At 48.6% G+C, this 57,671-nt stretch carries 43 protein-coding genes and 2 pseudogenes (2 of these 45 running past the window's edge); 19 read left to right on the top strand and 26 right to left on the bottom strand.

Features of this window, described 5'->3' with window-relative positions:
* A protein-coding gene (locus ON05_RS06135; RefSeq protein WP_010468170.1) for a hypothetical protein crosses the window boundary here: on the bottom strand, window positions 1-103 show its start. It extends 575 nt beyond the left edge of the window; only the first 103 of its 678 coding nucleotides appear in the window; the start codon lies at window positions 101-103; the stop codon falls past the left edge of the window.
* A 602-nt stretch (window positions 104-705) separates the two neighbouring features.
* Between ON05_RS06135 and ON05_RS06140 the strand changes: the two genes are divergently transcribed.
* A complete protein-coding gene (locus ON05_RS06140; protein WP_262561275.1) occupies window positions 706-6,828 on the top strand; it encodes a hybrid sensor histidine kinase/response regulator in 6,123 nt (2,040 codons plus the stop codon).
* Between the two features lie 56 nt (window positions 6,829-6,884).
* Here the strand turns inward: ON05_RS06140 and larC are convergent, their stop codons facing one another.
* A complete protein-coding gene (gene larC, locus ON05_RS06145) occupies window positions 6,885-8,120 on the bottom strand; it encodes a nickel pincer cofactor biosynthesis protein LarC (protein ID WP_010468174.1) in 1,236 nt (411 codons plus the stop codon).
* Window positions 8,121-8,230: 110 nt separating this feature from the next.
* Here larC and ON05_RS06150 point away from each other — a divergent pair, with 110 nt between their 5' ends.
* Window positions 8,231-8,893, top strand: a complete 663-nt coding sequence (locus ON05_RS06150; protein WP_010468176.1) for an L-threonylcarbamoyladenylate synthase — start codon at window positions 8,231-8,233, stop codon at window positions 8,891-8,893.
* On the opposite strand, the pseudogene cobT reads toward ON05_RS06150, so the two are convergent.
* The 3 genes and pseudogenes from cobT to ON05_RS06165 all read right to left on the bottom strand — a co-directional run bounded on the left by cobT (window position 8,890) and on the right by ON05_RS06165 (window position 11,523).
* Window positions 8,890-9,998, bottom strand: a pseudogene (gene cobT, locus ON05_RS06155) (nicotinate mononucleotide-dependent phosphoribosyltransferase CobT). The gene ON05_RS06150 and the pseudogene cobT sit on opposite strands and share 4 nt — an antisense overlap.
* A 3-nt stretch (window positions 9,999-10,001) precedes the next feature.
* Window positions 10,002-10,649, bottom strand: a complete 648-nt coding sequence (locus ON05_RS06160; RefSeq protein WP_010468180.1) for a DUF2232 domain-containing protein — start codon at window positions 10,647-10,649, stop codon at window positions 10,002-10,004.
* A 172-nt stretch (window positions 10,650-10,821) separates the two neighbouring features.
* A complete protein-coding gene (locus tag ON05_RS06165; RefSeq protein WP_010468182.1) occupies window positions 10,822-11,523 on the bottom strand; it encodes a Crp/Fnr family transcriptional regulator in 702 nt (233 codons plus the stop codon).
* 637 nt (window positions 11,524-12,160) lie between these two features.
* Here ON05_RS06165 and ON05_RS06170 point away from each other — a divergent pair.
* Window positions 12,161-12,574 (top strand): RNA-binding protein, encoded by a 414-nt coding sequence (locus tag ON05_RS06170; protein ID WP_010468184.1) that lies wholly within the window; start codon window positions 12,161-12,163, stop codon window positions 12,572-12,574.
* On the opposite strand, the gene ON05_RS06175 is transcribed toward ON05_RS06170, so the two are convergent.
* The 4 genes from ON05_RS06175 to ON05_RS06190 form a co-directional block, all read right to left on the bottom strand.
* The gene (locus ON05_RS06175; protein WP_010468186.1) at window positions 12,571-12,912 is read right to left on the bottom strand and encodes a 2Fe-2S iron-sulfur cluster-binding protein; all 342 of its coding nucleotides are present in this window, start codon (window positions 12,910-12,912) and stop codon (window positions 12,571-12,573) included. The genes ON05_RS06170 and ON05_RS06175 overlap by 4 nt on opposite strands.
* Before the next feature lie 2 nt (window positions 12,913-12,914).
* On the bottom strand, window positions 12,915-14,459 hold the full coding sequence (trpE, locus tag ON05_RS06180) for an anthranilate synthase component I (protein WP_010468187.1): 1,545 nt from the start codon (window positions 14,457-14,459) through the stop codon (window positions 12,915-12,917).
* 166 nt (window positions 14,460-14,625) lie between these two features.
* Window positions 14,626-15,045 (bottom strand): photosystem I reaction center subunit II PsaD, encoded by a 420-nt coding sequence (locus ON05_RS06185; RefSeq protein ID WP_010468189.1) that lies wholly within the window; start codon window positions 15,043-15,045, stop codon window positions 14,626-14,628.
* A 119-nt stretch (window positions 15,046-15,164) separates the two neighbouring features.
* The gene (locus ON05_RS06190) at window positions 15,165-17,171 is read right to left on the bottom strand and encodes a DICT sensory domain-containing protein (protein ID WP_010468191.1); all 2,007 of its coding nucleotides are present in this window, start codon (window positions 17,169-17,171) and stop codon (window positions 15,165-15,167) included.
* 123 nt (window positions 17,172-17,294) lie between these two features.
* On the opposite strand from ON05_RS06190, the gene ON05_RS06195 reads away from it, so the two are divergent.
* Window positions 17,295-17,768 (top strand): MEKHLA domain-containing protein, encoded by a 474-nt coding sequence (locus tag ON05_RS06195; protein ID WP_010468194.1) that lies wholly within the window; start codon window positions 17,295-17,297, stop codon window positions 17,766-17,768.
* Between the two features lie 78 nt (window positions 17,769-17,846).
* Here the strand turns inward: ON05_RS06195 and ON05_RS06200 are convergent, their stop codons facing one another.
* The gene (locus tag ON05_RS06200; RefSeq protein ID WP_010468196.1) at window positions 17,847-19,037 is read right to left on the bottom strand and encodes an HhoA/HhoB/HtrA family serine endopeptidase; all 1,191 of its coding nucleotides are present in this window, start codon (window positions 19,035-19,037) and stop codon (window positions 17,847-17,849) included.
* A gap of 173 nt (window positions 19,038-19,210) precedes the next feature.
* On the opposite strand from ON05_RS06200, the gene ON05_RS06205 reads away from it, so the two are divergent.
* Both ON05_RS06205 and ON05_RS06210 read left to right on the top strand, forming a co-directional pair.
* On the top strand, window positions 19,211-20,677 hold the full coding sequence (locus ON05_RS06205; RefSeq protein ID WP_010468199.1) for an ATP-dependent DNA helicase RecQ: 1,467 nt from the start codon (window positions 19,211-19,213) through the stop codon (window positions 20,675-20,677).
* Between the two features lie 153 nt (window positions 20,678-20,830).
* A complete protein-coding gene (locus ON05_RS06210) occupies window positions 20,831-21,049 on the top strand; it encodes a DUF350 domain-containing protein (protein ID WP_010468203.1) in 219 nt (72 codons plus the stop codon).
* A 2-nt stretch (window positions 21,050-21,051) separates the two neighbouring features.
* Here the strand turns inward: ON05_RS06210 and ON05_RS06215 are convergent, their stop codons facing one another.
* The 7 genes and pseudogenes from ON05_RS06215 to ON05_RS38425 all read right to left on the bottom strand — a co-directional run bounded on the left by ON05_RS06215 (window position 21,052) and on the right by ON05_RS38425 (window position 26,656).
* The gene (locus tag ON05_RS06215; protein ID WP_010468205.1) at window positions 21,052-21,408 is read right to left on the bottom strand and encodes a Spx/MgsR family RNA polymerase-binding regulatory protein; all 357 of its coding nucleotides are present in this window, start codon (window positions 21,406-21,408) and stop codon (window positions 21,052-21,054) included.
* 132 nt (window positions 21,409-21,540) lie between these two features.
* Entirely contained in the window at window positions 21,541-22,002 is a 462-nt protein-coding gene (locus tag ON05_RS06220) for an EAL domain-containing protein (protein WP_262562141.1), read from the bottom strand.
* A pseudogene (locus ON05_RS06225) lies at window positions 21,996-22,989 on the bottom strand (IS1 family transposase). The gene ON05_RS06220 and the pseudogene ON05_RS06225 overlap by 7 nt, the downstream one beginning before the upstream one ends.
* A 9-nt stretch (window positions 22,990-22,998) precedes the next feature.
* The gene (locus ON05_RS06230) at window positions 22,999-24,741 is read right to left on the bottom strand and encodes a putative bifunctional diguanylate cyclase/phosphodiesterase (RefSeq protein WP_396149736.1); all 1,743 of its coding nucleotides are present in this window, start codon (window positions 24,739-24,741) and stop codon (window positions 22,999-23,001) included.
* A 105-nt stretch (window positions 24,742-24,846) separates the two neighbouring features.
* Complete coding sequence (locus ON05_RS06235) at window positions 24,847-25,899, bottom strand: hypothetical protein (RefSeq protein ID WP_262561279.1); 1,053 nt, start codon at window positions 25,897-25,899, stop codon at window positions 24,847-24,849.
* A 41-nt stretch (window positions 25,900-25,940) separates the two neighbouring features.
* Entirely contained in the window at window positions 25,941-26,321 is a 381-nt protein-coding gene (locus ON05_RS06240) for a hypothetical protein (RefSeq protein ID WP_262561281.1), read from the bottom strand.
* Between the two features lie 188 nt (window positions 26,322-26,509).
* A complete protein-coding gene (locus ON05_RS38425) occupies window positions 26,510-26,656 on the bottom strand; it encodes a transposase family protein (protein WP_396149739.1) in 147 nt (48 codons plus the stop codon).
* 128 nt (window positions 26,657-26,784) lie between these two features.
* Here ON05_RS38425 and ON05_RS06245 point away from each other — a divergent pair.
* Window positions 26,785-27,874, top strand: a protein-coding gene (locus tag ON05_RS06245; protein WP_262561039.1) for an ISAs1 family transposase whose coding sequence is annotated in 2 segments (ribosomal slippage) — window positions 26,785-27,324 and window positions 27,326-27,874 — 1,089 coding nt in all. Because the reading frame shifts where the segments join, the coding sequence is not laid out codon by codon here.
* 322 nt (window positions 27,875-28,196) lie between these two features.
* The gene (locus tag ON05_RS06250) at window positions 28,197-29,759 is read left to right on the top strand and encodes a hypothetical protein (protein WP_010471602.1); all 1,563 of its coding nucleotides are present in this window, start codon (window positions 28,197-28,199) and stop codon (window positions 29,757-29,759) included.
* On the opposite strand, the gene ON05_RS06255 is transcribed toward ON05_RS06250, so the two are convergent.
* Window positions 29,745-30,929, bottom strand: coding sequence for an MFS transporter (locus tag ON05_RS06255; protein WP_010471601.1), 1,185 nt, complete (start codon window positions 30,927-30,929; stop codon window positions 29,745-29,747). The two genes, ON05_RS06250 and ON05_RS06255, sit on opposite strands and share 15 nt — an antisense overlap.
* A gap of 236 nt (window positions 30,930-31,165) precedes the next feature.
* Window positions 31,166-31,984, bottom strand: coding sequence for an alpha/beta hydrolase (locus tag ON05_RS06260; RefSeq protein ID WP_029315102.1), 819 nt, complete (start codon window positions 31,982-31,984; stop codon window positions 31,166-31,168).
* A gap of 86 nt (window positions 31,985-32,070) precedes the next feature.
* Here ON05_RS06260 and ON05_RS06265 point away from each other — a divergent pair, with 86 nt between their 5' ends.
* The 6 genes from ON05_RS06265 to ON05_RS06290 all read left to right on the top strand — a co-directional run bounded on the left by ON05_RS06265 (window position 32,071) and on the right by ON05_RS06290 (window position 41,161).
* The gene (locus tag ON05_RS06265; protein ID WP_010471599.1) at window positions 32,071-32,565 is read left to right on the top strand and encodes a pentapeptide repeat-containing protein; all 495 of its coding nucleotides are present in this window, start codon (window positions 32,071-32,073) and stop codon (window positions 32,563-32,565) included.
* A gap of 120 nt (window positions 32,566-32,685) precedes the next feature.
* Window positions 32,686-34,644, top strand: a complete 1,959-nt coding sequence (locus tag ON05_RS06270) for a mechanosensitive ion channel domain-containing protein (RefSeq protein ID WP_029315101.1) — start codon at window positions 32,686-32,688, stop codon at window positions 34,642-34,644.
* Window positions 34,645-34,798: 154 nt separating this feature from the next.
* Window positions 34,799-37,495, top strand: coding sequence for an EAL domain-containing protein (locus ON05_RS06275; protein WP_010471597.1), 2,697 nt, complete (start codon window positions 34,799-34,801; stop codon window positions 37,493-37,495).
* A 41-nt stretch (window positions 37,496-37,536) separates the two neighbouring features.
* Window positions 37,537-38,067 (top strand): GNAT family N-acetyltransferase, encoded by a 531-nt coding sequence (locus ON05_RS06280; RefSeq protein WP_010471595.1) that lies wholly within the window; start codon window positions 37,537-37,539, stop codon window positions 38,065-38,067.
* Window positions 38,068-38,101: 34 nt separating this feature from the next.
* Window positions 38,102-40,579 (top strand): ATP-dependent DNA helicase RecG, encoded by a 2,478-nt coding sequence (gene recG, locus ON05_RS06285; RefSeq protein ID WP_010471592.1) that lies wholly within the window; start codon window positions 38,102-38,104, stop codon window positions 40,577-40,579.
* A 309-nt stretch (window positions 40,580-40,888) separates the two neighbouring features.
* Complete coding sequence (locus ON05_RS06290) at window positions 40,889-41,161, top strand: hypothetical protein (protein ID WP_010471589.1); 273 nt, start codon at window positions 40,889-40,891, stop codon at window positions 41,159-41,161.
* Window positions 41,162-41,248: 87 nt separating this feature from the next.
* Here the strand turns inward: ON05_RS06290 and dut are convergent, their stop codons facing one another.
* The 4 genes from dut to ON05_RS06310 form a co-directional block, all read right to left on the bottom strand.
* Complete coding sequence (dut, locus tag ON05_RS06295) at window positions 41,249-41,680, bottom strand: dUTP diphosphatase (protein WP_010471588.1); 432 nt, start codon at window positions 41,678-41,680, stop codon at window positions 41,249-41,251.
* A gap of 94 nt (window positions 41,681-41,774) precedes the next feature.
* Window positions 41,775-41,987 carry a hypothetical protein gene (locus ON05_RS06300; protein ID WP_010471586.1) on the bottom strand — a complete coding sequence of 71 codons (213 nt, stop codon included), beginning with the start codon at window positions 41,985-41,987 and terminating at the stop codon, window positions 41,775-41,777.
* A 123-nt stretch (window positions 41,988-42,110) separates the two neighbouring features.
* Window positions 42,111-42,587, bottom strand: coding sequence for a hypothetical protein (locus ON05_RS06305; RefSeq protein WP_262561284.1), 477 nt, complete (start codon window positions 42,585-42,587; stop codon window positions 42,111-42,113).
* A gap of 238 nt (window positions 42,588-42,825) precedes the next feature.
* Window positions 42,826-43,116, bottom strand: a complete 291-nt coding sequence (locus ON05_RS06310; protein WP_010471582.1) for a DUF2288 domain-containing protein — start codon at window positions 43,114-43,116, stop codon at window positions 42,826-42,828.
* Between the two features lie 144 nt (window positions 43,117-43,260).
* Between ON05_RS06310 and ON05_RS06315 the strand changes: the two genes are divergently transcribed.
* Window positions 43,261-44,472, top strand: a complete 1,212-nt coding sequence (locus tag ON05_RS06315) for a trans-acting enoyl reductase family protein (protein WP_010471580.1) — start codon at window positions 43,261-43,263, stop codon at window positions 44,470-44,472.
* Between the two features lie 48 nt (window positions 44,473-44,520).
* On the opposite strand, the gene ON05_RS06320 is transcribed toward ON05_RS06315, so the two are convergent.
* Window positions 44,521-46,989, bottom strand: a complete 2,469-nt coding sequence (locus tag ON05_RS06320; RefSeq protein WP_010471578.1) for a DUF11 domain-containing protein — start codon at window positions 46,987-46,989, stop codon at window positions 44,521-44,523.
* Window positions 46,990-48,006: 1,017 nt separating this feature from the next.
* Between ON05_RS06320 and ON05_RS06325 the strand changes: the two genes are divergently transcribed.
* The 3 genes from ON05_RS06325 to ON05_RS06335 all read left to right on the top strand — a co-directional run bounded on the left by ON05_RS06325 (window position 48,007) and on the right by ON05_RS06335 (window position 54,875).
* The gene (locus ON05_RS06325; RefSeq protein ID WP_010471576.1) at window positions 48,007-52,191 is read left to right on the top strand and encodes a DUF11 domain-containing protein; all 4,185 of its coding nucleotides are present in this window, start codon (window positions 48,007-48,009) and stop codon (window positions 52,189-52,191) included.
* A gap of 74 nt (window positions 52,192-52,265) precedes the next feature.
* The gene (locus ON05_RS06330) at window positions 52,266-52,637 is read left to right on the top strand and encodes a hypothetical protein (protein ID WP_010471574.1); all 372 of its coding nucleotides are present in this window, start codon (window positions 52,266-52,268) and stop codon (window positions 52,635-52,637) included.
* Between the two features lie 327 nt (window positions 52,638-52,964).
* Window positions 52,965-54,875 carry a GGDEF domain-containing response regulator gene (locus ON05_RS06335; protein ID WP_010471571.1) on the top strand — a complete coding sequence of 637 codons (1,911 nt, stop codon included), beginning with the start codon at window positions 52,965-52,967 and terminating at the stop codon, window positions 54,873-54,875.
* Between the two features lie 80 nt (window positions 54,876-54,955).
* Here ON05_RS06335 and ON05_RS06340 read toward each other — a convergent pair whose 3' ends face one another.
* Complete coding sequence (locus tag ON05_RS06340; protein WP_010471569.1) at window positions 54,956-56,434, bottom strand: cellulose synthase family protein; 1,479 nt, start codon at window positions 56,432-56,434, stop codon at window positions 54,956-54,958.
* A 286-nt stretch (window positions 56,435-56,720) separates the two neighbouring features.
* On the opposite strand from ON05_RS06340, the gene ON05_RS06345 reads away from it, so the two are divergent.
* Window positions 56,721-57,191: a hypothetical protein gene (locus ON05_RS06345; RefSeq protein ID WP_029315097.1), complete on the top strand. Its 471-nt coding sequence runs from the start codon at window positions 56,721-56,723 to the stop codon at window positions 57,189-57,191.
* 34 nt (window positions 57,192-57,225) lie between these two features.
* On the opposite strand, the gene ON05_RS06350 is transcribed toward ON05_RS06345, so the two are convergent.
* Window positions 57,226-57,671, bottom strand: partial view of a serine/threonine-protein kinase gene (locus tag ON05_RS06350; RefSeq protein WP_010471565.1) — the final stretch only. 1,222 nt of this gene lie beyond the right edge of the window; 446 of the gene's 1,668 nt are visible here — the last part of the coding sequence; its start codon lies off the right edge, out of view; the stop codon is at window positions 57,226-57,228.

Here is a 57,671-nt window from a genome sequence, read left to right on the forward strand (position 1 = left end):
TGCCAGCCCTCAGGCCCAGTCGTGGGGTCCCAAGCTGAAGCTTACGGGATGCCTGGCGGACGGTAGCTAGCCGACCTTTCAGTAGGAGGAATAATCTTGACATTACCTCAACTCTTGGGATAGTAGGGTTGAATGCACTTCCAATCCCGAAATATCGCCATAAAACAACAGCCAACTAGGCTAAAGACGCTTGTGATCAATAGTGGCCAGTTAAGGCTTAAAAAGTCAATGCAATCCATCTAAATACTTTAGTCAATCCTTCAAATAGACTAAAGCATTTAGAAATTAGCCAGATATGTGATGCGATCAAGAACCGGGTGCAATCCACTCATAGCCACCATTACAAGAAACAAAAAATATCAGTCCCTGATACAAGGAAGCTGCTTTTTAACTAGCAGGATACAAAATAGGGAAGCAGAAACGAATACAGAAATATTTTAATCGCCAAAGAGTAATAATCACAAATATGCATAAGTCTACCTCTATTACCCTTCGGCAAAACTAGCAGTTTTCCCCCTACAAAAGAGTAAGTTTAACTGACCAGAAGGTCCAATTATCCCTTTTGGAGATTGGCCTCCAGCCCAGTGGAAACTATTTTTGGTAGTCGAATTTTATTTTCTTAAAAATATTCAAACAAGGGGACCGAAAATGATACAGTTTTTTTCTGGAAATGAAAATATTTTCTTGATCTAGATACCATTATTAATGGGCATATTCAATATATTACATTCCTTCAAAGCTAACGACAGCTCTAGCATCTGTGAAGATACTATCCATGCGTTTAACGATGGCCTGACCATGACGGTTGACCCCATCACCCTAAGTCGATACCAAATTCTAGAGCAACTATATGAAAGCTCTAGGACATTGGTTTATCGCGCCCACAATCAGGTCACTCAGACGGATGTTGTCCTTAAGATACTTAAGACGCCTTACCCCACCGCTCAAGAATTAGCTGAATTCCGACATGAATATGAGATAGCCCGCAAGCTTGATGTCCCTGGAGTCGTTCAGCCGACTGCGCTTTTACCTTATAACAACGGCTTGGCGATTGAGATGCCTGACTTCGGCGGGATCTCCCTCTCCGATTTTGCAACCCCTTCGACCGAGCATGGGAAGCCCCGTTCTCCCATGGCTGTCCATATATTTTTAGATATTGCTCTTCAGTTAGCGAAAGCGTTAGAGAATCTAAGTCAGTATCAGATTATTCATAAGGATATTAAGCCTCACAATATTGTTGTCCACCCTCAAACATTAGAAACAAAACTAATTGATTTCAGCCTGGCATCTCTATTGCCTCGAGAAAGCACCGCTTTACTGAGTCCTAAATTGCTAGAAGGAACGCTACTCTATCTTTCTCCAGAGCAAACGGGACGCATGAACCGGAAGGTGGACTATCGAACAGACTTTTACTCTTTAGGCATTACGTTTTATGAGTTGCTAACGGGCCAACTCCCTTTTCAGGCCCAAGATCCAATGGAATTGGTACATTGCCATATTGCTCAGGTCCCTGTTGCGCCGATCGTTATCAATCCTAATATTCCCGAAGTCCTCAACCAGATTGTCCTGAAGCTGATCGCTAAAATGGCTGAGGATCGGTATCAGACCGCCTATGGGCTCCATTACGACCTAGCCTACTGCCGTCATTTACTGCAGGAGCAAGGGCAAGTGAGTTCTTTTGCCCTTGCTCAAGGAGATCAACCGACGGATTTTGTCATTCCTGAAAAATTGTATGGCCGAACCCAAGAGGTTGAGATATTACTCAATACCTTTGAGCGGGTTGCTCAAGGGGCCAGCGAACTGATGCTGGTCTCAGGGCATTCTGGTGTTGGCAAAACAGCCGTAATTAGCGAAATTCATAAGCCCATTGTTCGGCGACGGGGCTATTTTATTCAGGGCAAGTTTGATCAACTGCAGCAGAGCATGCCCTTCGCGGCTCTGCTACAAGCCTTCCAAGATCTATGTCAGCAGTTATTGATGGAAAGCCCTGAGAGCGTCAAGCAGTGGCAAACCAAAATCCTGACTGCAGTGGGTGACAATGGCCAAGTCATTATTGATGTAATCCCTGAAGTAGAGCTGCTCATTGGTCCCCAAACCCCTGTGGCTGAACTCGAGCCTGGACCTACTTTAAATCGATTTAACCTTGTTTTTCAGCAGTTTTTCCAGATCTTTCCGGGGGTCGATCATCCTCTGGTTCTCTTCCTAGACGATTTGCAATGGATTGATTCTGCCTCCTTAAAGTTCTTGCAATCTCTGTTAGAAGAGTCAGAACGAGGGTATCTATTGCTGATCGGGACGTATCGAGACAACGAAGTTTTGGACGCTCATCCGTTGATGCAGACCCTAAGACGGCTCGAACAATCAGAACTCACCATCAGTCGGCTCCATCTAACAGCTTTACAAGCCAAGGACTTGAATGCACTGATCTCAGACACCTTGGCCTGCTCACCAGAGCAAACCTGTACCCTCTCCCAATACTTGTTTCAGAAGACTCAGGGGAACCCCTTCTTTAGTCGACAATTCTTGCAAACGCTGGAGAAAGAACAGCTGATTCGGTTTAACCAAACCCTGCGATCTTGGGAATGGGATATTACTGAAATTCAGGCCTTGGCTCTGACAGGGGATGTCGTTGAATTTATGCGACGTCAGTTACTCAAACTCTCGCCAGAAACGCAAGAAAGTCTCAAACTCGCGGCATGCATTGGTAATCGTTTTACCTTGAAGACTTTGGCCATTGTCTCTGGCACTAGCGAGGAGAAAACTGCCCAAACTTTATGGGAAGCTTTGCAGGCTGGTTTACTTGAAGGTATTAAAAATGTCAATCTGACAGAACAAATCCAAGCGGCTGTAGACGAGAATCAACCTCTATCAAGAGAGTCTCGAACATCAGGATTAGCCCCATCCATCAGCACCTATACATTCCTCCATGACCGGATTCAGCAAGCGGCTTATTCCTTAATTCCATCGGGACAAAAACGAGCCACTCACTTAATGATTGGTCAACAGTTACTCAAGCTAGTTCCGGAGATGGAGCGGGATGAGCAGATCTTTGAGCTAGTCAATCAGCTCAACCGCGGGGCGACTCTGCTGCAAACATCAGAAGAACAGGTGAACCTGGCTGAACTCAACCGAGTTGCAGCCAAAAAGGCACGGACCTCTACTGCCTATGATCTCGCTGCTGAATATGCCTCAATGGGCTTGACCCTTTTGGGGAAAGACGGATGGCAGCAGCACTATGATCTGATGCTGGCCTTATCTGAGCTGGCCGCGGAAGCGGCTTACTTGCACAGTGCGATTGGGACCATGGAATCATTGGTCGAGTCAATTCTTGCCCATGCCGCTCACCCCCTCGATCAGGTGAGGGCGTATGAAATCCAAATCCAAGCCTACACCTCCCATAACCGACTCTTAGACGCTCTCTCTACAGCCCGACAAGCCCTGGCTCGCTTTGGTATCCATTTCCCAGAATCACCTCAGCCAGAAGATATCCAAGCTGCCTTTCAAGATCTTGCCCAAGAAACGGCACTATTCAACGTTGCAGAGTTTGGCAACTTGCCAGTGATGTTTGAACAACAGCAGCTTGCGGTGATGGGAATTGCGGCCAGTATGATCCCAGCAGCCTACATTGCTGCACCTGATTTATTTCCCTTAGTGACGGTATTGGGGGTTAAAACCAGCATTCGCCATGGCAACTCCCCGCTGGGGGCTTTCTTTTATGCCACCTACAGTATTTTACTCACAGGGGTGTTGCAGGATATTGACCTGGCAACAGAGTACAGTCACTTGGCACTCCAGGTGATGGAGAAGTTTGATGCCAAACCCGTTCAGCCCGCTGTCCTATATAGCTTGGGCGCGTTTGTTACTCATGATTCAGTGCATCTCCAAAATGCGATCGCACTCCTGCGCGAGGGCTATCAAATTGCATTGGACACAGGCAATCTGGAATTTGTCGGCTACTGTGCCAAAGACATTTGCCAATATTCCTATTTCTGTGGTCAAGACTTAGCTTCCTTAACCTCGGACATCCAAGCCTATGTCAAGATTCTAGACAAATTTCAAATCGCCACCACTTCCTCTTTTACCCGCCTGTTTTTGCAAGTGGTCCTCAATCTGCAAGGCCAAAACCAAAATCCTACAGCGTTAGTGGGCAAAGCCTATAACGAAACTGATGTCTTGCCTCAGATGATCAGTAACAGCAATGTTGCGGGGCTGCACTTTTACAGTGTGCATAAACTTGTTCTGGGCTATTTATTCCAAGATCGCGATCAGCTTCAGGCTCTGGCAGATCAGGCTCGTTTCTATCTAGACGGCGGTCCCGGCTATTTTACGGGAACGATTTATCACTTTTATGACTCCTTAGCCTTATTGGCCCTCGTGCCCACCGGATCGCGTATTTCCGAATCGTGGCAAGACAGAATTGAGCAGAACCAGGCGTACCTGCTGCGACACGCTCAATATGGCCCCATGAATGTCCAGCATAAGTATCATTTAGTGGAGGCGGAGCGCTATCGAGTTTTAGGTGCCCATCTTGAGGCGATTGATGCTTACGATCTCGCTATTGCCTTAGCAACAGAGCATCATTTCACCCAAGAAGCCGCCCTAGCCCAAGAACTTGCCGCTCGGTTTTATTTGCAATGGGGCAAAACCACCATTGCCCAGACCTATATGGTGAATGCCTATTACGCCTACGAGCGTTGGGGGGCAATCGCCAAGTTAGCAGACCTGGAACGTAACCATGCCCAGTTACTCGCCCCATTCCTGAATAGTGGCTTGCGCATTCAGGCGTTAGAGTCCTTTAGCTTAGCCCGAACCCAGCCCACCCACTCCAGCCACCAAGGTGGATTTAAAGGCCTGGACTGGGCTGCAGTCATGAAAGCCTGCCAAGCCCTATCTGAAGAAATTGAAATCGAGCGACTCCTGGCCACCACAATGCAGGTGGTCATCGAGAATGCGGGTGCAGAGCGGGGCTGTCTGTTGTTATACCAAGACCACCAGCTCTGTCTAATGGCTCAATATCCGGAGCAGGCAACCCAGTTGCCCATTTCTTTGAACCATGTGGGGATTAATGGTCATTTGCCTCTATCCTTGATTCACTATAGTGAACGAACCCGAGAAACCCTGGTTATTCAGGATGGTCGCACAGAAACCAAATTTGCCGGTGACCCTTACCAAAGTGATCGAGCCCCTTTGTCTCAACTGTGCATGCCGATTCTGCGGCAAGGGGATCTAGTTGGATTACTCTATCTAGAGAATAATTTAACCCCTGGAGCGTTCACCTCCAATCACTTAGAAGTACTCCACCTGCTAGCCGCCCAAGCCGCTATTTCCATCGATAATGCCCAACTCTATGCCTCAGTTGAGAAAAAAGTCGCCCAACGGACCCAGCAACTCCATACAGCCCAGCTCGAAGCCGAACATGCCAATCAAGCTAAAAGTGACTTTCTGGCTAGCATGAGTCATGAATTGCGCACTCCCTTGAATGCAATTTTGGGATTTAGCCAGTTAATGGCCCAAGATGCGAGATTACCGCAGCATCTGGATGAATCTCTCGCCATTATCAATCGTAGTGGTGAGCATTTACTCGATCTGATTAACGATGTATTGGCCCTCTCCAAAATTGAAGCTGGAAAAACCACCCTTCAACTCGATACCTTTAACTTCCATGAATTTTTACAGGCCATTCATGGCATGTTGCAGCTTAGGGCTAAATCTAAGAACCTAGACTTTCAATTCGAACAATCCCCTGATGTTCCTGAAGTCATTCAAGCGGATGAGCGCAAACTGCGCCAAATTCTGATTAATTTGTTAGGGAACGCCATTAAATTTACGGAACAAGGGCGGGTGACATTGCGAGTCACAAACGCCCACTCAGAATCAGAGGAATTGACTCCCCCAGATATTTATGTCCTCCAATTTGAAGTAGAAGACACAGGAGCTGGAATTGCCAAGGATGAACTCGATAGCGTTTTTGAAGCCTTTGTCCAAACCCAATCAGGGGTCAAATCCCGACAGGGTACTGGCCTAGGGCTCCCCATAAGCCAAAGCTTTGTGGAGCTGATGGGAGGCCAACTCCAGGTCCGCAGTGAAGAGGGCATTGGAACTTGCTTCTTTTTCAACTTGCCAGTGTTGGTCACGACCACCCCAGTCATCCATAAACCGTCCCAGCAGAAAATTCTCCGGTTAGCTGAGGATCAGCCGATTTACCGCATTTTAGTGGTGGAAGACCAAGCCGATAACCAACGCCTCTTGATCGATCATTTATCCCCCCTCGGTTTTATGGTGGCTGCCGTCAATGACGGTCCATCAGCCATTGAAAGTTGGCAGTCTTGGCGCCCTGATTTAATCTGGATGGACATACAGCTACCTGGGATGAATGGGCTAGAAGTTGCCAAAAAGATCAAGGACTTAGCCGCCGCTAGTAACAGCCCTCCGCCCATCATCATCGCCCTTACCGCTAATGCATTTGATGATGTTCGTATTCAAGCCCTGGCCAATGGTTGTGACGGATTTGTCAGCAAGCCTTATATTTTGATGGAGATATTGGATTTAATGGCTGAGAAACTCAATCTCAGCTGGATTTATGAAGAGTCGACCCCTGTTCAGCCTCAGACCATTCCCTTACGAGCCCTTGACCCTGAACATCTCAACCGACTGCCGCTCACTTGGCGAGAGCAGCTCAATCAGGCTGCCCTATTTTTGGATGAAGGTAAAGTGGTTGACCTTATCTCAGAAATTGAACCGAACCATCAAGAAATTGCCGCAAGCCTCTACCAACTCGTCAAGGACTATCAGTTTGAAAGACTGATTCATTTAACTGAGTCTAGCTGAGGTGAACCGCTCTCACCGTCCACCTTTTTCAAGACATTACACCTATTAATTGCGGTTTACTTTGCACCTATAATTTCTGACTGCTGATACCAAGCTACTAAAGCAGCCTGATGAACCCGTTGCCAAGATAAATGATGCGTTTGGGCTATCTGAGCACAGTCTTCATATTCGGGCTGAACGTTGACCAGCTGGTGATCATGATAGGCCAGCTTAATCTGGACTGGACCATAGGTCGTGTCAATCGTTTTAATGGCTCGTTGGAGGGCGGTGCGTTGCTGTTGCGATCGCCGAATACCCAGGGTACTCGTTTCTTTAAATATCACCGTTTCACAAGCTGAGACGGTTTCAGGGGGGCAAATTACCGTCAATAGAATGCCGGGGCGGGATTTCTTCATACCCACTGCCTGGGTAAACACATCTAAGGCCCCAGCTTGAAACAGGGCATCAAAAACATAGCCAAAGACTTGGGGGTTGAGGTCATCGATTTGCGTCTCCAGTACAGCTACGGTTTCAGGGTGAGTCGCTGAAGCTGGAGATGCTGCCGATTCCCCCAGCCAAATGCGGAGGATATTCGGTAAAGACAAGTCCAGGGTGCCTGCCCCCAAACCGATCTGGTGGAGAGACAGGGGGGGAGGAGGACCAAAAGTTTGAGCCAGGGTGGTTGCGATCGCAGCTCCCGTTGGCGTCACCAATTCCTTATGAATACCATTGTCATAAACCGGTACTTGTCGCGTTTGCCAAAGCTGTAAAACCGCTGGGACTGGAACCGATAATTTTCCATGAGCTGCTTTGACTGTCCCGCCTCCTGTGGGGAGGGCCGAACAGAATATCTCTTCAACCCCCAACCAATGTAGACCTATGCAAGTGCCAACAATATCCACAATGGCATCCGTGGCCCCCACTTCATGGAAATGCACCCGATTGGGCTCAATTCCATGTACCTTCCCCTCAGCAAGGGCTAAATTTCGGAAAATATCTAAACTCCAGATTTCTACCTGCTTGGGCAATCCCGCTCCCAGAATCAGACGTTCAATTTCCGGCAAATGTCGGTGGTGGGAATGCTGATGTTCCCCTGACGGCCCAGGCTCAGCTCCCAGCTCAACTCGAACATAGGTGGCTTGTTGGCTTTGTCGGTGAACGGAACTGACCTGTAATTCAAATTCTTGCTCAATGTCCAAACGCCTGAAATAGTCTTGGAGTAAGGAAAGGGGCACCCCCAAATCTAAGAGCGCTCCCAAGCACATATCCCCGGCAATGCCTGTAGGGCACTCGAAATAAGCTAGTTTGGTCATAGAGGGCAGTCCCCGCGCGGGAGCATCGAATTTTAGTGTACCTGTCCTCATGGCTGGAAAGCCAACTGGTTTTGCTCATGGAACAAGGCCAGATGACAAAGGAGAAGATCATGGCCCAAATTTATACTGTTCATCCCCAAGATCCCCAACAGCGAACGATTGACGCTATTCGGGCTGATCTACTGAATGGAGCGGTCATGCTCTATCCTACAGACACGGTTTATGCCATTGGCTGTGATATCAACGCCAAGGCTGCGGTTCAACGGGTTCGGCAAATCAAACAGATGTCCAATGACAAACCGTTGACGTTCTTATGTTCATCTCTCTCGAATATCGCTCAGTATGCCCGAGTGAGCGATCCAGCCTACAGAATCATGCGGAAGCTGATTCCAGGTCCCTATACCTTTTTGTTACCGGCCACCAAGCTCGTCCCTAAATTGGTCCAAAATCCCAAGCGAAAAACCACTGGCATTCGAGTGCCGGATCATCCAGTCTGCCTATCCCTATTGGACTCCCTAGCCACTCCGATTATCTCTACATCTGCGCATTTCTCAGATCAGGAAAGTGTTCACGGTTGGTCAAAAAAACAAGAGCCCCTCTCCCCAGCTGAACTCTTTGATCATTTTGATAAGCAAGTGGATCTAATTATCGAAAATGGTCAAGACCTGAGCACCAAAGTCTCAACGATATTAGATCTCTGCCAAGACCAACCCGCAGTGGTGCGCGAGGGTCTGGGTTGGGATACCCTCTCATCCGAATTCGCCTGGGTTTAGCCTGAGTTCCGCAAACGGTAGTAGTCTTCTACGGTTTGCTCCACAGCGTTCACAATATCGTTTTGCTGCCACCCCTGGTAGAGGTGAGCTGCGATCGCACATCCCCCCGCACCAACTCCTTCTTTCACAAACCCCTGCTCAAATATCTGTAACTGTGGATAGCGTGAGGTGGCGAAACTGAGCTGAGTCGCTACCAAGGGCACCTCCCCCACCTGATTCGCGAGGGCAACCGTATCCCCAGAGGGATCCTCAACAACCCAACGGGTGGTCCCCACCAGCATATTGTCAGGGGTCCAAGGCAGTCGAAACGCCTGGGAAATCTGCCTCGCCAAGGCATACACCGCCAGCATTTGCGTCCCCCCGCCAACATCACCCCACAGGCTCGACTGGCCGTAATCATCATCCCGGCCACCACAATCTGCATCGGATCGCCCACTGCAGCCACTAGCGCCAACGGATGAGCCAGCCAGTCCTGCAGCCCTGCTTGAGCTAAACCTGCCTCGACCAACTGATGCTTTTGCTGATGATTGCAGACTGGATGACTGCTGTTCACTTGGCCTGCTACCGAAAAGCCTAACCCTGTCAATATCCCTTGGGCTGTTGTCGTCCCTCCCACTACGCATTCAGCCAAGATGAGATATCCATCTGCCGCTTGCTTCGCCAGGGTTTCCCCCCACTCCAGCCCTTGTTGGAATAACAGCTCAACAATTGGCAGGGGCAGAGCCATACCTGAACTAAGACAACAGGCCGCTTGTCCCCCCAAATCTACTGTAGGTACCGAGGGCGACTGCTTTAAACCTGCATTGAAAAGCTGGAGAGGAAAACGTTGAGTGGTATAAATGGCCCATGAAATCATGGCTGGAGACACGCCATAAGCCAAATCAGGTAAAGGATACATGGGTCGAGCCTGAGGGCCATTGAACAGAAATTCGGCGTCTGCAAGGGCCGTTAAACATCGAGCCGCTGGTGTTGCCCCCGCCGTCGAAATATTAGGAATCAATCCTGTCTCCGTAAATCCCAAAACACAGGCAAAAATCGGTGAACGTCCTTCGTGTTGCTTCAGCCACTGATTCCCCCGTTCTAGCTGGGTATACACCCGCAGCATAGGTTACTCATCCTGATATTCAAGAAAGGTTTGCAGCCATAGGGGCGGATCAGGGATAGATACACCGATGCGATCAAAAACAAGCCAAGCTACTAAGTGGACCAACAATATATATAAAAAGGCATTCAACAGGATCAAACCAACAGCAAATAGCTGTATGACAATCACATCGGGCTGAAGAAGCAGACCTAACTTAATCACCACCCAATCTAAAAAGCCCGTAATTTGACGGTTGATGTAGATCCAAAGATTGGTCCCGACCAATAGCGACAGTAAGTTGAGCTGGAAGAAAAATCCAATGGCCATAATCAGGATGCTCCAACCCATCGAAATGGCCCAGCTGACCTGCCGTTTCCACAACCCACCCAGCATGACCCCCACCACGCCGTAAGGCATTAGAAACTGAATACTCCGAGGAGGCCCCATCAAAACGGTAATGAGAAGGGTGGTCACCCAAGCGCTCATCCAGGCAGAACGATTGCCCCATCGCAGATAGATCAAAGCGGTGGGAATAGGGAAAAAAATCCGTAGTAACGGTCCCAAGGGGAAATAGGTATTGATATACCAAATTAATGCTGTTGCACTAGCCAAAAAAGCCGTTTCTACCATGGGTAGTGGCTTATCGACTGGATTGGGAGGGACCTTGGACATTACCGGCGTAAACTGAGGACGTTATTCTTCCGACGCTGAAGACTGAAATTAATCTGGCTAATTCGCTGGTGGATCAAACCCCCAAGAGTATGCTCACCCATATACGTTTACGCAAGCATCAACTTTTCGATCCGACTGGAATAAGCCAGTCCACAGATGGATAACCCAACAGCTATAGAATCAAATCTTCTAGGGCATCAGTATCGATGATGCACAGCACATCCTGATTGCGTTGAATAAGGCCTTTGTTTTCCAGTTTACCTAATTGGCGGGTTACCGTCTCTCGGGCCATGCCGCTAAGACTGCTCAACTCTCGATGGGGTAAGTTGGGAATCTCTATGCCCCCTTTCCCTTCTATGCCTTGACCTTCTGCTAAGAACAGAAGGATATCGGCCACGCGGGATTGAGCATCTGCCTCTCTCAATCGTAACCGCCGATTAAGCTGCCGCAAACGACGTGCCATTAGCTTGGCCAAACGGATACCAGCTTGAGGCTGCGTCTGCATTAAGTTCACAAAATCCGTAGAAGGCATATTCGCTACAGTTGTGGGAGTAAGGGTAATCACATCTGTAGAACGGGGAACCTCGTCTAAGGGAGCCATTTCGCCAAAAATCTCACCCTTGCCAACAATATTTAAGGTGACTTCTTTGCCATCAATGTTGTAGGTTCGGATTTTGACCCACCCATTTAGAATGAAGTAAACGGAACTTCCCCAATCATTTTCTAGGAGAATCACCCTATTTGCGGGATGTTCGCGGGTCACAACTTGAGCAACCGCTTGATCAACTACTGAATCCGGTAGACCAGCAAAAAAGGGCGTTGAACGAAGCTGAGTTTCTAGTTTGTCGTCACGGGAACTGTGCCGATCATCCATAGACGTTTTAGGGGGGAGAAATGAGACGGTATCAAAAGGAGTGAAGCACAATTACTGGCTTGAAGCAACCATAACAAACAAACTTCCCTCCTTGAGGAAATCTTGAAGGAAAGTTGCAGACCCTAACATTGTGTGTTACATTTCTTAATATTGAAGGTTTTCTTGATTGATGAGCTATCTTCTCCCTCTACATATCAGGCCTTCCTCTTCCCAACACAGCTTATTGAACCAGTCGATTTCTTCCGGCTGGTTCTTCCCAGTTCATGAATATTCCCTAAGCAGATAACAGTTGTTTAGATTTCATTACTTTGCGGTCTTAGACCGTGATACCTTAAAAGCTGGTGCGCTTTGTAATAGAGACTTTTTTCAAAAGCTTTTTACATAAGGCTGTGACTAGATTCAACCCCTGTGAAATCTACTTTCCTGAATATTCACCTAAGTTTTTTGCGGCAAGTGGGCTGCAAGATTCAGAACGGTTCTCATATTTACTAGGCTTATCAATAGAGAATTCAGTGGTAATCATACGGCAGAGTAGCGTGGCGGTGGGCACTTGGTTTATGCCAAGTCACCTCCTGTTCAAATCTAGTGTCCTTTTATTTTTTTTAGCTCATATATCAATCTTCTGGAGGTATTCTCAATGTCCATCCGCCTATACATCGGTAATTTACCCAAAGAGTTGGACCGGGACGAACTAGCTGCGTTATTCACTGCAGAGGTGGGTGAACTCACGTCCACGAAAGTAGTTACCGATCGGAAGACCGGTAAATGTCGTGGGTTTGGTTTTGTCACAGTGGAAACAGATGAGCAAGCAGACCAAGTGATTGCCAAGTTAAATGGGCATGTGTTCAAAGACAATGCCTTGAAAATTGAGAAAGCCTTACCGAAGAGCAAGGAAGCGAATAACCAAGGGGCAGGCAATAACACCCCCCGTCGTGGCAACAAGAATAAATCCCGCTCTTACACTCAAGCAGAAGCAGCTCAACCTGATCCAAGATGGGCTGACGAGTTAGAAAAGCTCAAGGAAATGTTATTTGCTCAAACTCAGTCTTAAGTCGTCTTCATATCTTCGGATTTTTGATATAAAGACCCTTGATACAGTGTTTGCTCTTGATGAGTCTCTAACACGCAATCTGAACGGGGATAGGCCACACAGGTAACGGTATAACCTTGGCCCATCTCCGTTGAGTTTAAAAATTTCTGTTCTGCCTGATCGACAGTTCCACTCACGAGTCGGGCAACACACGTTGAACAATCCCCCTGTCTGCAGGCAGCAGGGATAGGTACGTTATTCTCTTCGGCAATATCGAGAATGTATTCATCCTCTGGAATGGTGATCGTTTGATCCAGCCTCAGATCAGGGTTGATAAATCGGACTTGGTAGGTTGTCATGATCAGGTGGCAGCACCCTGTACGCAATGAATGGCTTGTAACAGTCCCCTAGCCTTATTGAGGGTCTCTTCATATTCTCGAATAGGTTCAGAATCCGCCACAATTCCTGCTCCTGCCTGCACGGTTACAAGATGTTGACCCTTGGTTTGTTGTTGGACGACCATGGTACGGATCGAAATGGCTGTATTCAGCTGCCCTTCAAAATCGTAGTAGCCATATACTCCTGAATAAGGCCCCCGCCGACATCCTTCTAATTCATGGATAATTTCCATGGCTCGGATCTTAGGTGCACCACTGACGGTACCTGCCGGAAAGCAGGCTTTGAGCAAATCCCAGGCGGTTTTCTCGTCTTCAAGTTCTCCTACAACATTGCTCACAATATGCATGACATGGGAGTAGCGTTCGATCACCATCAGATCCGCTGATTTCACCTGAACCGATCCTTTACTACAGACCCGTCCTAAGTCATTCCGTCCTAGATCGACGAGCATGACATGCTCTGCAATTTCTTTTGGATCTTGGAGGAGTTCTGTCGCTAAAGCTATATCCTCTTGGGAGGTTTGCCCACGGGGACGAGTCCCAGCGATGGGTCGCACGGTTGCAGCTAATCCTCCCTTCTCCTGGGTGCTATGTTCCGCTTTCACCATCACTTCAGGACTGGAACCAATAATTTGCCAATCTTTAAAGTGCAGGTAGGACATATAGGGCGATGGATTGATCAAACGCAAGGAGCGGTATAGCTCAAACGGGTCCCCCTGATAGGCTGTAGATAGCCGTTGAGATAAAACCACCTGGAAAATATCGCCAGCCTTGATATAGTCCTTAGCCTGCTGAACATTGTGACAAAATCCGGCTTGGGTCGTATTGCTAGTAAAGTCCGCCGTAACGGCCTGGGTGGGCGTCATCCCCGTCAGCTCCAAGCTTTGTCGATCAAGGGGCTGCTGTAGTTTTTGGACCAGATACTCAACGCGATCGCAAGCTTGCTGATAAGCGGCCTTTAAATCAGGCGTTTGTTGCAGATCAGCATAGGCAATAACCCATATTTTGCGCTGGACCTGATCAAAAATCATTAAATTATCCACCTGCATCCATAGCCCATCCGGTAAGTCTGAGCTAGAAGCGGGATAGATCGGTACCCGAGGTTCAATCCAATTAATGAGTTCGTATCCCCAGAAACCAACCAGGCCACCAATCCCAGCAGGAAGCTGAGGAAGGGTGACGGGGTGATAGGGCGCTAAACAATCTTGCAAAATTTGAAAGGGGTTACCGGTAAAAGGCACCACCGATCCATCTCGATGGGTCTGGGTTGTTTGCTGACCGCGAGTTTCCAAAATCCAGACTGGATCACATCCCAAAAGACTATATCGAGCCAAATGTTCTCCCCCCTCAACGGATTCCAGTAAGAAACTGTAGGGTTGATCGGCACAGACCCGATACCAAGCTGAGACTGGCGTATCTAAATCCGCAATCCACTCTCGATAAACAGGAACAAAATTGCCCGATTGGGCCAATGCTTCAAATTGACTAAAGTCAGGCAAAATCGTCACTGCAACAACCTATCCACTGAGAGAAATGGCCAAAAACACGTTAATGGCTAGACAATATTAAAAAAAAATTTGAACCCCACCAATGGAGGGGTTCATAAATAGAAGAAAAAAAGCGTAACGCCATCATCAATCTAAGTTGACGGCGTTGTCTGGGTGACTAATCAGCCTAATCGTAGGCTTTCTTGCCTGTGTATTTGATGGCACCAGGGTTGGGGTTTTCACCAATGGAGCGAGCGACGCTATTGACTGCCGTACGGCCTTCATTGGATTTTTCAGGAAAGACCCCATCTTTTGGATGCAGGAGAGTATTCGATCCATCCGGTAACACCCGGTAGATCTTATAGTCCATGATCTTCTTGGTACGCAGTTGTCGAAGCCCCAGAGCAAGACATTGTTCTTTGCGAGCAAGATACAAGAGATTTTCTCCCTCGTTCATCACCGCTGCGCCACCCGTAGGCATTTCGAAGACCTGTTGCTTCGGACTTGTCCAGGTGATGGCATATTTTTCTTCTGTTTCAGCGCTCGAGAGCAATCCGCCAGTGCTGCCGCCGAACAATGGAGTTTGTCCAGTCAGTGTTTCTGCCATTAACTTTTCTCCCAATACGGTACTGATTGAGGTACCTAAATCTCTTCTAGAGGGCATCCTATCATCGCGTCCGTCCCCTTTAATCAAGTTCAGCTGGATCTGTTACAGTTCTTCAGGGATCAAGGGCGGGAGGAATCTACAGACCGATGATTCGGTAAAGAAATCTGAGGCGAAGAAAAGGGCATGTGAGACTGGGGAGGCGTCTGTACACTATGAATCGTAAAGTGCATCGTAGTCCCCTGATTACGTCCTTGGGATGAGGCCCAAATTCTTCCTCCTAGGTTATGAATAATTTGGCGACAGATGGCCAACCCTAAGCCAGTTCCCCCGGTGGTTCGCCTGAGGGCTCCTTCCTCTTGATAAAACCGCTCAAAGATTGAACCTAAACAATCTGGATCGATACCCCGACCCGTATCAGCGATGGTCACTTCTAACATCTGTTTAGAGGCAACTTTCGCATCAATTTTGATGTGGCCATCAGCCTCGGTGAATTTGCAGGCATTGTCCAATAATTTGGCCAACACCTCAACTAGCCACTCACCATCCACTTGAGCCAGGGGTAAATTTTCAGGAATATGAGTCTCGATTTTAGGAAGGGGCTGATTCAAATGCTGCGCCTTGATATTACTGAGGGCTAAATTTACACATTCTTTCAGGGCTAAGGGTTCAGAGTTCCACTCAATTCTGCCGCTTTCTAAGCGAGATAAGGTTAAAAAGTCTTGGATGAGTTTGCGCATGCGTTCAGCGTCGGCAAGCGCTGTGCTCAACATGATTTGCTGTAGCTCAGGGGCCATATCTGGCTCATTGGTCAGACTTTCTAGACAGATCTGAATGGTTGATAGGGGGGTTCGCAATTCATGGCCTGTGATCGCAATTAAGTTACTTCGAGCTTGTTCTAGATCTGCCAACTGCTGGTTCAGAATGCCTAAGTCAGCAAAGGATTGGGCTTGAATAAGAGCAATGCTGATTTGAGATGCGATCGCATCCACCAACGAAATTTCATCGTCCTTCCACACCATCTCTTTTTGTGGATCCGACTGGTGGAGTTCAACCATGCCCAGTAATTGCCCTTGGTACCACATGGGAACCAGCAGAAGAGACTCAATTTGAACCGTCTTTACCCAATCCTGAAGCAGCGCTGACTGCTGTAAGCGGACATCTGCCGTTGCATCCCTAACATATACCCACTGCTGAGTGTGAAGCACATCCTGAAACCAGGGGTTATCGTGCAAGGGCCAGGTTTGTCCTTTCAGAACAGGCTGCCCAGGTTGGACAAACTCATATTGAAGTTGCGTGACCTGATCCTTGGCCAAGCATCGGTAGATTAAACAGCGGGTTGTCCCAAGGATTTGTCCAAGCTCTTGTACCGCGACCCCTAACACATGATCTGGGTCCAGGGATCGGCGGATTGCAGCCGTAATGGAGTTGACTAAGTGTTCTTTACGGGCTTGAGTGGCAATCTGGCGGTAAGCTTTTTGCTGGCGATACTGGCTGGCCTGCAGATAAGTGACCAATCTGTCCGTAAACGGACCGGGCTCCGTTTGCCGAACGGTCGAAGCCACATAAGGAACAATCTGAGCGAGGGCCTGAGTCACCTTGGGGGTGAGGTGGGGACAATATTGGCTGATTCTCTGCAAAAACAAATGAGCCGCTTGACAACTCACCCGCCGATCAAAGGTCCAGATGCCTTCGTAACGACGGGCTTGATCCATCCGTGGGGCATTTAAGGCATCTGAAGTCTGGAGTTTAGGGTGTTCACGACAAGCAAGGCAAGCAGCATATTGTTGGCCCACAACAATCACGTGCCATTCCTGAGTCAAGGGATCGGCTTCGTCAAAGGCAATCGTTTCATAGGGCTCGGCCCCATCCCCAAACTCTTGTTCAGGAGTCGCCAGAATATACACCTGTGGTGAGCGAGCGGCTAGGCGGGCGTAGCGATGGAGAGCTTTTCGATAGTAGCGTTCCCGTTGACAGCTAATAATCACTAAAGGGTGATCAGTCCCTGCAAGTACCTGATCTTCCATGGCCCGCGATAAAGCCGTGAGGGAAGACTTAAAATACATTTGCGGTCTAAGCTGGGGCTGTGCCTCCAGAAGCTCCTGTATCAGGGAGGTAGCAATGAGCATCAACGTTGGCTTTGATCGAAATACAGTAAATGCCGCCAAAACCAGCCTACTCGATTCTCCCAGCCTTACAGCACTCTAGAAAAAGGCAAAATATCGTTATTACATGCAAAAAGTTGATTAGTTATGAATTTGGCGTCTTTCCCTTGGCTAGAAGCTGAAATAATTCGTCATAGTTTGAGACTAATAAAGAGTTATCAGAACTGGACAGGAAAACCACTGACGGGGGATGCTCCTTCTCCTGCCGAGATCGCCCATGATTTATTTCATGCCTCTTTTGTACTGCTATCCCACGGTACAGAGACTGACCCCGTTCTTAATTACGGAAACCAGCCTGCCCTTGATCTCTGGGAAACAACCTGGCCTGAACTGACTGCTATGCCCTCTCGCTTGACCGCAGAGCCACATGAGTGGCAAAGCCGAGCTCAGCTCCTTAATCAAGCAGCCCAGCAGCATTATATTCAAAACTATCAAGGGATCCGGATCTCCACCACAGGCCGCCGATTTAGAATCAGCAATGCGGAAATATGGGATATCTGGGATGAGCAAGGGCAAAAATGTGGACAAGCAGCCAAGTTCAGCCAGTGGGAATGGCTATAAATCCCTGTATCACCGCTGGCTAGATCTCAACTGGCCCAACTAACTGGTCCAATCATCAGGTTACTCACCCAGAAGACTTTAGTTATTCTTGCTTAGTTGAGCGGGTAGAGGTCCAGGTTTAACGGCAATGGTTTGCTCCTTGCCATTGCGCGTAATGCCTAACTTCAAGGAGTTGCCCAAGGATGTGGCATCGACCTTCTGCTGAACTTGGCTAGCCTTACTAATGGATTGGCCATCAATTTCACGAATAATGTCCCCAGGACGCAAGCCCGCCGTTGCTGCTGGAGACTTAGGAATCACTTCAAAGATTAAGACACCTTTCTCGTCTTTGACTTGAAAATCCACGTCTGGACTGCTGTTAATGCGCTCTTTTAGTTCAGGGGTCAAACCAGCCATCCGAATACCCAGGAAGGGATGATCGACTTTACCTTTGGCTATCAGTTGATCGGCAATTCGCTGGGCTGTTTTGATGGGAATGGCAAATCCGAGGCCCTGAGCCCCGCCAATAATGGCGGTGTTCATGCCAATGACTTCGCCAGCCTGGTTAAGCAAGGGTCCCCCTGAATTACCCGGATTAATGGCCGCGTCCGTTTGAATAAAGCCAACCCGCTTATCTGGAACACCCACATCATTGCTGGTACGCCCCGTTGCGCTGATAATGCCGGCGGTCACGGTGTTATCTAATCCGAGGGGGTTACCAATGGCGATCGCCCATTCACCCGGCTGCAGCTCATCCGACTTGCCCATTTTTACCGCGGGCAGATCTTTGGCTTTAATTTTAATGACTGCAACATCCGTCAAGGAATCTTCTCCCATCACGGTGCCTTCAAAGCTACGGCCATCTTTGAGAACGACTGTAACTTTATCCGCCCCGTTCACCACGTGGGCATTGGTGAGGACCAAGCCATCATCACTGATGATAAATCCAGACCCTGTTCCCCGTTGAACCCGTGTGCGAGGTTGTTGACTAGGAATATCTCGACCAAAGAATTCACGGAAGAAGGGATCGTCAAAAAGCCTTGATCGACGACGGCTCACAGTGCGAGCAGAGTCAATCCGGACTACAGCTGGTCCCACCTTTTCCACCGCACGGGCGATAAAGTTGGTATCCGTTTGCCCCGGGAGTGGCTTCGGCAATTGGGCAACGCTCGGTTGAGGTAAAAGACTGTTACTCGGAATAACCTGTGTTCCCAGGAGCGTACCTAAGGAACCGACTAGTAATAAAGATAGATAGGTCGCGGACCTTTGGACTGAAAATTTCGCTGGCATATCGAACGATAACTAAAGGACTATGGGATAGCAGTGACTTAAGGGAACAGAATGGATCGGGTGGGGAATAAAAACTTAGCCTTTAAGGGAGAGAGTGCTCCGGTTGAACAGGCTTACCTTGGCAATGACATTAGCTTCTTGGACTTTGTTACTTCTAAGAATGTTTCCTGAAGATGAGGCTTGACCATTCACAGGCTTGGGATAAAGCCATTGCTGGGCTACAGAAGTTTTGGGGATACAGCGAGTTTCGCCCTTTACAGGGAGAGGCCGTCACCAGTTTACTGAGACACCAAGATGCCTTGGTGATGCTGCCAACTGGCTCGGGTAAATCAGTCTGCTTTCAGCTTCCAGCACTGTTACAGTCTGGCCTAACGATTGTGATCTCTCCTTTGATTGCTCTGATGGAGGATCAAGTGCAAGCACTCCAGGCAAAAAAGCTACCTGCTGGGATGATCCACAGCCAGCTCTCTTCTCAGAAACGTCGGCAGACATTGCGACAAATAGAACAGCAGCAATTACGCCTATTATATCTATCTCCCGAATCCTTGTTGAGCCCACCCATTTGGCAGCGGTTAGGGGATCCGCACTTGCAGATTCGATGTTTAATTGTGGATGAAGCCCACTGCATTGAGCAATGGGGGAGCAGTTTTCGCCCCGTCTATCGCCGCTTAGGGGCGATTCGGGATGCACTATTGCCAACGAACGCTGCCTCACCCATTACCGTGGCGGCCTATACAGCGACCGCTAAACCCTCAACGCAATCCACGATTCAGGCCGTACTTCAACTGCATCAGCCTCAGGTTCTAAGCTGTAGTCCCTATCGGCAGAATCTAGATTTGACGGTTGAAGTGGCCTGGACCCCCACCTGTCGTCGACAAAAGCTTTTGAGATTTATTGGCCGTCAGGCCCATTCGGCAGGACTGGTATATACCTCTAACCGACGATTATGTGAGAGTTTAGCCGCTTGGTTCTGTCAGCAACATCAACCCACGGTGGCCTACCATGCAGGCCTCAGTGCGCCTGAACGTCGCTGCATCGAAGCCCAGTGGCTTCAGGGGGAACTGCCGTTTGTGATTTGTACGAGTGCATTTGGCATGGGAATTGATAAACCTGATGTCCGGTGGATCGCGCATTATCATCCCCCTTTGAGCTTAAGTGCTTATCTACAAGAAATCGGTCGGGCTGGTCGAGACAACTTGCGATCGCAAACCCTGCTGCTAGCTAGTGAACCCACCGGTTGGCTGGATCCTCAAGATCGGCAAATGCGACAATATTTCCTCAAACAGTTGAAGGGACAACAAGAATCCGCCCAGCGGTTGGTCCATCAACTTCCCCGCCAAGGTCATATTGACACCATCACAAAAGCCTTCCCAGGGGCCGACCTCGCCCTAGCCCTCCTACATCAATCAGGCCTTCTCGTCTGGGAGGATCCATTTCACTTTCGAATTGTGGCTGCTCAGGGGTTCATTCCTCCCCCCATTCCCACCAAGCTGGATATCACGGATTATCTCTACACCCGCCAATGCCGTTGGCAATTCATCTTGCAACAGTTTGGTTTTGACCAAGAAGCGTATCACTTTCGATGCGGCCATTGTGATCGCTGCTGTTCCCGCACATCCAAGTCCAGATCCTTCCATTAAGCCCCTCATAAAGGGCCAAGGCGTTGGCTGTAATTCCCTCCAAGAAGGAAAAGTGTGGGTCTAGCCCATCTGCCTAATATTCAGGGTTAAGAGAGGTTGTCTGGTCCCAGCCAGCATGATTTGATAGGGATGATCTAAGTTAAGTGTGTACCCATGCCTCTTCTTATTCGAGTCCTTGAATCCATTGGTTGGACCTTCTTAAGTGTCGTGCTGTTCTATGTGGGATTAAGACTGTATGACATTTTAGACCCGATTGATCACCGCGCCGAAATCCGCAAAGGCAACCTAGCCTCCGGCATTTTGCAGGCTGCCATTGTGATTGCCCTTGCAGCCATCGTCATTGCCGTTATCTTGACCCCAGATATCTCCTAACATTAGAGACTCAAGCGCTCCTTGAGTACCTCATCGGAAGCCCGGAACCCAACCAAAACAGGGGCGCCATCTTTCAGAATTAAGGGACGCTTCAGGAGCATGGCATCTTCAGCAAATGCGGCAATCCACTGGTCTTCGCTCCAGGTTTTCTTTTGTTCTCCTAACGCCCGATAGGCTCCACCGGACGTATTCCGCATGGGCTTAGAGCCAAACGTATCGACCCAAGCAGAAATTTGTTGAATGCTGGGGGGTTCTTCCTTCGTATTAATAAACTCAAACTCTAGCTGATTCTCTTGCAGCCATTTCAATGCCTTCTTGCAGGTGCCGCAAGTGGGGATGCCATAGACCTGAATAGTCATGTATTGGTGATTACTAAGTCAACGAAATTATGGAACGAATTTAAACGAGTATTATTTATTTGTACATCCCGACTTTCCATAAACTTCATTAGTTTATGAAACTTTGGGAATAAATCTAGGACGCTATCAAGATTAAACGCGAAATTTTTTATCTATCAAAGGCAGAAGCTGATCCATTGCCGTAGCAGCTTGAAAGTAGTATCCCTGATAGTGAGAACATCCTAATCTTTGCAGGCAGTGCAACTGAGACGAGGACTCAATCCCCTCAGCTACACAGGTTACCCCTAAGCTATTCGCGATCGTCAGAATACCTTTCATGATGCCTTCCTTGGCTGGATCATTGTCAATATCACTGACAAAAGTGCGGTCTATCTTAAGGGTATCGAAGGATAAATTCAATAAGTAAGCCAAGGACGAGAAACCTGTTCCAAAATCATCGATGGCAATTCGAACTCCCTCATTTTTTAGGGCAGTCAACAATTGACTTGGGACTTCCCCTGGATGTAGAAACACACTTTCTGTAATTTCTAGTTCTAATGCAGAGCCGGGTAGTTTGGCGGCGGCTAAGGCTCTCCGGCACTGGTCTACTAACAGGGCACATACCTAAACCCTTTATTGGTGAGGAGTTCTAGTGTGCTCAACGGACGAGAACAAAATCCCATCTCCATTGCTGGTGTGGTCTGCTTACTGAGCCCCCAATGGGGTCTAACCCAGTTATGAATCAGGCGTTGTACATCTAGCACTCGCTGTAACCCCGACCGCTTCTTAGCGTAGAGATTCTGCCGTCTTCGATAAGCACTACATCGTCTCCTCAAGGCAGCATTGTGAGCCTCATTATGATTGGCATGGACCTCAGACCCTAGACTGATAGCGGTAAAGGGATGCTCTGCTTTCACCCACTCTACTCGCCGATTCCCCTGAGACCCTTTAACTTTCATCGCGACTTCTAACCCCTCTCGCCAAACCTTGCGATGCCCATAGTCAGGATGACACTCCTCACCATTGAGATAGACATTGGCGAGCTTCCAAAGTTCTTGTCCATAACGCCTCTCACCATCGGTAAACCATCGAATCCCATCACAGGCTTTGACCCACTCCCAAGCTGAGTAAACGCCATTTGCAAAAAGTTGTGCATCCTTGAGGCCAGCTTGTGCTGTCAACCAATAGCGGCTTTCGCGTTCAAGGAAATGGATGGTCCAGCCCTGGGATTGGCTGGGGGGAAGATTTTGCCTACACGCGTGTAAACTTCATCCCCTTCTACCGTCACATCAGAGGCTGCTGGTGCGGGAGGTGACCAGTTCTGTGCTTGGTCTGCTAGGCGTTTTCCCAACGCATAATGGTGGTATGAGATTTACCGAAAGTTCGACCTGCAGCACGAATACCCATCCCTTCGGTGCGAGCTTTGATGGCATAGCTCACTACTGAACTAGCGGTGCGTAAGCGAGCCATTGGGGTACCCGTGCGTTCGTTGAAACGCCGATTGCAATCCTTACACTGATATCGCTGGACTAATGTCCCATCTTGCAGGCTATCAAAGCCGCGCTTTAGGATCTTCTCGCTTAGACAATATGGGCATTCCATTGATCTACATTAGGTTGCGTCGGAAGCATTATAGCTAGATCCTGCTAACAGACCAGTGCCGGCTCTCCTCACCCGCTTAGCTAACGTACAGGGCGCTAAAAATTCCTGAGCAGAGATATTCACCGCCACGTAGAGATGGGGATAGGCACTGTTAAGGGGAGCAAGGATGGCTAGGCTATGGTCCAGAACCCAATCCGTGAGGGCAGCAATCAGGTGACTTTCTTCAGCAATGGGAATAAAGGTCGAGGGGGGAACAATACCTAAGGTTGGATGATGCCATCGGACTAATGCTTCTAAACCCAAAATTTGCCCTTCAGGTCCGACCTGGGGTTGAAACACTAGGTGTAGTTCATCCTTCTCAATAGCAGTCCTTAAAGCATGCTCAATGGCCAACTTGCGCTGTAGGGTTGCAGAGAGCTGAGCACTATAGAACTGATAATTATTGCGCCCTTGCGCCTTCGCCCGATACATGGCCAGGTCTGCCTGCTTCATAAGTTCACTGGAGGTTTTTCCTTGAGCTGGATAAAGGCTAATGCCAATACTGCCACCAATAAAGATATCGTGGTTTTGAACTTGAAACGGGGTTCGTAATTGCTGAAGAATGGTCTGAGCCATTTTGGCCGCTGCATCTGGGGATGTGGCCTGGGGAAGTAAGACCACAAATTCATCTCCGCCCAGGCGAGCCACGGTATCGGATGAAGTCACAGCCCCCTGGAGCCGATGAGCCACTTGACAGAGCAATTCATTCCCAATCGCATGACTCAAGCTGTCATTCACCTTTTTAAAGCCATCTAGATCGATGAAGAGCATGGCAAAGGGCGTGGGTTGAACCGCCGTCTTAGCAATGAGGGCTTCTAAGGTATGGCGAAATAAGGTGTGATTGGGAAGAGCTGTCAAGGCATCATGATGGGCCATAAAGTGAAGCTGATCCGTGAGGGAACGCACCTTGGAAATATCTTCACAGGCCAACAAAAGTTGAGGAATTCCTCGATGGTCATGGACTCTACGGGCATTTTGACGAGCCCAGATCAGGGTGCCATCAGCTTGGAACATTTGCGCTTCGCGGCTATGAATCTCGCCAATTTCTAAGTTAGAGAGGGTTTGTAAGTAAGTCTGAATTTCTGCAGTCTGGTCATCCGGGTGGAGGATACTAAACGGGGAACCAATCAGGTGATCCACTAAATATCCCAGTTGACTCGCCCCAAAATGGCTGACATGGTGAATCAAGCCCTGTGAATCAAGGGCCAGCAGCAGTAGAGGACTGCCGTCGATAAAGAGGCGTACTTGCTCTTCACTATCTCGAAGAACGGCGGCGGCTTGATCTTGTAAGCGAATACGCTCAAAGGTTGAGCCCATTAGTTCGGCCAAGGTCGTTAGAATTGACAGTAGCTGATTGCCATCTTTGATCCGTTTGGACGAGGCAGCATTGAGAATACCCGTAATCTCACCCATTACATGAACAGGAACGCTCCAGCCACAGTGCAATCCTGCTTCCATAAGCATGGCATGTTCGATAAAATCGCTTTCACCCAACTGAGCAAAGAAATAGGGTTGGCCTAGCTCATAAATAAACCCCAAGCCTGATTTCTCTTTGGGTAAAACAATGTCCGTGGGTAAATAGGCATCTCCAGTAAATCGAAAAATGCGAAATCCCTTTAATTCTGGGGCCGGTTCAGCATAGCTAACGCGATCCACCGGAATAATTTGTTTGATGGCCTTTGCGATCGCATCAAAGACTTCCTCATCAGAAATGGCGGCGGATAGTGGCTTTGTTCAGAAATGGCCCAAAATGGGTAACACTCGCACGACAAACCAGGCCATCTCCAGAAATGACCAGTCCAGAATTTATTCCTTTTGCTAAGCCCTTTTGAAGAGTTTGAATCCTAGCAGCTCTAGCCAGTGAGGATGGCTCTGTCCTGTCATCACTTCTCTAGGACTTTTTCCCTTCCTATCTTCACAACCACTACTCATGAATTGTCGGTGATTGAGAAAGAATTGAAGCAGTCCTAAATAGGGTGTTCCAAGATGTTTGCGAAGCGTGAAATAATTGCGCAGCCTGGAGTTGAGATTCTCTACCAAAGAACTGGCTCTTGGTGTCTGTTTCATCGCATTTAGGATCGCTTCATGGAGTTGAAAGAACTTCCAACTCAGCCTCTGATGCAGATCGCCCCAGCTCCTCCAGTAGGCTTCGGAGGTAGCCTGTTTCCGGAAAAAGCGCACCATCTGTCTGACGAGAAACAGCGGTGTCTCGAATTGCTGGGCAATCTCAGCCAGCTTGCCATCAAATACCTTGGCAAAGGCCAACAGATCATCGCGTTGATTCTTTAATGCTTTGCGCAAGACTCGAATCTGCTTACCTCCTAGATGCTCACGCTGCTGAAATTCTGCAACGATAAAGTCATAGAGTTCCAGCCGTTCTGAATGACAGGGACCCGCGAGTTGGAGGACATCATGATTGAGCCACTCTATCAGGGTCTTAATGTCTCTGGCCAGTTGCACCGATTGTTTCTCCTGGGTTCTCGCTTTTCCTAAACGGACACAGAGGGGATGCCATTGTCCTTGCTGCTTGGCCTCTGCCATCTTAGCTTCTAGCTCTTGGCGTCGAGATTTAGCGCCCATTGCTTTTCGATTGAGACTGTTAGCCAGGGTCTGACACTGATGCTGGATGTGGAATACATCCCCATGGCAAGGCTTGTCTCCAAAGGCTTCCTTCTGTCCAGCCCGCAAGCCTGAGCCAGCGTCAGCAATAGTGTGTGTCGGGTCGAGTCCTTGCTCTGCAGCATTGAGTAGGTGATAGCCCCAGGTATCCGCATCTCGATGTTCTGCGGCTTCCAGGAGATAGCAATAGGTGGAAGCAGCATCAATGCCGACTAAAACTGGTTTTGAGCCATGGAAGATCTCATCGTGCAAACCCACCTCTATCGCAGATAGGTCTTGGGATTGATTGACCTTTATAGCGGATTGTGAGGCAACGGCAAGCCGGTTGTGGATCGTGCCGACACATGTTGGAAAATCAAAAGATCGCGCAGCAATTCGACGACACCGCGAAAAGAACTATGGCAGATTAGCACCAAGGCTAGAATCAGTTGGAACAACCAAGCTTTCGTGATGGGTAAATGGAAAAGCACATCATCGTCATTATTATTAGATGGCGAGAAAGCTGCTTCCAAAGCGTCATTTGCCTTGTTGGATTGTTGATAGAGAAACTTGCGACTGACTTGGTGTTCTTTAGCGAGGTTGGTGACGGGTTCAGTCTTGGTCAAAACCTGAAGGGCTAACTCCTGGCGCTGGCATGGAGAAAGAGTAGAGGCGACACAGGAAGAGGAATTCATCTTTAGGATTTGTTGGGCAGAAGTTTACGACATTGAAAGAGTATCCCTGATCGCCATACCCGAGATCTCAAAATGTCTTGATTTCATTCAACTGTGGACTAGATCTGTAACCCTGAAATGAACAGTGCCAAGCAAACTTGCAATGCGCAGTAGTTGTAGAATCACTAGCCAGTAGTGAACGATATCTTTTACCTCACTCTTGGCCCCCGAAAATGGAGTCCCATCACTTCAAAGGTGGGATAGTGTCGCAAGTAGAGCAGGCACAGGCAAACCTCTTCTGCAGCCGATAATAGAGGTTCTCGTCCTCCTCCTTTGGCATTGACCCGGCTTTTTATGTCGTTCTATCTCAGCTTTTTGCTTGTTGTACTTCAACTCGGCTTGTTTCAACAGTTGGGGGCAGGGTTGTTTTACGTTACTCCTAGAAAAAATAGGATGGTTCTACTGACCAACAGTAGAGAGACCGATGAGCCATCTAATCGATACTTTGAAGCAAGTCCCGGATTTCCGCAGTGCCCATGGCCGTATTCATCCGTTATGGCTGCTGTTGCTATTGATGGTGATGGGCATGCTTGCTGGATATCAAGGGTACCGTCCGTTAGAAACCTTTGTGAGCGATTATCGCCAGCCTTTAAGTGAGCTATTGGGGCTTGAGAGCCTCGAAGTTCCGTCTCACTGTACCTTTCGTCGAGTGATGAAGGGTCTTGACTTCCAAGCGTTGAGCCACCAATTTGAAGCATGGATGCTCTCGAAAGCCCAGACTCACTCTCCCGATAATTATGCAGCCTCCATTGATGGCAAACGGATTCGTCAGGGGCTGACAGATGCCAAGGGGAAGCAGCGTTTTGTAGGGTTGGTGAGTTTATTTGCGGTGGAAGCAGGCATCACCCTCAAGCTCGAAGCCCTCACTCAGGAGGATAATAGCGAAATCAAAGTCGTCCAGGCACTGTTGGAAACCCTTCAACTCGATGGCTTGCTGATTACCATGGATGCCTTACACGCCCAAAAAAACACTTGAGAAGATTGTGGCCTCGGGTAACGACTATCTTGTGGCGGTCAAATCCAATCAGGGAAGACTTTACGACCACCTCCAGACTTACTTTGAGTGTCTTAAACCCATGGCTGAGCACATCCACTCCGCCCAAAGTAGAGGACGAGATGAACATCGGTGTATACAGGTTTATGAGCCTGTCGGCATAGCCCTACAAGAATGGGAGGCAATTCGCTCTGTACTTTGTGTCCAACGATGGGGTACTCGCAAAGGAAAGGAGTATCACAATACGGCCTATTACATCAGTTCAGCTGCCACCTCACCCCAGCATTGGCAATCTCTGGTCCGAGAACATTGGGGCATTGAAAATCGGTTGCATTGGCCGAAGGATGTTGTTTTTGGCGAAGATGATTATCGACTCGAAGATGAACAAGCACTGCTCAATTGGTCAGTGCTTAGAACTATTGGGATTAATATCCTGCGGCTAAACGACTATCAATCCCTCAAAACCGCGATGACTAAGCTGGCTAATCGGGTCGATATTATTTTTTCGCTGCTAACTTAAAACAGCCCTGCAGTTGGGGGTACTCAATGTCCCAACACTTGCTTGCTGCGAGTGAATATGATCAAGGAGATTTTTAAACATTGGTAAAGTGGTAAAACTCCGTTCTACCATCTTTATTTCTCCATCCTTTATATTTCGGACGGGTCTATTTAGAAACAATTGCTTTACCTCGGCAATCAGAAAGAATTGCAACCATCTATAAACTGAGTCCTGAAACCACCACGTATTTAGGCCATTCAAGTTTATTTTGGAAAGATGGCGTTTTCAGCCGCAAGCGCAGAAGCACCATTACGGGGGAACACAGTTGTCGATAAACTAACCGATGAGTTCGTTCTCCATCTTCACCCTCCTCTACATGACCGCCTTCCTGCTAGAAATGCAGGAAAAGTGGAAAGCTCCAGGCTTTGCCCTCGCCTTTTTGGGACTAATCACCGTCTTCATTTTCACCCGCATAACCCGGATCAAGTTTTTTGCCTTCCTGGTCCTCTCCACCGCCTATTTCCTGATTTTTCGCTTCCCCGACGTTGCCAACCACGTCAACTTCCTGATTTACCTCAACCTCGCTCTGATGGTGGGTATGGTCTACGCCTGGATCAAACAGGCCAGCGCTGACCATTACTACGCCATGATGCGTCCTCTCCTTAGGGCCTCCTTACTTGGCGTCTACTTCTGGGCCGGATTCCATAAACTCAACACCGACTTTCTCAACCCCCAAGTCTCCTGCTCCAGCATGATGCTGTATCGGATTTTGGATATGGTCCAATCCAACCTCCTGGGCATTCCAGTTATGGTCATCGTGATTGCCCTGGCCTTGTTTAGACTTTGGCAAGGACTGATTCACAACAGACTCAAATTCTCAAAACTTCCAAAAATCCTGCTGCTCACCTTACTCACCTGTGGCGGCATTCTGCTGTACTATTTTGGCTTTGCCTATCGAGATTATGTCCTGCTACCCGACCTAATCTTGCTTACAAATATCTACTTTGTTCTCGCTTGGGAATTGCTGGGTAGCATTTTACTGTTTGTTCCCAGATTGCAGGCTCCGATTCTGCTGCTCTCGTGGTTAATGCATGCCTTTATCGCCATGATCGGCTTTGTTGATTTCAGTGCTTTAGCCGGAAGTTTACTCTTTACCTTTATTCCCGATCGCTACCTTCAACTTTGGCAAGAACAATCCGAGATCTCCTTGAGGGGACGACAGATTCACCGAGCATACCTGTACTTCGGCCTCAATGTGATGGCAGGTCTATTCTCTGCCCTGTATTACCTTGCCTATTTGGATTTCGACATCAAAGTTACCGCTGGGGCCATCTTCAACCTCGCTTCAGTCATTTTCCTCTGGCCGATACTCACCCAGCTCTTTAAACCAAAAAATAGACCCGATTGGAAAGGACTCCCCATTCTCAATGCCTCCATGCCCAAATTTATGGCGGTGTTTTTGCTTGGGCTGTGCTGCTTCGGCCTGATGCCATATCTGGGACTTCGCACCGCCGGGACCTTCTCCATGTTCAGCAATCTCCGCACCGAAGGCTCCCGCTCCAACCATTTACTACTAGCCACCAATCCCCTTAAACGCTGGGGCTATCAGGAAGATGTGGTCTGGATCTTGAACTTGCCACCAGAAGTGGTAGACATGGATCCAAAAAATGCAGAGCTAGAGGGCAGTGCCCTTCCCGTGGTTGAATTCAAGAAAATGATTTACGACTGGACCCAAGCGGGTCAGACTGTGCCTGTGGTATTTAAATATCAAGGGCAAACCTACGACAGCCCCAATATTGTTCAAGAACCTGAATGGCAAACGCCTCGCCGCAACTGGGAGATGTATTTTCTGGATTTTCGGGTGATTGAACCGGAAAATTCGGGTCCCAATTTATGTCGATGGTAGAGTGGAGTTGTTGCTAGATGCGATCGCAATCATCGCTACCCCAAAACTAACAATCGCGACCGTCGTCATCATTAAAGGGGACAAAGCATCTGGCTGTTGGAAAAAAGCCCCAAATAAACTGGCAGACAAGGCTCCACCACTAAAAAACATCCCGGTTCCCAAACCCGCTTTCTGGGCAGGCACCATCGAAAGAGCAAAGGGCAACGTGCCATTATTCACCAAACTCAAACAAGTACCAACGGCTATCGCTACGCCCACCGCTGCCCAAGTCTGGCCTACCCCATTCATCACGACTAACGTTAAGGCTAATCCCAGTAATCCTAAGAGAATGGCTTGACGATTCCCCAGTTTACGAGCCACCGTTCCCGCTGGAATGGCCGTTATCCCCAAGGCGATAAAGATTATGCCCATTGTCAGGCCTACATTTTGGCCTGGAATGGTTTTGAGGATTTTGGGAAACGTCGTCATCAATAATCGAAACCCCAACGAGGTGCCCCATCCCACTGTAAACACCAGGGCTAAATTTCTGATGGATGGACGAGCCCCAACGCCAGAAGGTTGATGGGGCATCTTCACCTCTGTATTGACAGACCTGAGAATGGCCGCAGCCCCTAGCAAAATGAGTGACGCGAGGCCAAAGGCAATCCCTGGCCCTAACTCCAGAATATATTTATTGGCCAAAGGCCCCATCGCCCCAGCAATCGCCCCCATGACGGTCAATACACTTGCCGCTTGCGGTAGACCACTGCCAAAGGCATATCGACTTAGTAAGGACAGAGCTGGACTGCGAAACACCGTCATGGAAATAGCCCAGGTCACGAGTAATATGGGCAAAAGCCAGCGAAAGATTCCCTCTGGCTGACCAAAGGTGACCAGCATCGCCGTCGCCATCAGTAATCCCGATGCCAAAATCACCCCTGCTGCAATAAAGGGAAATCGACTGCCTAGCCAGCGTTGGGCGCGGTCGGAATAGTTTCCCATTAGGGGTTCCATCAGCATCGCCAGACCGTTTTCCAGCAGTAAGACACCCGTGATAAATACAGAGGTAAACCCAAACTCACCCAGCAGTTTTCCCAGGTAAAGGTTGTAGATCACCCACATCAATACAATTGCCCCTTGCACTAGAGCTAGGGCAAAGACTTGTACCCACAGAATTCTTTGCTGATGCACAATTGGTATTTCCTCTCTTTATGGGGTAAACCGGCTTGAAACCAATAGCCTGATCTGATTAAAGATTCCCCACCGTACCACCAAATAGATGCTTTCTCAGGCTTAGTTCTGATTTGGAGCCCCATCGATACCCCGTCAGTCTGCCCCATTTTTTCCCTGAAACCAACCGATTCACTCCCGAGCATTGACGTCAAAGGGATCGAGAAACCGAAGGTTTCGATATGCTGCGCTGTTATTCAGTCCAGAACGAGCTTTTGAAACTCATTCAACGCCTGGAAATACCGCTCACCAGCGACTTGAGGAAAATTATTGTGACCCGCTCCTGCCACCCACAAGGATCGCTTGGGGCCAGATGCTGCTGCAAACAACTGCCGACCGTGGTCAATAGGAATCACCTGATCGTTTTCTCCATGCATCACTAATACGGGGACTTTAACCTGCTTTAGCCGATCCAGACTGGTGAATTTATCGAAAGGAAAAATCGGAATAGGCACCACCACTCGAAAGATAGACGTAAACGTGCTTTCCAAAATCACCCCAGCCAAAGGATATTGGGTCGCTAAATAGACTGCAGATCCGCCCCCCAGGGAGCGCCCCTGGACTAACAACCGCTGGGGCTTTACCCCCAACTCTTGGGTTAGATAGGCATAGGCTTGTTTGGCATCTTGATAGGCATTTTGTTCGCTGGGCTGTCCATCACTGGTGCCATAACCTCGGTAGTCGTAGGCAAACACGCTGAGGCCAGATTGCTGAAGCTGCTTTAGTCGGGGACGAATATCCCCCAAATCTTCGGCATTGCCGTGGATATAGAGCAGGGTAAAGGTCGCCTGGGGATTGGGGAAGTAGAGGGCCGAGATCTGCTCTTGGTCATTAACGGGGAGCTTTAGGACCTCATCTGTGTCTCGATAACTGGTAGGTTGGGGCAGAAAAATCATGCTATCTGCCCGAAAAAAGACATATAGTCCAACGCAACCGTAGATCAGCAGAGGAGCCAGAACCAATCTGGACCAGCTAAAGGACCCTAGCAAAATTTGTCGATAGTTTAGCTTCACGATCCTTGCCCTTCTGACGTCTGCCCCTTTGTTGCTACTAGTTTAGGCAATTAAGCTATGGTTGAAACGACAGCAACGCCAGTAAACCTATGAAACTCAGTCGAGACGAATTAAGCCGTCGCTACGCATCCGGAGAACGGCGATTTGCCGGAGCCGATCTCACGGCCCTGGATCTACATCAGCTGGATCTGAGCCAAGCTGATTTTAGTGGGGCTGAGTTCTGTGGCTGTAATTTGAGTGAGGTTAATCTGAGCCAAGCTGATTTGAGTGGTGCGGATCTGAGCGATGCGAACTTAGCCCAAACTGATTTACGTAAGGCCGATTTGAGTGGGGTGGATTTAAGTGCCGCTAATCTCACTAAGGCCAATCTCAAGGATGCCGATTTGAGCGGCGTGGATTTGAGTGAAGCCAATCTGACCGATGCAGATCTCCAGAATGCTGATCTGAGCGGCGTGGATCTAAGTGAATCCAATCTGCAAGGGGCCAACTTACGAGGGGCGGATATGAGTGGGGCTGATGTCAGCAATAGCCGCTATTGCCAAACCATTTTTCCCAGTGGAAAAATTCGCAATGACCATTGTTGAGGGGCTATCCCGATAGCCTAGGCTGGTGTAACAGTTCGACGTCAGCACACCATTCCAAAAAGATCAGCATGATTTCAGACTCTTATCATGTCGCCCTTGAATAATGGGTGAGGTGCAAGTTTGCCTATCTCTGAGATGCTGTATCGACGACCATTCCGGCCCGTTCAAGGCTTTCTAATTCTGTTGTTCAGTCTGACCCTCTTCCTGACTGGATTTTCCCTACCATCCCAAGCAGAAATTACCATTGGTCGCAGCTTCGATACCGCTCCAATTGTGCTAGATGGCAAAGTCCTGTTTCAAGTCAGCAAGCTCAGGGAGTTCTCGGCCAAAGACCGGGCTAAGCAGGCCAACGATAGCCTAGCCCAAGCCATACGGGATTTTGCCGCAGCCCAGGATTCCCCTGGTGTTCCCACGGTGAAGGTGACGCCAGGCGCTTTACCGACCTTGCGCTTAGCTGACCGTCACCTCTTAACGGTGACGGATCGCGATGTCAAGTTGGGCCAGGATGCCATGGAACAAGCCGTGGAGTGGCAGCGCACGATTAATCGGGCGATTGCCACGGGTCTGAAGGAACGCACCCCCAGTTATCGACGCCAGGCCATCCTCAAGAGTGGGTTGGGGCTGTTGCTAGCGATTCTCCTGCATTGCGGTATTCAATGGATCCGACTGCGCTGGCGGCGGCAACAGCTGCGAACGATGCAGGATACGAAGCGTCCCCTAGCGCTATTGGGGTTGACGAGCCTTCAGCTATTGGTTTGGGTTGGGGTGGGTTACTATATTTGCGAACTATTCCCCCAATTCCGTACCCTGCTGTACTTGGTGTTACGGAGTTTTGACGAACCCATCTTGATCCTGACAGAGCAGGAACAGGGATACGGCATTGTTGACCTGTTGATTGTGGTGGGATTGATTCTGGGGTTGTGGGTGATTGTACGGGGGTTGACGCTCCTACTCAAGTCGAGAATTTTGCCGCTCTTGGGGGTGAATCGGGGATTGCAAGATGCGATCGCAATTCTCACCCAATACGTCCTTACCGGGCTGGGAGTGGTGGTCATCCTCCAAGTGCTGGGGGTGGATATCAGCGCCCTGCTGATTGTTGGCAGTGCCCTGGGCTTGGGCATTGGCTTTGGTCTCCAAAATATCGTCAGCAATTTTATTAGCGGTATCATCCTGCTTCTGGATCGCCCCATCGAAGCCGGAGATTTTATCCAAGTGGGAGAGCTAGTGGGTTCCGTCGAGAAAATTGGGACCCGCAGCACCGAATTGCGCACCCACGATGAAGTGACGATCATTGTCCCCAACTCCCATTTTTTAGAAAAAGAAGTGGTGAACTGGAGCCATAGCAGCCCCGTCTCCCGCCTGCACCTGCCCGTGGACGTGGCCTATGGTTGCGATGTGGATCGCGTCCAAACGGCCCTGATTGAATCTGTCAGTCATCATCCAGAAGTTCTGGCCCATCCTCAACCCCAAGTTCAGTTCTTGGGGTTTGGAGAGAGTGCCCTGAATTTTGAAGTCTTGGTATGGTTTCGCGAACCTCGGCAGCAGTATCGTCTTAAAAGCGATTTGTACTTCCGTATCGAAGCTATGCTTCGCCAGTACCAGATCGAAATTCCATTCCCCCAGCGAGATTTACATGTGCGATCGCCCCATCTAGACCAGCTGATCGATTTGCTCGTGCAGCAGCGGACAGAGAATGCCCCTCATTTGTACTATCCAGGCTCTGTGCGATCGCAACCGTCATCCCAGCCGATCCTGACTTCCACCCCATACAGCCCTCAGTCCATCTCTCGGTCATCCGCCCCCCAAATCAACCTGCCAGAATTGGTAGCCCAGATGAAAGGAGAACAGGGACTGGATATTCAAGATCGTCGTCATCGGCTGAATATTTATCCCCAATGTTTTGTAGGCTCAGAAGCCGTGATTTGGTTGATGCGGACCCAGCGGGCCACCCGTAAAGAAGCTCTACGCATTGGGCAGCTTCTGATGCGCAAACGAATTATTCATCACGTTTTGGATGAGCACCCCTTTGATGATGCCTACTTGTTTTATCGTTTCTACGAAGATGAACAGCAGGAGTAATGGGCCAATAACGCCCCGTTCTCTTATCCAATAGCCGTAGAAATATCTAGATATCTGGGTGGGAAATGCGGATCACCCCAGAAAATCGATAGTTTTACTGATGTCGATCGCATTGAAATTGGAAGAACATTGTAACGTCGCGACCCCATGATCCGTGCCAACAGACCTCAATGATCCGCAACGTAAAATCCGACATCTCCTAATCCTTGAGGATTTGGATGGTTTTCGCTTAGTGCCTTTGGAGGAATCTTCCTATTTCCTAGGCCGCGACGTCACGAATTCCATCGTCGTCCGTTCCCAGGGGATCTCTCGTCAGCATGCCTTGTTTTTACGCGTGACGAATGCGGATCCCAACAGCTACGGATTTATGCTCATTGATGGCAACTTGCAGGGCGAACCCAGCACCAACGGCACCGCTGTCAATGGCGAGAAATGTGCCTCCACCAAGCTCAATCATGGAGATCGGATTGTGTTTGGCCGCCAAATGAAGGCCAAATACCTCGTTTTAGGGGCATTGACCGATCTCGAATTTGGCGATTTTTGCAAAAACTTCGATTTTGAAGAAGCCGTCACCCGAGATATTAATCCTCGGGAAACCTTTGTCCATGAAGGGGATGAGCCTCCCAGCTTCGCCGCCACATCATTGGTTCGATTGGCCTCTTTCCCTGAGATTCTGCCTAGCCCCATGTTTGAAGTCAATCTTAAAGGAGATTTGACCTATATCAATCCTGCTGCCTATAATGCCTTTCCTCGCCTGCAAGTTCTGGGGGTAGACCATCCCACGGTTCAGGGACTCATTGCCCTCACCCAATCCACTAAACAAAAAATCCTTAGCCGGGAAGTGACGGTTGATCAGCAGGTTTATGAGCAGTCCATCCACTTTATCTCTGAGAATGGTCTGATCCGCTGTTGCTTATCCGACATTACCGAACGAAAAAAAGTCGAGGCAGAATTATTCAAGCGGGATCGGTTGCTGCAAAGCGTTGCCGAAGCCACCACCCACCTGCTCGCCAATGGCAGTTATGAAGAAGCCATTGATGCAGCCCTAGCCCGATTTGGCACCACCGCTGGGGTAGATCGCATCTGTATTAGCGAGAACCATGTCCATGCCGAGACCCATCGGCTAGCCACGAGCATTCGCTACGAATGGACCGGCCCTCAGATTGCTTCAATCCGTCATTTAGAACATCGGCAAAACCAGCTTTATAGCAATCCCCACTTGCAGCGATGGTATACCACGTTAGCGGGGGGAGCTGCCATTAACGGTATCACCCAAAGCTTTTCCACCGCTGAACAAGCCGTGCTCTCCCAAGAGAAGGTTCAATCGGTGCTAGCGGTTCCCATCCTTGTCAAAAACAACTTTTGGGGATTTGTAGAACTCCATGACTGTAATGACCATTACCAATGGTCTGACCAAGAAGAGGCCATTCTACGAACCATGGCAGCTAGCGTCAGTGCTGCCCTAGAGCGACAGGATAAGGATGAAATTATTCATCGGCAAGCCTTTCACGATGCCTTAACAGGATTGCCCAACCGAGTGCTCTTTGCCGAAAGATTGGATCAGGCCCTAACGGATGCCCTCCGCAATCAAGATAATCTGGCGGTCATGTTTATGGATTTGGATAAATTCAAAACCATCAATGACACCTTGGGCCACTCCGTCGGAGATGAACTACTCAAAGAAGTGGCCAATCGATTGCAACATTGCTTGCGAGGTGGGGATACGGTCGCTCGATGGGGCGGTGATGAGTTCACCCTATTACTGGCAAAGATCAGAACCATTGCCGATGCAACAGGCACGGCCCAGCGAATCTTAGATGCCTTTAAGGAAGTGGTGAAAATTGATCGCCATGAGATCTATATCAATGCCAGTATCGGTATTGCCTGCTTCCCAGATGATGGGCAAGAAGCAGAAGTGCTCCTCCAAAATGCTGACGTGGCCCTCTATCAATGCAAAGAACAAGGGCGAGGCATTTTTCGAGTTTATGATGCCGATATGAATTCAGAAGCCACGGAGTTATTTGCTCTGCAAAATAACCTCCGCCATGCGTTAGAACGTCAAGAATTTATGCTGTACTATCAACCCCAAATCAATTTACAGTCTGGGGGAATTACAGGTTTAGAAGCGCTGATTCGTTGGCAACATCCTGAACAAGGGCTGGTTTCTCCTGCCACCTTTATCCCTCTGGCCGAAGAGTCGGATTTAATTGTAGAAATTGGCAAATGGGTATTGGAAAAGGCCTGCCAACAGATCGTGGAATGGCAACAGATTACGGGGCTACCCTTGACGATTTCCGTCAACCTATCGACTCGGCAATTTTATGACCCGACTTTGGTGGAAACCATTTCCCAGGTGTTAAGGCAAACTCAACTTGACCCCAAATATTTGGAACTCGAAATTACCGAAACCATTGCCATTAAGAATATTTCCCTGGCCCAACAAGTTCTGAAACAGCTTCAGGGGATGGGAATTAAGATTGCCATGGATGATTTTGGTACGGGCTTTTCGTCTCTGAACTATCTCACTCAGCTCCCCTTAGATACCCTAAAAATTGATCAATCTTTTATCAAGCGATTGACGTCGGATGCTAAAGAGCTAGAGGTGATTAATGCGGTGCTGTCTCTAGGGCGGGGGCTGCATTTAAGCGTGGTAGCAGAAGGGGTAGACACCCCTGAACAATTAGAATTGCTGAAGTCTTTAAAATGTGAAACCGTGCAGGGGTTCTTGATTAGTCCTCCCCTCCCGGTTCTGGAAGCCACTAGCAAACTCCAGGCTAAAAGCTTGCAATATCAAATGTCAGAACAGGATATTAAGCAGACTTTGCCCCAACCTGCGTTGCTGGTGAATTGAGGCTGACACTGCCATCGCTTTTTAGAACCCTTACCCCCAAGATGCAGATTTTAGAAACAGAACGCCTACAGCTGCGACAGTTTGGTGCTGCCGATTTAGATGCCTATGCGGCCATGCTGGCAGATCCTGAGGTGGTCGCTTATGTCGGGGCTGGCGAAACCTTATCTCGAGCCCAAGCCTGGAAAAATATGGCCATGGTATTGGGGCATTGGGCTATCCGAGGCTATGGCTTATGGGCGGTAGAGGAAAAAGCCACACAAACGCTGATTGGTCGGGTCGGCCTCTACTATCCCGAAGGATGGCCGGGGTTAGAAGTGGGCTGGATGCTGGCAAGATCTCACTGGGGATATGGCTATGCCCTAGAAAGTGCAAAAGTAGCCGTCGATGCGGCTTTTAACCAGTTACAGTGCCCCACCCTGATTAGCTTGATTCATCCTGAGAATGTGCGATCGCAACGGGTTGCCCAACGGTTGGGCAGCCAAAAAACGACGACCCTCACCCTCAATGGCATGCCCATCTGGCAATATGAGCTGTTGCCATCTGTCATGAACCGATCTCAAGATCTCCATTGATCATTACAATGGGGGCAATATCGCTGCAACGTCTATGGGTGATTCTGTTCCAGTTGTGTCCACCTCCAACCTGCCCGATTGGGTGAGGTTGCAACAGGCCCTCTCTGTAGAAGCGGATCGCGGATTTTGTGACCTAGAAGGCAAGCAATTTCGCTTTAGTCAATTTCTCCAACAGAGTTTGGCCAGTACGGTCCCGCCCCATTCCGAGTCTGCGGTGCAGGAACGGTGGCAGTCAACGGCTCAGAAGTTTGGTGGTTACGCAGACCTGACCCTGAATCAGCGCCAGCACCTAGTGGCTGAGACTCGACGTCTCCTCTACTCCACCCAGAAAGACTACCGTCAGGCCACGGATCCGCCCCCCCAACCCCGGAAGCCAGCCACCCAAAAACTCAAGGCCACTCCTCAGAAACTATCCCTCGATCTGCCCATTCTGTCCTTGTCCGGCATTGGTCCTAAAAGTGCTCAGAAGCTAGAGAAGCTGGGGCTGTATAGCGTGCGGGATTTGCTGTTTTACTATCCCCGTGACCACATTGACTATGCTCGCCAAGTCTCTATTCGAGATTTGGAAGAAGGGGCAACGGTCACTCTAGTGGCGACAGTGCGGCGAGTCAATTGCTTTAGCAGTCCTCGCAATCCCAAACTCACTATCTTTGAGCTAGTGGTCAAAGATGCCACCGGCCAAGTCAAGCTCAGCCGCTTCTATGCCGGTAATCGCTTTCGTAGTCGCGGGTGGCAAGAACAACAAAAGCGTCTTTACCCTCCTGGAGCGGTGGTGGCGGCCTCTGGTTTGGTCAAAAGCAGCAAGTATGGCATCACCCTAGATAACCCTGACCTAGAGGTACTCAACCACTCTGGAGACAAAATTGAGTCCATGGTGATTGGGCGAGTGGTGCCCATCTATGCCCTGACGGAAGGGGTGACCCCGGATCTGGTGAGGCGAGCGGTAGTGGCGGCCTTGCCCGCTGCCAAAAGCCTGCGTGATCCCTTACCCGAGGGGCTGCGGCAGCAGAATAATTTAACGGATTTGCCGAGTGCGATCGCAGATGTGCATTTCCCTCCCGATAGCGATGCCTTGGATCGGGCTCGTCGTCGTCTGATCTTCGACGAATTCTTTTACCTACAGCTCGGGATGCTGGTCCGCCGCCAACAGCAGCGCCAAACCCAAGAAAGTGTGCCCCTCAGCGTCCATGGGGAATTACTGGAGCGATTTTATGAGGTGCTGCCCTTTACCCTGACCGGGGCGCAACAGCGGGTGCTCCAGGATATTCTGGCAGATTTGCAATCCTCTAAGCCGATGAACCGTCTGGTCCAGGGAGATGTGGGGTCGGGTAAAACCGTAGTGGCAGTGATTGCTCTCCTCTCAGCCATCCAGTCCGGGTATCAAACCGCCCTGATGGCCCCCACGGAAGTCCTAGCTGAGCAGCATTATCACAAACTCGTGGAATGGTTTAATCAGCTCCATCTACCCGTTGACTTGTTGACGGGTTCTACCAAAGCGGCCAAACGCCGACAAATTGCTGAACAGCTTAAAACAGGCGAATTGCCTCTGTTGGTGGGCACCCATGCCCTGATTCAAGACAACGTTGAATTTGATCGCTTGGGCTTAGCTGTCATTGATGAACAACATCGCTTTGGCGTTCAACAGCGAGCCATGCTGCAGCAAAAAGGTCAGCATCCCCATGTGCTCACCATGACTGCTACTCCTATTCCCCGCACCCTGGCTCTAACCCTTCATGGCGACCTGGATGTCAGTCAGATTGACGAGCTGCCGCCGGGACGACAGGCGATTCAAACCACCATGTTGACGACCCGCGATCGCGCCCATGCCTATGACCTGATGCGGCGGGAAATTGCCCAGGGGCGGCAAATTTATATTGTCTTACCCCTAGTCGAGGAATCCGAGAAACTCGATTTGCGCTCAGCGGTACAAGAGCATGATCGCCTGCAAACCACCATTTTCCCCAACTTCCAGGTGGGGCTGCTGCATGGACGGCTCACCTCTGCCGAAAAAGAGGAGGTGATTTCCCAGTTCCGGGAGCATACCCTGCATATTTTGGTTTCAACCACTGTAGTAGAAGTGGGCGTCGATATTCCCAATGCCACGGTGATGTTAATTGAACATGCCGATCGGTTTGGCCTATCCCAGCTCCACCAGCTCCGAGGTCGAGTCGGTCGAGGAGCCCATCAATCCTATTGCCTACTGATGAATAGTTCGAAAACAGAAACGGCTCGCCAGCGGTTAGCGGTATTGGAACAGTCCCAAGATGGCTTCTTTATTGCTGAGATGGATCTCCGCTTTCGGGGACCAGGAGAAGTTTTAGGCACCCGCCAATCGGGACTGCCTGACCTAGCCCTAGCGAGCTTAGTGGACGATCAAGAGACCCTAGAATTAGCCCGTCAAGCGGCTGAAAAAGTATTGGAAAAAGACAGCACTTTAGGGGCTTGGCCCCTGATGCAATCCGAATTAAATCTTCGCTATCAAAAACTCATGGGCGGGGCAATTTTTACATAGATTTGCAACAATGCAATTTTATGGGTATCATAAGTTATTATCATGTGTGTGCTCCGGGGATCCGCGACTTTAGACTCCGTAATTGTCGTTCCCGGGGCAATTTATTTTTAAATTGGCTAATAGAGCGTCTTCCCTTCATCTTTTAGACCTGCTCTTTCTTGAAAACGCAGAAACCTCTCTAGAACTTATCCAGCAAGAGTTTGGAGGTTCGCTTCCTGGGGAGACGAAAGATCTAACAAATAATTTCACTGCTCTTTGAACCTTTCTAGAACCGTGCCAGTCTAAGCAGTAGCGTTACACAATTGACTTATGACTAAAAAATTCCTTGTTTTAGCGGCTGTTCTAGTACTAGGTTCGGCTGGAATTGCGATCCCAGCTAATGCGAAACCCATTATTCGTAAAGGCCCCAAAAGAACCTTAGTTCGGAGTCCCAAGCGCACCTTCTATAGCGGCCCTAAACGGACATTTTATAGTGGTCCGAAGCGTACTTTTTACGATGGTCCGAAGCGCACGGTCTTCAATGGTCCCAAAGGCATTGTTGTGAAGGGACCTAACAAAACGATTGTTAAACCCCATCGATAATCACTGTCTTAACTCACTGCCTTGAGGTTGGATATCTCCTCACCCATCAACGCTTGGCCAAGCATTTGTGTTTCCCGTTGATCCGCTTTAAGCATATCCAGTTGAACCAAATCCCCCTTCCCCTCTTTGGGTGGTGCTTAATTCAGATACTTCTTCAATCTCGGCGCGCATAATTGGTGCAATCACCATTTGAGCAATTTTCATTCCCTCAACCACCTGAAAGGCTTCTTGACCGTGGTTAATTAAGATCACCCCAATTTCACCGCGATACCCCGCATCAATGGTTCCTGGTGAATTCAATACCGTAATGGAATGCTTGAGCGCTAAACCGCTCCTGGGACGCACCTGGGCTTCTGTCCCTTGGGGCAACTCGATGGCAATTCCAGTTGGGATCAGTGCCGATTTACCTGGCGAAATTTGCTGGGCTTGAATGGCAAATAGATCCAGTCCTGCATCATCGGCGTGGCTGTAACAAGGAACTTGGGCCGATTCGTTTAACTTGATAATTTTGATTTTCATCGTTTTTGGCACATTAGCTTATAGCCTTCTACGGTCCAGGCAATTTTGAGTAGTGCTGTAAAAGCTCGCTTGGATTGAGTACTGCTCCATTTACTCATGCAGCATTCAAAGTAACACTTACCAACATAGATGGAGTTTCACCATTTTCGAGTCTTTCTACAAGTACCATCAGTGCCAGAGTTTGCAGTTTAGATATCGCTTCTTTTAGGCCTTGGTCATAGAGCATTACACCAGATAGGGTTGGAATCTTTGCAATCCAGCGACCATCTTCTTCTTGCTCCATTTCAAAGATCATGGCTGCAGCCACTCAATAACCATGATCATAGTAGCAAGGACAGATATCACAAACCCTAATAGCTCCGTTGAGCAACCCGTAAAACCTTTGGCGTTCACATATTCAACACTCGACAAATCACTTCAAGTTAAATGATTAGATGGAGTTTATTCTCTGGGGAAGCACAAATTCTTGAGCCCAGCCACAATCAAGCAATACTCCTCCTTCTACATCAATAATCGCAGCATTCAGGTCATGCGCTAGGCTTCCCGCATCGACTGCAGTCCGCTCAAAAACCTTATCAGCTATGAAATGGAGTTCTGGTCCCCACTGTACCCAGTAAGTACTTCCCCCTCTTTCACTAACTCTATTCTCATCAGGATTGACAATTGTTGGTGGGAAAAAGCCTCGATAAAATGAGTGCGTTAAAAAGGGGTAAGGCTGTGAATTTCTGACTGAGAAAAACAATTCTGCAAGATGGATGCTTTGGCGGTGCTTAAGCAAATGGAGAAAGACTTTCTCGAAGGCTGAATACCCTTCGCTCCAACCTATCCTTGCTTGGACTCTTACAACAATATGGTCCTCAGTTCCAGCATTAAGCGCGACAAAGACTTTATGTTGCTCTAATGTCACGCTATCCCAAGACCTAATGTGAGTCGTGAGCATGTCTGTTCCAGTAAAACCCGAAAGTGTGAGAGCAGAGTTGAGAAGCTCCAATATAGTTTGAGGTATTGAGTTGTAAAACCAAGCTTCAACTACAAGTCTCATGGAGGCTTATCTGAGTTACTACGCCATCTAAACTACTGGGTCGTGGCGAACGAAATTTATTTCAGATTCCGCCAAAGCTGTGGCTCCGAGGCCAAGACTTGGTTTAATTGCTCTGAGCAACTAGAACAAAGGGTTGCACAATCAAGGTGCTGAATTGTGTGTCGGGTTGGGCGTTCCAGTCGCTCAACTGTTGAGCCGAGGGTTTGTAAATCAGACTTTCGCTAATCCAATGCTGGACCGATTGGGTATTGTCGCTTGCGATCGCAACTCCCACATCCAGCAAATCTAAATGAGGCGTCACCACGATAATGGCATCCCGTTGAGAATGGGGAATCAGGTCTTTCCATTCAATATCCGCAACGTCTTCAGCGAGTTTGTCTTTGATATCTTGCATAGTTAGCTAGGGATTCAGATGGATCCATCATCTCAGGTCAAGCTAAGTTTGGAAAATCCCGACCCTAGCCTTAAGATGATTTTCCTTCAACCTAGCAAAAGGTTAATCGGTATACGATTAAAGAGCCGTTGACTTGGACCCTGTATGAGTAATTCTCGACCCTATGATGTCGTCCTCTACGGAGCGAGTGGGTTTACTGGGCGGCAGACGGTTGAATATTTTGCCCAAAATGTGGGCGAGCAAATCCGATGGGCGATCGCAGGTCGGAATCGCCAAAAACTTGAGCAGGTTAAAGCGGACTTTGCGGCTGCGGTGGATGTTTTGGTGGCCGATAGTCAGGACCAAGAAGGACTAGATACCATTGCGGGACAGGCCCACGTCATTCTCAATACGGCGGGTCCATTTGCCTTATATGGGGATTTCTTGGTGGATGCCTGTGTCCGTAAGCAAACTCACTATGTCGATATCACCGGCGAAACCCCTTGGGTCAAATCATTGATCCAGCGCTACCATGCCAAAGCTTCAGCGGATGGCACCCGCATTATTCCCTTCTGTGGGTTTGATTCGGTGCCCTCGGACCTCGGCACCTACTTAGTGGTGCGGTTTATGCAGCAAGAATTGGGCGTCTCCTGTCGACAAGTCAAAGCCTGCTTCAAAGCGGCAGGCGGCTTTAATGGCGGCACCTTGGCGTCGGCCATCAACTTAATGCAGTCAGGGGAGTCCTCCCAAATGGCGGACCCCTATTTGCTCAATCCCCAGGAAGAGTCCCCTCCCGATATCGTCCCCCTGAGCCAAGACCCCAAAGGACCGCAGTATGACTCAGACTTGCAGACCTGGATTGCCCCGTTCTTTATGGGACCTGTGAATACTCGTGTGGTCAGACGTAGTAGTGCCCTCTTCGATCAATGGCAAGAACCCTACGGTCCCCATTTTGCCTATCAGGAATATCTAAAGTTCGCAGGACCGTTAGCTGCCTTTGGCACTACGTTGGCAACGGGGGCATTTGGTTTGGCCTTAAGCCAAGGGTGGGCCAGAACGCTGCTCCAGTCCCGACTACCTCAACCTGGCAGCGGTCCTTCGACCCAGGTGATGGATGAAGGGTGGTTCCGGTGTGAACTGATCGGACAAGCCAGCAATGGCCAGCAGGTACGGGGCCTGATTTACAATCAAGGCGATCCAGGAAACCGCTCGACGGTGAAGTTTTTATGTGAGTCGGCATTGTGTTTAGCGACTCAGGCTGATCAGTTACCCGGTAAGCACCGTGGTGGTGTGCTGACCCCAGCCACTGGATTGGGGGATGTGCTGGCAGAACGCCTCCGTCAGGCTGGAACTAAGGTTGAACTAGCGGTTCGCTAAGCTCAATCTGGTACTGAAATATTCAACAGACTCCAGTCGAACCAGCGATTATTTCACCGTTGCGCGAAAACGGACTGCACCATATGATGCGGCAGGATTGCCAGGACCTGTCGCCTGGGGTAAATCGCCTAAATCCACCACAATGGCACCGTTATCTTCTGATTGGGCAGGTGAACCATTACAAGCTGCGGGTAAAGTCGAACCAGATGGGTAAAACTGCGCAGTGTCACCATCTCCATCATTGGTATAGGCTAAAACGGAATTATTGTAATCGACTAGAATGCCTCTACTCGCTCCCACACCCCCACTAGGCGCTGGGGTCTCTGCATTATAAGCGTCGAGCACAAACGTTTGAAATGCGGGAACGCGATCGCACAATTGCACCGTTCTTGCGGGAACTCCTCCAGTGGATAAAAAGTAAATCGTATATTCGATTTCATCTCCTGGTTGGACCTCCCCTGCATCAATAACTCCCTTGAGATAGTCATCCGGTCCATTCAGGGCATCGGCATCGGGCCAGTTAGTTGTATCATCTTGGCTTGGATCGGGTTGTCCTGCAAAGGGGGGAACCTCATCGACGTTATCGTCATAGGGACTATTCACATCATCTATATAGACGTCTAAATCAACTGCACCGTTGGTTGTCGCTCCGTTGATACGGGTAATTCGTTTTACCAATATCAAATTCGGATCGGTAGGTTCAACTACATCAATATCCGTTGGATCGTCTGGCTCTGAGGTTGTTGTGGGGTCGTCACTATTACCTGTGAAGGAAGTTCCAGAAAATTGCCCAATGTAATCAATAACAGCCTGGTTAGAAATGGTGGTAGGAAACGTGGTTATACCAGAGTCAACTCGAACTCTGAAGCTCACAGACACCGTATCATCAACAGCCCCAGGAACATTAGGATCGTCAAAGGGAACATTTCCACCATTGGTATTATTCGCCCCAATACCAGATCTAAATACAACTCTGTTATTAGCGCTATCAAATTCAGCCCGATCATCACCCAAAGTGTCTGTTTGGGTTAGCGGAGTTGAAACGCCAGGATCTGGATCAGTTAGGATTCTCAGTGAACCAGCTTCATAGGTGGTATTGGTGGGAATGGCATCTGTCAATACAACATCAGTGGCAATGTCATTTCCAGTGTTTTGGTAGGTAACGGTGTACTCTAATATGTCACCGGGGTTGAGATCGCCTCCGTTGACATCAGTGACCGTCTTCGTGAAGTTTTGAGTTAAGACCGGTTGAAAGACCTCAACACTAAAGAAAAACGCAGTGGGATAGTAAAAGTCACCAGTACTAGTAAATCGTAAGGTTGCTTCTGTAGCATTGTTTTGCATAATCGCACCGCCAGAACCGTCTTGGGCCTCTACGATGTCTATATCCATAGCTAGCAAGTTTGGGAAGTTGGGACTTCTGCTGATAGGCCCTAACACTTTTCCATCAGGAGTGTTTACGGTTGTATTGGTTCCAATTCGTGTAGCAAACATAGCACTGGAACTGTTGAAGAAGTTAGATGTTGGGCTAGTGGCATCACCAACATTGACAAAGGGTTGATCCGTGGCGTCGCCATCAGAATTATTACCATCGCCATCAATCAGGAACTGGTCGCCGAAAATCCCAAGATCTCCTTCGCTGATAAATGCCCCGATAGAAGACTCAAAAGGTCCAGCATTGGGTGTCAAGAAACCACTGATAGGGGCATCAATTGTATTATTCCCAACTTGCTGAAAACCATCAAATATGGTCATACTGCGTAGGATTTCGGTGTCATCTGCATATACAACGATGAGTGACCATCCCCCATAGCGATCGCCCCCTTTTCCAGTTTGGATATTGGCTCCTGTATAGGTCCCACTTCCACCAAGTTGGACTAAATTAGTGACCTCAGCAAATGCACTGTAACGAGTAGAACCAATCGTATCTAAAGTAGTTGCGGTAATGGTTTGGTACGTTGAAGAACCCGGAATCTGGAGCAGCATTTGATTCCGCTGGGCTGCGTTCACCGCTGTTTCCCCGGTAGGAACACCATTACTCGTTGACCCTGATGATGTGTCTCCAGCCCAATACAAACCAGCCCAAACAATTTGAAAACCGGGGTTGCCAGTGGGGAAGTTATAGGTCGCAGAAGATGAATTGAACGTCGTAGCATCACTATCAATGTCCACATAATCCATCCAGTAACCGTTGTTAGTCAAAGCCACATCGGTTCCAGGGCCTGGAAACACTAGGGTCTGTTGAGCTGTGGCACAGTTTCCAGCTAAAGGCCCTGTCGTAGAAGAACAGGTAGTGACAGGGTTGCCAAATATGGTGGTTCGCCCCCTCAACTGAAAAGCATTGCGCGTGGCAAACGCACGTTGGGCCTGTGCTGCAGTTGGGAAAAAGGCTAATGAGGTGGTAGCTGCAGTTACAAGGAGGCTAGTTAACCAAGTTTTAGGTCGCCATTGCCTATCTTGTGAGGCGAAGGGAGTTTTCCTTATAAATACTTCTATGGCTGAGGAAAAAGGGAACATATTTTTTCTGGGCATAGGATAAAGTTTTAACCCAAAAGCTGCCGACTTGATGCTGTGTAATACTGTTTGGGCGATAAAAATCTGTCAGCGAAGCCGAATTTATTGCTGATATAAAAGGGTCTCTAACAGGGTGGGTCAAAAATCACCAAAATCGATCATTTGTTGGCCTATGAAATTATTGGTAATAGAAACAATAACGTTGAATTAAACATCATAAAAATAAAGTCCTTACCTCAGTCACTAACCTGCCAGTAAGACTGAGTATAATTTCTAGCTGTCTGTCGATGGCTAAGGAAAAGAGGGTTTTTATATTCAGGTCTAGAATACGGATTGTTTTGTGCCTGAAAAAGATTGCTTTTATGCCTTTTGCTTATGAAAACTTATTCCTGTCTGAATCTTCTTTTGCAAATAATTAGCTGAACATATAAAAACCCTAATAACCTATTGGTAGAGCTTTTGGCTTGCTTCTATAAATAAGAAAATATAAGTTCAAAGATTTTCAAGAATTATATCTAAATTAGCGTTTAGATGTGGATGTCATGTTCGGGTCTTTGATTGCTAAAGATATTTTCTATAAAAATGAATAGAAAACTTCTTCATGTAAAGAGATTGTTTGAGGACTGAAACGAAAAGATTTAACCTTTTGAATTGATGCAAAGTATGAAACTCTACGGAAGAATATTTTATGCTGATTAGAGGAAAAAAGTATTTGTTTTGTGCGCTCATAAGCATAAAACTGCTCTTGAGCAATAAGTTTCTCTCTCAGGAAACTCTTTTAAAGGAAATCTAGAATTTATTGAAGAGTTAGCCCTATCTCTGGGAACACTATTGGAGCGAAATCGAGAATTGCCCTTTATTAGTTGAGATTCGCGGGTGCAAGTGGCGACTATCTAACAAAACGGCAGGAGATTGGACGAACAATTTAAGCTTTATCTCCTGTAATAGGGACTCCATCAATGGTGTTTCACCCTGGATGGAGCTGTGGCAATACACCTCTGAACCAAAAATTATTTTTCTATGTTGAAACGCATTCGTTTCCCAAAGTTTAATCTTGCGTCTTGGCAAGCTTGGCGAAATGGCCTAGGTCGCTCGACCAAAAGAGGCTTGATTCTGGCCTTTAGTGCATTCTTCTGTGCCTTAGTTGGTCATATGGGCTTCTTTCATGACCCCGTTGTTGCAATGCCCAACGCAGACTTAGCTCTTTTGAATGCGTTTGATCCTGTAGAAAGTCCCCCCGGAGACCCGGTTACATATCGATTAACCTTCCGCAATAGTACGGGGAATCCAGTATCTATAACTAGCCTCAACCATACTTTGCCATCTGCACCCGGAAATTTGGTGTTCGATTCAGCGACAACCTTTAATGATTGCGGCAGTACCGTCGCCATCACCACTGGCAGTCCTACGGGAAGTCCAGGATCCGTCGCCATCACAGGGGGAACGATACCGGCTGGATCACCAGGACAATGCACCATTGAGATTCCTGTAAGAGGTTTTAGTGCTGGAAATCATTCAGATACTATCCCAGCAGAAGCATTAGTGACAGCTGTGGGGAATAGTCCTGATGCAACAGCAGCGACATTACAGATCGATGGTGCAACTCCTACAACCCTCAATAAATCTTTTACGCCCAATACAATCCCCGGAGATGGACGCTCAATTGTCACGATTCGGATCAACAACCCCAATGAATATGACCTAACTGGGACAACTGCAACCCCCACCCTAACGGATGATTTACCCAGCGATGGTGCCAATCAGCTCGTCGTTGATACCCGGGCTGGCGCTCCTGCTCCCAGCACAACCTGTACAGGCGGCACCGTCAATATCAAGGCAGGTAATACTGGCATTGAACTCGTGGGTGGCACCATTCCGAATGAGAGTTTTTGTACCGTTACTTTCCCCGTTACGCAAGCGAATGGTGGAACCTATACCAACAATATCCCCGCTAACACCCTCAGCACGGTCAACCTGATTAGCAACAGTAATTCTCCCAGTACGAATTTGAATGTGCAAACTGAAATTTCGATTGGCAAAAATTTTAGTGATGGCACCAGAGATGAAGGAGAAACTACCAACTTAACCATCACTATTACCAATGGTGGTGGAGCCCTGACTAATGCAACCCTAACGGATAATTTACCGGCTCCTTTGGTGGTAGCAGACACACCCAATGCGTCGACAACCTGTACTTCCTCCGGTAGTTCAGAAACTCTCTCGGTCACGCCCTTGGCATCCAGCTTTACCCTCAATAGCGCTAATGTGGGTGGCGGTGCAACAGCTCAGGTGCCTGGTTCAGATGCAGCAACGAACAGCTTAGGCTCATGTACCATCTCTGTCACAGTCAAAGTCGATCCTGGCGTTGTCGGCAATATTGCCGACAGTAATGGTTCTTCGGTTACCAATACAATACCTGCGAGTGCTTTAGGCAATGATCAAGGGCGAACGAATAGCGACCCGGCCACCGACAATATCACTGTCCGACCTGCTCTAGTGGTCAGCAAAGGATATTCCAATAACGATGGTATTGCTCCGGGGGGGACCACACGGATGACCATCAATGTTCAGAATCGATCGGCTGCAGTGGGTGCAACTGGGGTTGGTTTTGTGGATAATTTGCCGGGGGCATTGGTGGTGGCTGATCCAGCCAATATTTCGACCAACAGCAATTGTGGAACTCCGACCGTAACAGCTAACCCGGGGTCCGGTACTGTCACTTTTAGTGGCGGGACTATCAATACCAACAGAACTTGTACGGTGCAAGTGGATGTATTTCTGCCAACGGGGACTTCAGGCACCAACCTTGATAATGTGATTGCCAATGATTCCATCACGAATACGGAAGGGTTTGATTCAAATGGAGTTACGGGTTCTGAAGGTCGTTTGACCGTAGTCGATGATGTTGAAATTGTTAAGTCGTTTGATGCTAGCTCTGTTCGTCGAGGCGTCCCTTCAACCCTCAGAATTGTCATTCGCAACAACCGTCGTACAGATTCTCCAGGGGGTACAGGAACGACACTGCCTTTAACAGGGGTAGATATTGACGATAATCTTCCACCTAACTTACAGGTGGCTAACCCAGCTAACTTTAGCCATTCTGGCTGTAGTTTCGACGTTCCTCCGAATCCAGGGCCAACCTTTTCTGGTAATACACCTGGAAGTACTTCCTTCACCATGAGAGATGGCAGTATTGCACCAGTGGATGACAGTGATCCAAATGCCGACACCTGTACGATCCAATTCGATGTGACTGAGATCGTAACGACGAATGCAGCCTTTCCTCCACCCCAGACCTATCCCAATACGACATCTGGATTTACCAATGATCAAGGTATAACGGCGACCGAAGGGTCTGCAACTCTAACGGTCACATCACCCTTGGAAGGAACCAAATCTTTCCAATCAGAGCAGGTGGTTGCTGGAGGTAAATCCACTGCAGTCATTCAGCTCACCAATACCTGGGAAAATCCCCTCACGGTCACTACTTTTACAGATACCTGGGCACAAACCAATGTTGAAGTCGCCTCTCCTCTAGTCGCGAGTTCAACCTGTGGTGGCACCATTACAACTACCCCAGGGAGTAACACAGTGGACTTTGCAGGAGGGACTGTGCCAGCTCAGGTCGGTGGCATCCCCGGCCTTTGTGAAATTCGATTTGAAGTGATTATGAATGCAGGGGGTAGCAGCACCTTCGACAACACCCTGCCTGCGGGTTCAATTACCACCAATGAAGGATTTGTGAATCCCATTGATGTGACCGGGACCTTGACCCGTACAACTGCTAATGTCAATCTCAATAAATCCTTTAGTCCGAATAGTGTTGTGGTTGGTGATCCGAGTACCCTAACGGTGACCGTCTCCAATCCCAATGGCGGCATTCCAGTTACCCAACTAGGCGTGACGGATACGATGCCTGCAGAAATGGTGGTGTTCTCCGTTCCCAGTGCGTCTACAACTTGTCTTCAAAGCGATGGGACTACTGCCGCTACTGTAACGGCGGTGCCAGGACAGAATACGTTTACATTATCCAACGCTGCTTTAGCGGCTAACCAGAGTTGTACGGTGTCCGTGCGGGTCACGCTATTAGATACCGGTAATACCATTAACCAATTGAATATCGGGGATGTCTTCAGCCAAGAAAATGTCACCAATGACCAAGCCGCACAGGCAACATTAAACGCGCTGGCCGCAATTACCCCAGGCAAATCTTTTAATCCCACTTCTATGGAAGGGGGAGAGATCAGCCAATTGACCTTAACCATTACCAACAACCAAACCAACAATGAGTCTGGGGAGTCGCTGTCGAATGTTTCGATCAACGACACATTGCCGACGGATCTATTTGTGGCTAATACCCCCAATGCCAGCACGACCTGTTCCAGTGGAACCGTCAATGTAACGCCAGGGGGGACCACGGTGCAGATGACGGGAGCAACCCTAGCACCGGGTGCCAATTGCCAAGTTCAGGTGGATGTGACATCCAATTTAATGGGCAATTACGTCAACCGGATTGAAAGAGGCGATTTAACGGCCCAAATTCAGCCTTCCATTGATCCGATGACGGGTGGAACCCCCACGATTATCGAAAATACGGCTCGACCCACGGCTACGTTAGTGGTCAATTCAGATAAACTACCGCCTGAGATCATTCTAGTGAAGCGGATTACAGCCGTGAATGGGGTGAATGTCACTGGATTTGAGGATGGTACGGGTACGGATGATAACGATCCGCATTGGCCCACCCCCGTTAGCGATTCATTACGAGGGGCCTTAAATCTAACCACTCCCGTGAAACCTGGCGATGATTTGGAGTATTCGATTTACTTCTTGAACACAGGACTATCGGAAGCCTTTGGAGTAACGTTGTGCGATCGCGTTCCTGAATTCACGACTTACCAACGCAATACCTATAACAACCAACCGAATCAAGATGCAGGCGGTATCGCGGGTTCCGGTCGGGGCATGATGTTAGGTCTAGGCACCAGTGAAGTCTCGCTCACCAATGGACCCGATGGTGATCAGGGGTACTACTTTGAACCCAATGTCGATCCAACCCTGACCTTGCCGACTATCAACTGTGATGGGGCTAATAATAATGGTGCCGTTGGAGTGCAAATCAGTAGTTCAATTCCGAATGCGGTAGGTTCAGGAAATCCAGCCAACTCATATGGTTATATCCGGTTCACCGCCACGGTTGACTAGATACTATGTCTTGGGCAAAGTCCCTGATCGGTTTTTGCCCGCCCTGTCATTTGCAGCGCCTGTTGATTTGAATTATGAAAGATATTTTGAAATACCTAATGGTTTGTTCTCTATTATTGCTGGTTGTTTTTGTGCCAGCAAGGATGAGTTATGCCGCTGAAGTCCATGAATATTCTATGTGGCTCCAGCAAGGAGAATCTTTCACTCTCGAACAATATTTGTCTGAGAATGAAACGATGGCAGCAGGTTGTAGTGAAGACTGCTTTGATATTGATTTATTTCTATACGATGCAATGACAAAAAAAGCAGTCCATCAAGACACTAAGACCAATACTAATCCGAAGATTACGGCCCCTTATGACAGTGATTTTGTAGTCAATCTATTATTGTCAAATTGCGCAGCTAATAAAGGCTGTAAGGTCTGGATTGATCGAGTTGATGAATAAAAGGTGAGGTTCTAGATCCATGAACTTTAGGAGGACTATTGCCAACAAAGCGAACAACAATGAAGTCTTTATCCAGTGGATTTCATATTTAAAGAATTATGCTGAAGATTTATGAATTAAAGACAAAAACCAGTAATTATGTCCAAAATAGTAGGTGCATGGATCTTAGATCATTCTTAAGTGAGCGAAATCCATAAAAGGGGGATCGTCGCTAATGATTAAATTGCTTTCTTCTGTCTTGTCAAAAGTTCCTGAAGTATCCGAACTGGGTACACTAAAGTGCAAGCTGAGCATCTCGTTCCACTCCTTTTTTAGCCAAATTTAGCCATGACACTGAATACACCTGCATCCCAAACGGTGGATTTGCCTACAGATGAAGAGTCGAAAGGCTTGATTTTGATCGTTGATGATACGCCCCACAACTTACAAATCTTATCCACGGCGTTGACTAAACAAGGCTATCAAGTGCGAGGGGCCGCCAATGGTTCCATGGCACTGATTGGGGCAAGGAACATTATGCCCGACTTGATCTTGCTAGATATCAAGATGCCAGAAATGGATGGCTATACCGTTTGTGAACGCTTGAAATCAGAAGCATTAACGCAAGATATCCCAGTCATTTTTATTAGCGCTTTAGACGATGCCTTGGATAAGGTCAAAGCGTTTACCGTGGGTGGAGTAGACTACATCACCAAGCCCTTTCAACTAGCAGAGATCCTGGCTCGGGTGGAAAATCAACTGACCATTGGTCGGCTGCAAAAAAAACAGCGTAAACAAAATGAACGACTGCAGGCTGAGGTGCGCGATCGCATCGCTGCTGAAGCCCAAATCCAAGCCCTTAATGCGGATCTAGAGCAAAGAGTGTTTCAGCGAACGGAGCGGCTGAATCAGGAAATTGCTGAGCGGGAGAAAGTACAGCAGCAGTTAAAACATATGGCCATGCACGATCCGTTGACGGATCTGCCCAACCGGACGTTGTTTCTCAACTGTCTCGAAGAAACGATTCAGGACACCCAAAAACAGACCGATCAATCCTTTGCGCTGCTGTTTCTGGATTGCGATCGCTTCAAGTCTATTAACGATTCCTTGGGACATTTGGTTGGGGACCAATTTTTAGTTGCGATCGCAAAACGGTTCCAGTGCTGCGTGGGCGATCAACTCCTGGCCCGTTTAGGCGGCGATGAATTTACGATTCTGCTCAAAAATGTCTCCAACGAGCAGCAAGCCATTGATATTGCAGATGCCATTCAACGCAGTTTACTAGAGCCGTTTCATATTGGCGACAACGAATTCTTTGTCTCTGCCAGTATTGGCATTGTGATGAGCAGCCCGGACTATCAGCAACCCACCGAAATGTTGCGGGATGCCGATACCGCCATGTATCGAGCCAAAGCCATGGGCAAGGCACGGCACGTCGTCTTCAATGCCAGCATGCATGAAGATGTCCAAAGTTCTCTACAACTAGAAACCGATTTACGTCGGGCCATCGAGCGGCAAGAATTTATTCTCAACTATCAACCGATTGTGGCCCTGGATACGGGCATGATTACCGGGTTTGAGGCTCTAGTTCGCTGGATCAGCCCAGAGCTAGGCTTTGTTTCCCCAGGGAAATTTATTCCCCTAGCGGAGGATACAGGCCTCATTATTCCCCTTGGGGAGTGGGTGCTACGGGAAGCCTGCCGTCAGCTGAATGAATGGCAATCCAACAATGTGACGGATATTCCCTTAACCATGAGCGTCAATTTATCCGTTAAGCAATTCTCCCAACCCAACCTGATTGAAACCATTGACCAAATTTTGGCAGAAACCCAACTGCCTAACCAGTGCCTAAAGTTGGAAATTACCGAAAGTGCCATTATGGAGAATTCTGACTCTGCGGCCAAGATTCTCGATCAGCTCAGAGACCGCCAGATTCACCTCAGCATTGATGATTTTGGTACAGGCTACTCTTCTTTAAGCTACCTGCATCGGTTCCCCGTCAATACCTTGAAGGTGGATCGATCTTTTGTCTGTCGCCTAGATGCCGCAGATGATAACGTGGCTATTGTTCAGGCCATTGTTACCTTAGCTCAAACCATGGGAATGGATGTGGTCGCGGAAGGGATTGAAACCACAGAACAGCAACGTCAGCTGGAAAACTTAGGGTGTGAATATGGGCAGGGATACCTGTTTTGCAAGCCCGTGAATGCCGAAACAGCCAGTGAAATGCTCGCCAACAAAAATCACAAATTGTTTTAGGGGCTAGACCACCTTTTATCGTTCTCTTATCCCCGTTAGCTCTGATTTTCCTCGGTCGAGCTGGGGCAACCTAGGCAGACTTAGCGGCGTTGAAACATGCTAAGGGAAAGCACATAGATATAGCCAATTAAGAAGAGCAGTAGAAACGGGAGGGATAGGTAATGGGCGTTGACGACCGCTACGCTGATGGTTAGCAGTAGATACACCACCATAGACAGCTCCAGGTAGGGCACTAAATTTCTGGCGGCGCGGTATTTTCTAGTTTTCCAGTCCTCTTCATTGCTCGTAACGCCATGCTTGGGGGTGCGGACAAAATCGCGCCCCACACGAAACAGGCCATCATAAACGGCTAAAGATTGATTGATACTGAGGCCAATCCCCACACTCATCAGTAAAAAAAGGTTGGAGGTGAGTTTCCACGGCGAATGTTGCCCCCGTTGTTCCTTTTGGGCCACGGAGTAAAAGGCTAATAGACTTAGGGTGGTAATCAGAAATAGCGGTAGGTGGATGGCTAGGCCATATCGCCAGCCCGTTTCGGCGAGAAAAAGTTGATAGGGCAACGATAACAGCAGTAAGACCAATAACAGCAGGTAATTGAAGTTATTGGTGAGGTGAAAAAAGGCTTCTAGCTTGACGTGCCAGGGGGCATTCGAGGTCAAAATCGGTAGCAGCAGTTTCTTCGCCACTTGACTGGCCCCTTTGGCCCATCGAAATTGCTGAGACTTAAAAGAATTCATCTCCATGGGCAATTCGGCAGGCACCACAATATTGGGTAAGTAAATGCACTCCCATCCTTTGAGCTGGGCTCGATAAGACAAGTCCAAATCCTCCGTTACGGTGGTATGCTGCCAGCCCCCCGCATCTTCGATGGTCTGGATCCGCCAAATCCCTGCTGTGCCGTTGAAGTTGAAAAAACACCCGGACCGATTGCGAGACGTTTGTTCCGTGACGAAATGCCCATCCAACATCAAAGCCTGGATTTCTGTGAGGATGGAATAGTGGCGATTAATATGTCCCCAGCGGGCTTGGACCATGCCCACCTTTGGGTCGGCAAAATAGTGAACCATGTTGGTCAAGGTATCGGGGGAAGGGACAAAATCAGCATCAAAGATCATCACCAAGTCCCCGGTGGCGGACTGGAGACCATAGGCTAGGGCTCCTGCTTTATACCCTTTGCGATCGCAGCGATGGATATAGTCAATATTGAGGGGGCGCTGCTTTAGTTCTCGCACCTTTGCTCGACAAATCTCTCGCGTTTCATCCGTCGAGTCATCTAAGACCTGAATTTGCAGCTTATCAACGGGATACTCCAAGGCGGCAACGGCCTCTAGGAGCCGATCCACTACATACATTTCATTAAATAGTGGGAGCTGAATGGTTACCTGGGGCAAGTCAGCGTCGGAAAATTTGTGTAGGGGCGGAATTTCTCGACGACGATGCAGATAATACCGCCAAATAATCGAAATTTTGTGGAAGCTATATATGGCGATCAGCGTCAAAATACCAAGGTATAGCTCAGGAATAACACCTGAAATGCCATCAATGAAACTAATGCCCATATAATGCTTTTCGTTAATTGAATATACTCAGAATTTGTAATAAATTCTGGTTCCCTTGCCCTGTTTAAGGAGGTGGAGGACTGTATTCTATCTCGCCCAGACTAGAGCCAGCTTAATTCAATCTGAGAAGATAATTAGTTTCGGCCCCCGGGCGATCTCTCTTGAAATGGCGTATTTGCTGGGGCCAGGAAGCCTCAAGCTGAAGTCTGATTTAATAGGTGTGAGTTGCCTTTAATAGGTGCAATATCAAAACTCTTATTCAGCTTTCATCTGGAGAGTCGCCAATTTGTATCACGGGGATGACATCGATTTGTTGTATGTTCTTCGTCCCCATGGCTGGAGCGATTTGCTCTTCTATGTGGGGGGAGATATCCATCATCTCTGTATCACTCATGTTTTCTCCGATCCGACCGTAGATCTGAGCCATCTCGCGAGTAGTCTACACCAGGGTGTGCCTGCCATTGAGCTTTTGCTCTGGGACGAGCCTGGAGGTCATATCCTTCGGTGTAAGCAGTTGAAGGAACAGCGTCATCGGTATGCTGTCCAACTCGCCAGCTTCCCTGAAGGCCCTCCTGAATCCAGTCAGCGCACCGAAACTATCCTGGTCGAGTTCAATATCAAAGCGGCCCATTTTGTGAAGCTGATTTATTGCCAACTGGAGAAAACGGCCAAGCTTTATGAGGAGAAGACCTATCGGAAGCACCGTGATTTTTCCTATGCAGGATTCGATTGCCTGCGCCAACAGCTTTTTGATTAATCTGCTTACATGTAAAGTTCCACTGAACTTTTAACTAATCATCTTCCAGCTCTAAAAATCGATCTTGGGCAATGGCAAACCACAGTTGCTGGGCGTGTTTGCCTTGAAGATCGACATTGCGATACATGGGTAAATCATCCACCAATTTGTCTTCCACTCGTCGATAAAAGCGGCGTCTATTGACCTTTTTGCGGCGCAATTGCTGGTCTAAACGTTGGCGATCGCGCAGTTGGTATTGGCCAATGCGATCGCGCACTTCAGGATTAAGCTTACCCATGACTTCTAAAACCTGAAATCCCACCTCATCCCACTGTTCTCGCAAAGGGGCATCCGCTTCACTCCGGGTCAAGGCTCGCCCCTGGTAGTTGGGATATTCCAAGAAAAAGGCTTCGTTGGTGACCTGGTTGAAGTAGCGAGAAGAAACGCCTAGGGCATCAATCCGTTCGAACAATCGGGCTTTGCGAGACAACTCCTCCGGAG

Source organism: Acaryochloris sp. CCMEE 5410 (genome assembly GCF_000238775.2).
Classification (GTDB): domain Bacteria; phylum Cyanobacteriota; class Cyanobacteriia; order Thermosynechococcales; family Thermosynechococcaceae; genus Acaryochloris.

Excerpts from the sequence above, each read along its gene's own strand:
- ON05_RS06250 (WP_010471602.1), top strand. The coding sequence starts at position 28,197 with ATGAGTTCGTTCTCCATCTTCACCCTCCTCTACATGACCGCCTTCCTG.
- ON05_RS06185 (WP_010468189.1), bottom strand. The coding sequence starts at position 15,045 with ATGGCAGAAACACTGACTGGACAAACTCCATTGTTCGGCGGCAGCACT.
- ON05_RS06200 (WP_010468196.1), bottom strand. The coding sequence starts at position 19,037 with ATGCCAGCGAAATTTTCAGTCCAAAGGTCCGCGACCTATCTATCTTTA.
- ON05_RS06150 (WP_010468176.1), top strand. The coding sequence starts at position 8,231 with ATGGCCCAAATTTATACTGTTCATCCCCAAGATCCCCAACAGCGAACG.
- ON05_RS06330 (WP_010471574.1), top strand. The coding sequence starts at position 52,266 with ATGAAAGATATTTTGAAATACCTAATGGTTTGTTCTCTATTATTGCTG.
- ON05_RS06310 (WP_010471582.1), bottom strand. The coding sequence starts at position 43,116 with ATGCAAGATATCAAAGACAAACTCGCTGAAGACGTTGCGGATATTGAA.
- larC (WP_010468174.1), bottom strand. The coding sequence starts at position 8,120 with ATGACCAAACTAGCTTATTTCGAGTGCCCTACAGGCATTGCCGGGGAT.
- ON05_RS06340 (WP_010471569.1), bottom strand. The coding sequence starts at position 56,434 with ATGGGCATTAGTTTCATTGATGGCATTTCAGGTGTTATTCCTGAGCTA.
- ON05_RS06165 (WP_010468182.1), bottom strand. The coding sequence starts at position 11,523 with ATGGATGATCGGCACAGTTCCCGTGACGACAAACTAGAAACTCAGCTT.
- ON05_RS06290 (WP_010471589.1), top strand. The coding sequence starts at position 40,889 with ATGACTAAAAAATTCCTTGTTTTAGCGGCTGTTCTAGTACTAGGTTCG.
- ON05_RS06315 (WP_010471580.1), top strand. The coding sequence starts at position 43,261 with ATGAGTAATTCTCGACCCTATGATGTCGTCCTCTACGGAGCGAGTGGG.
- ON05_RS06190 (WP_010468191.1), bottom strand. The coding sequence starts at position 17,171 with ATGCTCATTGCTACCTCCCTGATACAGGAGCTTCTGGAGGCACAGCCC.
- ON05_RS06175 (WP_010468186.1), bottom strand. The coding sequence starts at position 12,912 with ATGACAACCTACCAAGTCCGATTTATCAACCCTGATCTGAGGCTGGAT.
- ON05_RS06320 (WP_010471578.1), bottom strand. The coding sequence starts at position 46,989 with ATGTTCCCTTTTTCCTCAGCCATAGAAGTATTTATAAGGAAAACTCCC.
- ON05_RS06140 (WP_262561275.1), top strand. The coding sequence starts at position 706 with ATGGGCATATTCAATATATTACATTCCTTCAAAGCTAACGACAGCTCT.
- ON05_RS06215 (WP_010468205.1), bottom strand. The coding sequence starts at position 21,408 with ATGACTATTCAGGTCTATGGCATCCCCACTTGCGGCACCTGCAAGAAG.
- ON05_RS06335 (WP_010471571.1), top strand. The coding sequence starts at position 52,965 with ATGACACTGAATACACCTGCATCCCAAACGGTGGATTTGCCTACAGAT.
- ON05_RS06265 (WP_010471599.1), top strand. The coding sequence starts at position 32,071 with ATGAAACTCAGTCGAGACGAATTAAGCCGTCGCTACGCATCCGGAGAA.
- ON05_RS06170 (WP_010468184.1), top strand. The coding sequence starts at position 12,161 with ATGTCCATCCGCCTATACATCGGTAATTTACCCAAAGAGTTGGACCGG.
- ON05_RS06205 (WP_010468199.1), top strand. The coding sequence starts at position 19,211 with ATGAGGCTTGACCATTCACAGGCTTGGGATAAAGCCATTGCTGGGCTA.
- dut (WP_010471588.1), bottom strand. The coding sequence starts at position 41,680 with ATGAAAATCAAAATTATCAAGTTAAACGAATCGGCCCAAGTTCCTTGT.
- ON05_RS06240 (WP_262561281.1), bottom strand. The coding sequence starts at position 26,321 with ATGAATTCCTCTTCCTGTGTCGCCTCTACTCTTTCTCCATGCCAGCGC.
- ON05_RS06195 (WP_010468194.1), top strand. The coding sequence starts at position 17,295 with ATGAATTTGGCGTCTTTCCCTTGGCTAGAAGCTGAAATAATTCGTCAT.
- recG (WP_010471592.1), top strand. The coding sequence starts at position 38,102 with ATGGGTGATTCTGTTCCAGTTGTGTCCACCTCCAACCTGCCCGATTGG.
- ON05_RS06160 (WP_010468180.1), bottom strand. The coding sequence starts at position 10,649 with ATGTCCAAGGTCCCTCCCAATCCAGTCGATAAGCCACTACCCATGGTA.
- ON05_RS06325 (WP_010471576.1), top strand. The coding sequence starts at position 48,007 with ATGTTGAAACGCATTCGTTTCCCAAAGTTTAATCTTGCGTCTTGGCAA.
- ON05_RS06210 (WP_010468203.1), top strand. The coding sequence starts at position 20,831 with ATGCCTCTTCTTATTCGAGTCCTTGAATCCATTGGTTGGACCTTCTTA.
- ON05_RS06280 (WP_010471595.1), top strand. The coding sequence starts at position 37,537 with ATGCAGATTTTAGAAACAGAACGCCTACAGCTGCGACAGTTTGGTGCT.